Annotated in this window: 47 protein-coding genes, 1 tRNA gene and 1 pseudogene (2 of these 49 cut by a window edge); 27 read left to right on the forward strand and 22 right to left on the reverse strand. The window is 42.1% G+C overall.

Translation table 11 applies throughout. The annotated features are described in order from the left end of the window. From K1F36_RS11435 to K1F36_RS11455, 5 genes are all read left to right on the forward strand, one after another. A protein-coding gene (locus K1F36_RS11435) for a SusC/RagA family TonB-linked outer membrane protein (protein ID WP_220113941.1) crosses the window boundary here: on the forward strand, window positions 1–1,000 show its 3' end. Its footprint begins 2,147 nt before the window's first position; only the last 1,000 of its 3,147 coding nucleotides appear in the window; the start codon falls outside the window, past its left edge; it ends in the stop codon at window positions 998–1,000. A gap of 4 nt (window positions 1,001–1,004) precedes the next feature. Next, window positions 1,005–2,948 carry a RagB/SusD family nutrient uptake outer membrane protein gene (locus K1F36_RS11440; protein ID WP_220113942.1) on the forward strand — a complete coding sequence of 648 codons (1,944 nt, stop codon included), beginning with the start codon at window positions 1,005–1,007 and terminating at the stop codon, window positions 2,946–2,948. Between the two features lie 167 nt (window positions 2,949–3,115). Continuing rightward, the gene (locus tag K1F36_RS11445; RefSeq protein ID WP_220113943.1) at window positions 3,116–4,915 is read left to right on the forward strand and encodes a carbamoyltransferase family protein; all 1,800 of its coding nucleotides are present in this window, start codon (window positions 3,116–3,118) and stop codon (window positions 4,913–4,915) included. After that, the gene (locus K1F36_RS11450; protein WP_220113944.1) at window positions 4,916–5,065 is read left to right on the forward strand and encodes a DUF5989 family protein; all 150 of its coding nucleotides are present in this window, start codon (window positions 4,916–4,918) and stop codon (window positions 5,063–5,065) included. It abuts the gene before it with no gap. Next, complete coding sequence (locus K1F36_RS11455; protein WP_220113945.1) at window positions 5,065–5,424, forward strand: SxtJ family membrane protein; 360 nt, start codon at window positions 5,065–5,067, stop codon at window positions 5,422–5,424. The genes K1F36_RS11450 and K1F36_RS11455 overlap by 1 nt, the downstream gene beginning before the upstream one ends. A gap of 15 nt (window positions 5,425–5,439) precedes the next feature. On the opposite strand, the gene K1F36_RS11460 is transcribed toward K1F36_RS11455, so the two are convergent. Next, complete coding sequence (locus tag K1F36_RS11460; protein WP_220113946.1) at window positions 5,440–7,104, reverse strand: SGNH/GDSL hydrolase family protein; 1,665 nt, start codon at window positions 7,102–7,104, stop codon at window positions 5,440–5,442. A 185-nt stretch (window positions 7,105–7,289) separates the two neighbouring features. On the opposite strand from K1F36_RS11460, the gene K1F36_RS11465 reads away from it, so the two are divergent. Genes K1F36_RS11465 through K1F36_RS11475 form a run of 3 tightly spaced genes read left to right on the forward strand, consistent with a single transcriptional unit; the run spans window position 7,290 to window position 13,400 of the window. Next, on the forward strand, window positions 7,290–8,405 hold the full coding sequence (locus tag K1F36_RS11465) for an endo-1,4-beta-xylanase (RefSeq protein WP_220113947.1): 1,116 nt from the start codon (window positions 7,290–7,292) through the stop codon (window positions 8,403–8,405). Window positions 8,406–8,427: 22 nt separating this feature from the next. Further along, a complete protein-coding gene (locus K1F36_RS11470; RefSeq protein WP_220113948.1) occupies window positions 8,428–11,406 on the forward strand; it encodes a glycosyl hydrolase 115 family protein in 2,979 nt (992 codons plus the stop codon). Between the two features lie 35 nt (window positions 11,407–11,441). Next, a complete protein-coding gene (locus tag K1F36_RS11475) occupies window positions 11,442–13,400 on the forward strand; it encodes a sialate O-acetylesterase (protein WP_220113949.1) in 1,959 nt (652 codons plus the stop codon). A 75-nt stretch (window positions 13,401–13,475) separates the two neighbouring features. Here the strand turns inward: K1F36_RS11475 and K1F36_RS20390 are convergent, their stop codons facing one another. From K1F36_RS20390 to K1F36_RS11495, 5 genes and pseudogenes are all read right to left on the reverse strand, one after another. After that, window positions 13,476–14,138, reverse strand: a complete 663-nt coding sequence (locus tag K1F36_RS20390; protein ID WP_417944158.1) for a beta-xylosidase family glycoside hydrolase — start codon at window positions 14,136–14,138, stop codon at window positions 13,476–13,478. A gap of 117 nt (window positions 14,139–14,255) precedes the next feature. Next, a pseudogene (locus K1F36_RS20395) lies at window positions 14,256–15,157 on the reverse strand (glycoside hydrolase family 43 protein); the annotation flags it as partial. Continuing rightward, complete coding sequence (gene uxuA, locus K1F36_RS11485) at window positions 15,154–16,326, reverse strand: mannonate dehydratase (protein ID WP_220114013.1); 1,173 nt, start codon at window positions 16,324–16,326, stop codon at window positions 15,154–15,156. The pseudogene K1F36_RS20395 and the gene uxuA, both read right to left, overlap by 4 nt. Before the next feature lie 26 nt (window positions 16,327–16,352). Next, the gene (locus tag K1F36_RS11490) at window positions 16,353–17,093 is read right to left on the reverse strand and encodes an SDR family NAD(P)-dependent oxidoreductase (protein ID WP_220113950.1); all 741 of its coding nucleotides are present in this window, start codon (window positions 17,091–17,093) and stop codon (window positions 16,353–16,355) included. Between the two features lie 21 nt (window positions 17,094–17,114). Further along, the gene (locus tag K1F36_RS11495; protein ID WP_258539038.1) at window positions 17,115–19,220 is read right to left on the reverse strand and encodes an alpha-glucuronidase family glycosyl hydrolase; all 2,106 of its coding nucleotides are present in this window, start codon (window positions 19,218–19,220) and stop codon (window positions 17,115–17,117) included. Between the two features lie 251 nt (window positions 19,221–19,471). On the opposite strand from K1F36_RS11495, the gene K1F36_RS11500 reads away from it, so the two are divergent. Genes K1F36_RS11500 through K1F36_RS11525 form a run of 6 tightly spaced genes read left to right on the forward strand, consistent with a single transcriptional unit; the run spans window position 19,472 to window position 24,648 of the window. Then, a complete protein-coding gene (locus tag K1F36_RS11500; protein WP_220113951.1) occupies window positions 19,472–19,762 on the forward strand; it encodes a hypothetical protein in 291 nt (96 codons plus the stop codon). A gap of 22 nt (window positions 19,763–19,784) precedes the next feature. Further along, complete coding sequence (gene uxaC / locus K1F36_RS11505) at window positions 19,785–21,215, forward strand: glucuronate isomerase (RefSeq protein ID WP_220113952.1); 1,431 nt, start codon at window positions 19,785–19,787, stop codon at window positions 21,213–21,215. A 38-nt stretch (window positions 21,216–21,253) separates the two neighbouring features. Further along, a complete protein-coding gene (locus K1F36_RS11510; protein WP_220113953.1) occupies window positions 21,254–21,925 on the forward strand; it encodes a bifunctional 4-hydroxy-2-oxoglutarate aldolase/2-dehydro-3-deoxy-phosphogluconate aldolase in 672 nt (223 codons plus the stop codon). After that, window positions 21,922–22,896 carry a TRAP transporter substrate-binding protein gene (locus K1F36_RS11515; protein ID WP_220113954.1) on the forward strand — a complete coding sequence of 325 codons (975 nt, stop codon included), beginning with the start codon at window positions 21,922–21,924 and terminating at the stop codon, window positions 22,894–22,896. Before K1F36_RS11510 ends, K1F36_RS11515 begins: the two co-directional genes overlap by 4 nt. Next, complete coding sequence (locus K1F36_RS11520; protein WP_220113955.1) at window positions 22,896–23,372, forward strand: TRAP transporter small permease; 477 nt, start codon at window positions 22,896–22,898, stop codon at window positions 23,370–23,372. The genes K1F36_RS11515 and K1F36_RS11520 overlap by 1 nt, the downstream gene beginning before the upstream one ends. Continuing rightward, the gene (locus tag K1F36_RS11525) at window positions 23,362–24,648 is read left to right on the forward strand and encodes a TRAP transporter large permease (protein WP_220113956.1); all 1,287 of its coding nucleotides are present in this window, start codon (window positions 23,362–23,364) and stop codon (window positions 24,646–24,648) included. The genes K1F36_RS11520 and K1F36_RS11525 overlap by 11 nt, the downstream gene beginning before the upstream one ends. Here K1F36_RS11525 and K1F36_RS11530 read toward each other — a convergent pair. Then, complete coding sequence (locus tag K1F36_RS11530; RefSeq protein ID WP_220113957.1) at window positions 24,634–25,683, reverse strand: LacI family DNA-binding transcriptional regulator; 1,050 nt, start codon at window positions 25,681–25,683, stop codon at window positions 24,634–24,636. The genes K1F36_RS11525 and K1F36_RS11530 overlap by 15 nt on opposite strands. A gap of 436 nt (window positions 25,684–26,119) precedes the next feature. Here K1F36_RS11530 and K1F36_RS11535 point away from each other — a divergent pair, with 436 nt between their 5' ends. Beyond that, entirely contained in the window at window positions 26,120–27,772 is a 1,653-nt protein-coding gene (locus K1F36_RS11535) for a sodium:solute symporter (protein WP_220113958.1), read from the forward strand. Window positions 27,773–27,893: 121 nt separating this feature from the next. Here K1F36_RS11535 and K1F36_RS11540 read toward each other — a convergent pair whose 3' ends face one another. Then, window positions 27,894–28,931, reverse strand: a complete 1,038-nt coding sequence (locus tag K1F36_RS11540) for a sugar kinase (RefSeq protein ID WP_220113959.1) — start codon at window positions 28,929–28,931, stop codon at window positions 27,894–27,896. A gap of 217 nt (window positions 28,932–29,148) precedes the next feature. Between K1F36_RS11540 and deoC the strand changes: the two genes are divergently transcribed. Next, window positions 29,149–29,787 (forward strand): deoxyribose-phosphate aldolase, encoded by a 639-nt coding sequence (gene deoC, locus K1F36_RS11545; protein ID WP_220113960.1) that lies wholly within the window; start codon window positions 29,149–29,151, stop codon window positions 29,785–29,787. 9 nt (window positions 29,788–29,796) lie between these two features. Beyond that, window positions 29,797–30,501, forward strand: coding sequence for a purine-nucleoside phosphorylase (deoD, locus tag K1F36_RS11550; RefSeq protein ID WP_220113961.1), 705 nt, complete (start codon window positions 29,797–29,799; stop codon window positions 30,499–30,501). A 2-nt stretch (window positions 30,502–30,503) separates the two neighbouring features. Here the strand turns inward: deoD and K1F36_RS11555 are convergent, their stop codons facing one another. From K1F36_RS11555 to K1F36_RS11585, 7 genes are all read right to left on the reverse strand, one after another. Then, window positions 30,504–31,775 (reverse strand): mechanosensitive ion channel family protein, encoded by a 1,272-nt coding sequence (locus K1F36_RS11555; protein WP_220113962.1) that lies wholly within the window; start codon window positions 31,773–31,775, stop codon window positions 30,504–30,506. Window positions 31,776–31,885: 110 nt separating this feature from the next. Next, window positions 31,886–33,655, reverse strand: a complete 1,770-nt coding sequence (locus tag K1F36_RS11560) for an alkaline phosphatase (RefSeq protein ID WP_258539039.1) — start codon at window positions 33,653–33,655, stop codon at window positions 31,886–31,888. Then, window positions 33,652–34,779 (reverse strand): alkaline phosphatase, encoded by a 1,128-nt coding sequence (locus K1F36_RS11565; protein ID WP_258539040.1) that lies wholly within the window; start codon window positions 34,777–34,779, stop codon window positions 33,652–33,654. Before K1F36_RS11565 ends, K1F36_RS11560 begins: the two co-directional genes overlap by 4 nt. 82 nt (window positions 34,780–34,861) lie before the next feature. After that, entirely contained in the window at window positions 34,862–36,607 is a 1,746-nt protein-coding gene (locus tag K1F36_RS11570) for a RagB/SusD family nutrient uptake outer membrane protein (protein ID WP_220113963.1), read from the reverse strand. A 19-nt stretch (window positions 36,608–36,626) separates the two neighbouring features. Then, window positions 36,627–39,881 carry a SusC/RagA family TonB-linked outer membrane protein gene (locus tag K1F36_RS11575; RefSeq protein WP_220113964.1) on the reverse strand — a complete coding sequence of 1,085 codons (3,255 nt, stop codon included), beginning with the start codon at window positions 39,879–39,881 and terminating at the stop codon, window positions 36,627–36,629. A 150-nt stretch (window positions 39,882–40,031) separates the two neighbouring features. Further along, entirely contained in the window at window positions 40,032–40,988 is a 957-nt protein-coding gene (locus K1F36_RS11580; RefSeq protein ID WP_220113965.1) for a FecR family protein, read from the reverse strand. A gap of 121 nt (window positions 40,989–41,109) precedes the next feature. Next, window positions 41,110–41,670 carry an RNA polymerase sigma-70 factor gene (locus K1F36_RS11585; protein ID WP_220113966.1) on the reverse strand — a complete coding sequence of 187 codons (561 nt, stop codon included), beginning with the start codon at window positions 41,668–41,670 and terminating at the stop codon, window positions 41,110–41,112. A 165-nt stretch (window positions 41,671–41,835) separates the two neighbouring features. Here K1F36_RS11585 and K1F36_RS11590 point away from each other — a divergent pair. The 7 genes from K1F36_RS11590 (at window position 41,836) to K1F36_RS11620 (ending at window position 48,710) form a co-directional block, all read left to right on the forward strand. Beyond that, window positions 41,836–41,919, forward strand: a tRNA-Leu gene (locus K1F36_RS11590). Window positions 41,920–42,077: 158 nt separating this feature from the next. Continuing rightward, on the forward strand, window positions 42,078–43,178 hold the full coding sequence (locus K1F36_RS11595; protein WP_220113967.1) for a hypothetical protein: 1,101 nt from the start codon (window positions 42,078–42,080) through the stop codon (window positions 43,176–43,178). Between the two features lie 109 nt (window positions 43,179–43,287). Next, window positions 43,288–44,904 carry an alanine/glycine:cation symporter family protein gene (locus K1F36_RS11600; RefSeq protein WP_220113968.1) on the forward strand — a complete coding sequence of 539 codons (1,617 nt, stop codon included), beginning with the start codon at window positions 43,288–43,290 and terminating at the stop codon, window positions 44,902–44,904. A 145-nt stretch (window positions 44,905–45,049) separates the two neighbouring features. Next, window positions 45,050–45,952 (forward strand): MerR family transcriptional regulator, encoded by a 903-nt coding sequence (locus tag K1F36_RS11605; protein WP_220113969.1) that lies wholly within the window; start codon window positions 45,050–45,052, stop codon window positions 45,950–45,952. Between the two features lie 6 nt (window positions 45,953–45,958). After that, the gene (locus tag K1F36_RS11610; protein WP_220113970.1) at window positions 45,959–47,419 is read left to right on the forward strand and encodes a phytoene desaturase family protein; all 1,461 of its coding nucleotides are present in this window, start codon (window positions 45,959–45,961) and stop codon (window positions 47,417–47,419) included. Continuing rightward, complete coding sequence (locus K1F36_RS11615; RefSeq protein WP_220113971.1) at window positions 47,416–48,255, forward strand: phytoene/squalene synthase family protein; 840 nt, start codon at window positions 47,416–47,418, stop codon at window positions 48,253–48,255. Before K1F36_RS11610 ends, K1F36_RS11615 begins: the two co-directional genes overlap by 4 nt. Continuing rightward, entirely contained in the window at window positions 48,255–48,710 is a 456-nt protein-coding gene (locus K1F36_RS11620) for a sterol desaturase family protein (RefSeq protein WP_207034235.1), read from the forward strand. The genes K1F36_RS11615 and K1F36_RS11620 overlap by 1 nt, the downstream gene beginning before the upstream one ends. Here K1F36_RS11620 and K1F36_RS11625 read toward each other — a convergent pair. The 6 genes from K1F36_RS11625 to K1F36_RS11650 form a co-directional block, all read right to left on the reverse strand. Then, the gene (locus tag K1F36_RS11625; protein WP_220113972.1) at window positions 48,707–49,273 is read right to left on the reverse strand and encodes a TlpA family protein disulfide reductase; all 567 of its coding nucleotides are present in this window, start codon (window positions 49,271–49,273) and stop codon (window positions 48,707–48,709) included. The genes K1F36_RS11620 and K1F36_RS11625 overlap by 4 nt on opposite strands. Then, complete coding sequence (locus K1F36_RS11630; RefSeq protein ID WP_220113973.1) at window positions 49,270–49,830, reverse strand: TlpA family protein disulfide reductase; 561 nt, start codon at window positions 49,828–49,830, stop codon at window positions 49,270–49,272. The genes K1F36_RS11625 and K1F36_RS11630 overlap by 4 nt, the downstream gene beginning before the upstream one ends. A gap of 80 nt (window positions 49,831–49,910) precedes the next feature. Beyond that, on the reverse strand, window positions 49,911–52,178 hold the full coding sequence (locus K1F36_RS11635; RefSeq protein WP_207034245.1) for an aconitate hydratase: 2,268 nt from the start codon (window positions 52,176–52,178) through the stop codon (window positions 49,911–49,913). Window positions 52,179–52,282: 104 nt separating this feature from the next. Then, on the reverse strand, window positions 52,283–53,236 hold the full coding sequence (locus tag K1F36_RS11640) for an AAA family ATPase (protein WP_220113974.1): 954 nt from the start codon (window positions 53,234–53,236) through the stop codon (window positions 52,283–52,285). A gap of 4 nt (window positions 53,237–53,240) precedes the next feature. Beyond that, window positions 53,241–54,638 (reverse strand): peptidylprolyl isomerase, encoded by a 1,398-nt coding sequence (locus K1F36_RS11645; protein ID WP_258539041.1) that lies wholly within the window; start codon window positions 54,636–54,638, stop codon window positions 53,241–53,243. After that, a complete protein-coding gene (locus K1F36_RS11650) occupies window positions 54,622–55,503 on the reverse strand; it encodes a peptidyl-prolyl cis-trans isomerase (protein ID WP_220113975.1) in 882 nt (293 codons plus the stop codon). Before K1F36_RS11650 ends, K1F36_RS11645 begins: the two co-directional genes overlap by 17 nt. A 116-nt stretch (window positions 55,504–55,619) precedes the next feature. Here K1F36_RS11650 and K1F36_RS11655 point away from each other — a divergent pair, with 116 nt between their 5' ends. Genes K1F36_RS11655 through K1F36_RS11665 form a run of 3 tightly spaced genes read left to right on the forward strand, consistent with a single transcriptional unit; the run spans window position 55,620 to window position 57,488 of the window. Further along, on the forward strand, window positions 55,620–56,072 hold the full coding sequence (locus tag K1F36_RS11655; RefSeq protein ID WP_220113976.1) for an SRPBCC family protein: 453 nt from the start codon (window positions 55,620–55,622) through the stop codon (window positions 56,070–56,072). A gap of 5 nt (window positions 56,073–56,077) precedes the next feature. Next, the gene (locus K1F36_RS11660; protein WP_220113977.1) at window positions 56,078–56,335 is read left to right on the forward strand and encodes a hypothetical protein; all 258 of its coding nucleotides are present in this window, start codon (window positions 56,078–56,080) and stop codon (window positions 56,333–56,335) included. Between the two features lie 10 nt (window positions 56,336–56,345). Next, the gene (locus K1F36_RS11665) at window positions 56,346–57,488 is read left to right on the forward strand and encodes a serine hydrolase (RefSeq protein WP_220113978.1); all 1,143 of its coding nucleotides are present in this window, start codon (window positions 56,346–56,348) and stop codon (window positions 57,486–57,488) included. A gap of 80 nt (window positions 57,489–57,568) precedes the next feature. Here K1F36_RS11665 and K1F36_RS11670 read toward each other — a convergent pair whose 3' ends face one another. Further along, a protein-coding gene (locus K1F36_RS11670) for a Gfo/Idh/MocA family protein (RefSeq protein WP_220113979.1) crosses the window boundary here: on the reverse strand, window positions 57,569–57,671 show its end. 1,514 nt of this gene lie beyond the right edge of the window; the window shows 103 of its 1,617 coding nt (coding positions 1,515–1,617); its start codon lies beyond the right edge, outside the window; its stop codon occupies window positions 57,569–57,571.

Here is a 57,671-nt window from a genome sequence, read left to right on the forward strand (position 1 = left end):
CGAGACTAACAATATTCTGCTTAACCTCGGTCTACCAAGCACCTCTGGTGTAAGCAACGTAACCAGTAATGTGGGTAAAACAAAGAGCAATGGGGTGGAGATAGCACTGAATGCTACTCCAATCCAAACTTCGGATTTTACTTGGGATGTAGGTGTTAACCTCTATACCAACAGGACCGAGATTGTCGAATTGGCATCAGGTCAACAAGAAGATGTAGGCAACCTTTGGTTTGTAGGCCAACCTCTTAGCGTTATCTATGATTATGAACGACTGGGATTGTGGAATGCCGATGATGAAGGTGCCGAATTTCTTGAACAATTTGTACCTGGGGGTAATCTAGGAATGATACGGGTGCGATATACTGGGGAATATAATCCGGATGGTTCACCTGTTCGTCAAATCAATGCGGAAGATAGGGTAGTTATAGACCCAACTCCTAATTTCCGAGGTGGTTTCAATACTCGCTTTGCCTATAAGAATTTTGATCTTAGCATGGTGGGAGCATTTCAAAGTGGAGGTATTTTAGTAAGTACCCTACACAATACTAATGGTAACACCATGAGGCTAAATGGTCGGGGAAACAACCTTAATGTAGACTACTGGACCCCAACCAACACCGATGCCAAATATCCGGCACCAGGGGGCATAGGCGGGGACCGGCCAGAATATGGTAGCACCTTGGGGTATTTTGATGGTTCTTACCTAAAGGTACGAGCCATGACCTTGGGCTATAGATTTGACCCAGATGTGATCAAGGCTATGGGAGCCAAAAATTTATACATATACGGTACAGTACAAAACCCATTTGTACTATTCTCCGATTTTCACGATGAATCGGGATTAGATCCAGAAATCACAAATTCGGGTGTGGACAACAACGGAGTAAGGCAAAATGCAGACATAAATACCAATGGGACTGTTTCCGGTAGTATCCCGACCATTGGTACCAACGTACCATCTACGCGAAATTATTTATTTGGATTAAATATAACTTTCTAAAAAAATGACTGTGAAAATTAATTTTAAAGCTAAAGTGATTACGGTTCTTTCTGTTGTCTTTTTACTGAGCGCATGTACAAAAGAAATTATAGAAGAGAACCCAAGAGGACAATTTACACCTGATTTTTTCCAGTCCGAGACTGGTGTTCAGGGCGGTGTGGTGTTCTTATATGAAACCATGAGGGATATTTATGGGAACCCCGGATTCTTTAATTCCACGGAATCGGGTACGGATGAATATACCTTTGCAGAGTCTGCAACCGGTGATTTTAAAAACGTGGACTTGTCCGGAGAAGGACAGATCATATCAGATGAAGGTGCAACTGCTGGAGTATGGTTTGCGAGTTTCCCTGCCATTAATACAGCCAATGGTATTTTGGAAAATGCAGAGGCCGTAGGATTGGACCCTGCCCTTGTTGCCGAAGTAAGGTTTTTTAGAGCATTTTATTACTTTTTATTGGTACAGACCTATGGTGGTGTGCCATTGGATCTAGGATCTGGAGAATTGGCATTCAATAGATCTGCTGTCAGGACCTCAACACGTAATACAGTTCCGGAAGTTTACACAAAGGCAATTTTTCCTGATTTGGTTACAGCGGTTAACGATTTGCCTGAAAATCCAAGATTGACAGGTACGGTTACCAAAAATGTGGCCAGGCTCATTTTGGCCAAGGCGTATTTGACCTATGGTTGGTGGTTGGAAAATCCAGAAGGGATTCCAACATATCCTGAAGCTCAAAGAAACGATCCCGATGGAAATGATCCTTCATTTTATTTTCAAGGGGCATACGATTTGGCCATGGATGGTATACAAAATCCTGGTCCCTACGGTTTGCTGGAGTATTTTTATGATGTTCACGAAGGCTCTAACGATCGACATATGGAGATGATGTTGTATGCCGACCGTACTCCGGAAAACGAACAATTCAATGGTGCACCGGTAACAGGCTGGGGGACTACTTCCAACAGTTCCAACACCGCAGTTTGGATGGCAACATCCAATTATACCACCATCAGTGTTGATGGTGTTCCTGCCGTTCAACGGCAATCGGTTCAGAGCCTTGGTAGACCATGGACACGAATGGCACCTACAGTTAGCAGTTTAACCGAGACTTTTACCGATAAGGATATAGATTCCCGTTACGACGGTACTTTTACGACCAGTTATCGAGGCAATTGGGACCAAGGAGGCGACGCCACGCCGTCATTGACCGGTGCCAATGGTCTAGAAATTTTTCCAGGTGATGCCGTTATCTCATTTTTGGACGAGTATGATCCGGCTGTGGTATATGAAGAGAGTGGAGAGCCCATAAACGGTGCCAATATTGGTGGTGGGGTATTGCCAGGAAGAGCAGATTACGTAATCAATGTAAACGAATTCAATAGAAGGTTCTATCCCGGTTTATGGAAGACAGGAACCTACCGTGACGATAACGCTGGAGGTCTGGGTCAGCCCAATGTGCCAAATACGCGCCCTTATCCCATAGCTAAGTTTTCAGAGTTCTATTTTATTGCTGCTGAAGCCCGAGTTAAAGGTGCATCTGGAGCAATGAGTGCCAGGGACTTGATCAATGTGATCCGTGCCCGTGCAGGCAAATGGCGTTTTGATAATGGTGAACAAGAAGAGCGCATTGAAGACAATAGTGCAGCCATGATAGCAGCTACTCCAATGACCATTGATATTGATTATATCTTGGATGAGCGTTCACGTGAGTATTTTGGTGAAAGTGTGAGATGGTATGATCTAGTACGTACCCAGAAATGGATTGAAGTTGCTGGTTCATTCGAAATAGTAGATGACATCACTGCCACAGTTCATAGTCCCACTGCTACAATTTCACGTGAAATCCAGCCTTATCATTACTTAAGGCCTATACCACAAACACAGATAGATAATTTGGATATGACCGATGCTGAAAAAGCCACCTATCAAAACCCTGGATATTAAGAATTAAACTATAATCTTCATAAATAGTTTGAGTTAGTTAGTTTTAAGTTGCATTCATAAAGAGGCTGTCCCCATTGGACGGCCTCTTTTAAATGGTAATGGTAACAAAAAACAGGGTTGGATCATAAGTTCAACCTCTTCCAATTGAAATGAATACCTTTATTTAAATGAAAGTACTTGGGATATCCGCATATTATCACGACTCTGCCGCAGCTCTGATTGTGGATGGCGAAGTAATGTATGCTGCCCAAGAAGAACGGTTTTCAAGAATAAAAAATCACGCCTCTTTTCCAGAGCAGGCTATAATATATTGCCTTTCCGAATCAGGCTATGCATTGGATGACCTTGACTATATTGCCTTTTACGACAAGCCCTTCCTTAAGTTTGAACGACTTTTGGAAACGTATTATGCCTTTGCGCCTAAAGGCTTTCGCTCATTTGCCAAGGCTATGCCAATTTGGTTGAAGGAAAAACTCTTTACAAAACAGATCATTCGGAAAAGCCTTAAAAAAATCGGTGGAGCACATGCTCTAAAAATTCCCATTGTATTTCCAGAGCATCATCTGTCCCATGCGGCCAGTGCCTTTTATACCTCTCCTTTCGCCAAAAGTGCATTTTTGACGGTTGATGGGGTTGGCGAATGGACCACTACCTCCTATGGATTGGCTTCAGGCGACAAAGGAATCGAAGTACTTGGGGAACTCCATTTTCCTGATTCACTTGGATTGCTTTATTCTTCTTTCACCTATTTTTTAGGGTTCAAGGTGAATTCAGGTGAATACAAAATGATGGGACTCGCCCCTTACAGTAATCTTCAATCCAAAAAAGTACAGGGTTTCATCGACATCATCAAAGAAAAATTAGTGGACATTAAAGGAGATGGTTCCATCAAACTGAACAAAGCGTATTTTGAATATCCCGTTGGGCTTCGGATGGTGAATCCCAAAAAGTGGGAAGCGCTTTTCGGATTCAAGAAACGGGATACCAATGAACCCATGACACAAATACATGCGGATTTGGCCTTTGCGGCCCAAAAGGTCTTGGAAGAGATCATCGTAAAGCTGGCCCATCATATTAAAAAGGAAACCCAAGCGGAATATTTGTGCTTGGCAGGGGGTGTTGCCCTAAATTGTGTGGCGAACTCCGTTTTGTTCAATGAGGCTATTTTCAAGGACATCTATGTACAGCCCGCAGCGGGTGATGCCGGAGGCGCCATCGGGGCTGCCTTGGCCGCGGCGTATTTAAAGCAGGATTTGAACTTTACCGGACTCAAGAAACCGTTCAATCCTTATCTTGGCCCGTGTGCATCCCATCAAGAAATTGAAAGAGTGTTGCGAAGGCACAAATGCCCATATCGTTATTTTGAATCCACGGAGGAACTTATGGGCACAGTTGCTGGTCATTTGGCTGAAAAAAAAGTAGTGGGATGGTTCAGGGGACGAACGGAATTTGGTCCAAGGGCATTGGGGAATCGCAGTATACTTGCCGACCCCTCGGACCCCGAAATGCAATCCAAGCTCAACCTGAAAATCAAGTTTCGTGAAAGCTTTCGGCCTTTTGCGCCTGCAGTTTGCGAAGAGGATCATGACATTTATTTTGAGCCCGGCAAACAATCAGCATATATGTTGTTCACAAATCCGGTAAAAGCCTCACTCAGGAAATCGTTGCCCAAAAATTTCAACGAACTTACTCTAGAAGAAAAACGCAAAATACCTAAATCCGATTTGCCAGCCATAACCCATGTGGACTATTCGGCCAGGGTACAAGTGGCAAAAAAGGAGGTCAATCCCACGTTTTGGGGTTTATTGCAGACCTTTAAAAAATTAACGGGTACCGGAGTGCTCATCAACACCAGTTTTAATGTTAAAGATGAGCCCATTGTAAACACCCCGGAAGATGCCTACCATTGTTTTATGAACTCGGGCATGGATGTTCTGGTTTTGGAAAATTATGTAATTGTAAAGTAAATGGAGTTTTTAAAAGAATTCTTTCTGTTTCTAAAAGAGCGAAAAAAGTGGTGGTTGGTACCCTTGATCATCATATTTGTGCTTTTTGGCATACTGATTTTTTTGACCAGTAGCTCTGCACTGGCACCTTTTATTTATACCTTATTTTGATGGAAAGGGAAAAAGCTTTTGAAACGATCATTGTTCTGGCACTGGCCTCGCTCATTTTTTCAGTGTGGTTGCACGTGGAGTGGCTGGTCTATGTGGCCATGGCCTTTTTGGCCATCGGTGTTGTTTCCAAACGGGCTTCGACCCTTATTGCAAAAGTATGGCTAGGGTTTTCCCATTATCTGGGTGTGGTAATGAATTTTGTGTTAATGTTCATCATATTTCATTGCATACTGATTCCTCTGGCAGGGTTGCAACGTTTGTTTGGCAATAATCAGGTTCGTAAGAAAACTACCGAAACTTCCTATTTTCATCCACGTAAGCACCTTTACACGGGGAAGGATATTGACAATCCCTGGTAGCCAAAAAATTTGAATTTACCTTTTTGTAGAACGGTTCTTTTTAAGATAGTTGCTCTTCTTAAAATAATAATCGGCATAAGCATCATCCTGTAACTTACGGCACATCTCCCCTGCCATCTTATAAACTTTGTACTGTTCAGGAAACTCAAAAATCAAGGTCTGGGCCACTTTTAGCGCACTTTTATAATCCCCATCCTCATTGTATTTGTGATAAGCCTGAGTCATTACATACTGCCATTGGTCCTGATGCCTATATAGATTGACGGCAGTTTTTTCCTCGAAGGTCGGGTTTTGTGTCACATAACTAAACTCAGCAGGCGTTGTTCCGGACATACTCAGGTCATAGGGCCATGATTTTTTAAGGATTTCCACCGCCAATTTCCCTTTTATGGAATCAATTTTGGTCACTGGAATATCATCAAAGGCCTCTTCATATGTAATATAGTTTTGCCAACCTTTCAGTAGTCTCAGTTCTTTGATTTTTTCGTAGAACGCATCCGCCATCACAAAATACCCTTCCACGTTGGGGTGTACGTGCTCCGCCACCAATTTATCCCCCACTATCCCATATGGAACTTTGGATTCGAATATGCCCTTCATATCAACCAAAGGTAGGTCGTACTCATGGGCCTGCTCGATAATTGCATCGTTGATCCTTTCGGGGGCCCTAAACCTTAATAGATCCAATTCTTTGGCCAAGTGCAAGTATTTTTTGGCGGAATCTGGTTCCTTTTCCAGATAATATTGGCCCAAGATATAGGCCGCATCTGCATTTTGAAGCGCCAAACCATGCCCTTCAGTTTTATTTTCCTGAATCGCCGCTCTGTAATCCTCAACATTCAGGCTATCGCTGATAAAAGGCTTGATATCCTTTTCATTCGACACTAGGGTTGAAAGTATAACAGGGATATTATGACGTTGATATTTATCCAATATTCTTTTCAAATTACTTTTGAACTGCGTTATTCCCGCATTAAAAGCATCTGAATCCAAAGGAATTTCCTGCTCTTTGGCCATGACCTCCATCAAGGTGGTCTCATCGGTAGACATGGTATTTTGGTCATCCGACTTCATCAGGCCCATGATTCCGTTTTCAAGCAGTTGAAAAAACCGAAAGTTCTTCAGTCTAAGGTAATTTCTGACCAATGCGGGATGACTCCCAACGGAAGCGGAAGAACCTACCCCCAGGGCCCCATAATATTCGTTGTGTCCCGCATAAATAATGACCAAGTCCGGTTTTTGATCAATAATTTTATCGGTTATGTCCCATAACGTATAGGAATTTACCGCCGTGATTGCGGTATTGACCACTTCTATGTTTTTTTCCGGGAACGTCCGGGAAAGCCTATGTTTCAATAGTCTTGGGAAAGACGCCCCCTTATAGAAAGGATAGCCCACGACGGTTGAGGCCCCTTGGACAAACACCCTAAAGGTGCTATCCGTTTTTTGTCTGAGGAAGAGGTCCGATTGACTATCCGCATTAAAATCTGTCCCTCTAAAATATTTCTTGGACAAATCGGAGTTGACAACCAAATACTCAACGCCATTTTCACCCTTGACGCTATTGAATAATTGGTAATTTTCCCCATAGCCAATCCCCCATAAAATTGGCTCCAAGATTAAGATCATGATCAATGGAAGAGTCGCCGCAATAATTCTAAAAAGTATTTTCTTCTTCACACCAGAGAATTTTGTCTGTTCATGAGTACTAGTTAAATAGTGCTTAACTGGGTTTATCCACAACTTTAAATTATAAACCGGATAATTTTACGCAATCGATTGCATTTTGCTAATTTATTAATTATTTTTGGTCAAAAACAGCACAACCTATAAATAACATCGCTTATTTTAACAAATACTTAATTGTGAACAAATTTATCTTTTTGATTCTACCCATCCTGATATTTTCAGGAACTCAATCCAAAGCTCAACAAAAACTAACACTCAAAGAAGCTTTTAAAGACAAATTTTTGATGGGCGTAGCAGTGAATCGATATCAAATAAACCAAAGCAACCAGGAGGAAACAGACCTTATCGCTTCCCAATTTAATGCGCTGACAGCAGAAAACGACATGAAATGGATGTACATACATCCGGAGGAGAACACATTTAATTTTGAGCAGTCCGATAAATTGGTGGAACTCGCTCAAAAAAATGACATGTTCGTGGTTGGCCATACCCTTGTATGGCATAGCCAATTGGCACCTTGGGTATTCAAGTCCAACAATGGGGATACCATTAGCAATGAGGAGTTGAACGGCCGAATAAAAAAGCATATCTCTACCATTGTTGGGAACTACAAGGGCAGGATAGACGCTTGGGATGTCGTCAATGAAGCTTTGGAAGAAGATGGATCATATAGAAAATCCCCGTTTTACAAAATAGGTGGAGAAGCCTTTATAGAAAAAGCGTTCCAATATGCAAATGCTGCCGACCCTGGAGCCGAACTCTACTACAACGACTATAACCTTATCACCCCGGAAAAGAGGAACGGGGCCATACGTATTATCAACAACCTTAAAAGCAAAGGAATCAAAATAGACGGCGTTGGAGTTCAAGCCCATTGGAGTTTGAACGAACCCTCCATTGAAGATATCGAGACCGCCATTAAAATGTATTCGGAAACTGGTGTAAAAGTCATGTTCACGGAACTGGATATTTCGGTTTTGCCCAGTCCTTGGAACGCGCCGACCGCTGATGTTTCCGTAAGTTTTGAGAACAACCCTACCATGAACCCCTACCCCAACGGCTTGCCGGATTCTGTACAAACCCAATTGGCAAAACGGTATGAAGAAATTTTTAAGCTTTTCAACAAGCATTCGGATAAAATTGGAAGGGTTACCTTTTGGGGGTTGCACGATGGCCTGTCCTGGAAAAACAATTTTCCCATTCGCGGCAGAACGGATTATACCTTGCTTTTCGATAGGGGAATGAAACCCAAAAAGGCATTCAATGCAGTAATCAATACAGTTAAAGATTAACTTCCATCATTCCAACAGATTAATGAAAACAACAAATAGGTCAACATATCAAACTTGCCTTGGTCTTACAGGATTGTTCCTGCTGCTATTCCTGACATCCTGTAAAAAGGAAAAAAGAGAAACTACTACTGAAACCAATATCATGGAACGGGTTCTAACACTATCAACGGAAGCCGCCTTTCCACAAAATTCAATCCTTACCACCCAAAAGGATGAAAGTGGGTTCACCTTGGTGGAAAATGGAATTGCCAGCAATATCCTTGTCAGTGAATCGGACCACGAAGGTGTTCAACGGATTGCCGGAATGTTCCAAAAAGATTTAAAACATGTTTCTGGTCAAGCACCGGAATTGATCATTGGGGATACACCCGGATCAAAGAACTTGATCATTATAGGAACCGTTGGCCAGAGCACTATAATCGACCGTTTGGCCAAAGACGGCAAAATCGATATAGAGGTACTGGAAGGAAAATGGGAGCAATTTTTAATCACTCCCGTAAAAAACCCGATGGAAGGAGTTGACAGCGCATTAGTAATCGCTGGGAGTGACAAACGGGGGACTATTTTTGGAATGTTCGACCTTTCCGAGCAAATGGGTGTTTCTCCATGGTATTGGTGGGCCGATGTTCCCGTGAAGGTTCGAAAAAACATTTACGTCAAACCTGAAAGGTACACCCTCGGTGAGCCCAAAGTAAAATATAGAGGCATCTTCATCAATGACGAAGCCCCGGCATTATCGGGTTGGGTAACAGAAAAATATGGGGATTTCAACAAACAATTCTATGAAAAGGTATTTGAATTGATTCTCAGAATGAAAGGGAACTACCTTTGGCCTGCCATGTGGGGGCGCTCCCTTTGGGACGACGACCCCACCACGGCCCCGTTGGCAGATGAAATGGGTGTGGTTTTGGCCACATCGCACCACGAACCATTGATGCGTTCGCACGTGGAATGGGACCGCCACGGCGAAGGTCCGTGGGATTATGACAAAAACCCTGAAAAACTAAGGGAGTTTTGGAGAGAAGGGATGGAGCGTACCAAAGGACAAGAAAAAGTGGTGACCCTTGCCATGCGAGGAGACGGGGATGAAGCCATGAGCGAAGGAACCAACATTGACCTTCTTGAAAAAATAGTAAAAGACCAAAGAGAAATCATCAAGGAAGTCACGGGCAAACCCATTAAAGAAACCCCACAAGTGTGGGCCCTTTACAAAGAAGTCCAGGAATATTACGACAAAGGCATGCGTGTACCCAAGGATGTCACCCTATTACTTTGTGATGATAACTGGGGACAGGTCCGCGTTTTGCCTGCTTTGGACAGCGAACCCCGCTCAGGCGGCTATGGGATGTACTATCATTTTGACTTTGTAGGCGGCCCCCGAAGTTATAAATGGTTGAACACCACTCAAATTGAACGGGTCTGGGAGCAAATGAACCTCACCTATTCCTACGGAGTGGATGAGATTTGGCTCGTAAATGTGGGAGATATAAAGCCCATGGAGTTCCCGATCAGTTTCTTTTTGGATTATGCTTGGAACCCTGAAAATTTTCCAGCAGAAAAGCTGCCGGAATATTACACCACTTGGGCCCAAAAGCAATTTGGAACCGAACATGCCCAAGAAATTGGCGAAATCATAGCACTTTACACCAAATACAATTCACGCAGAAAACCAGAACTGCTAGAACCCGCCACCTATAGTCTTCAACATTTCAACGAAGCTGAGAATATGGTAGAAGATTATAATTCCTTGGTGACCCGTGCAAAAAAGGTGAAAGGTCAGTTACCTTCCAAGGCCCATGATGCTTTTTATCAATTGGTGCAATATCCTGTTGAGGCCTGTGTAAATTTGAACGAAATGTATGTGGCAGCAGGAAAGAACCGATTGTACGGTTTTCAGAACAGGGCATCCACCAACTACTATGCAGATAAAACAGAGGAGTTGTTCTTCAAGGATACCGTGTTCACAAATCACTATCATGATCTGGCCAATGGCAAATGGAACCATATGATGTCCCAAACCCATATGGGACATACGACTTGGAGTGACCCAGCCTACAATAAAATGCCCGCAGTATCCTATATTCAATCAGGAAAAGATGCTCATTTGGGATATGTGATTGAAAATGGTATCAGCAGAAATCAATGGATGCCCAGTGGATTAAACAGTCAAAGCTTTTCTACTTTTGATCCCATCAACGATCAAAACTACTATATCGATGTCTTTAATATGGGCAAGGAAAAACTGTCGTACACCATCACTTCAGAAAATGATTGGATAAAGTTATCCTCCGAGGGCGGAACCATCCAATATGACGAAAAGGTCTTTGTCAGCATTGATTGGGACAAAGCTCCCCAAGGACAGGATGTTGGGGAAGTTGTTATTACTGCATCAAATGCAGAACAAGGCACTAAAATCAACGTCCCCATTCGCAATGATCTCCCAGAAAACATCAAAGGTTTTATAGAAAATCAAGGCATTGTAAGCATGGACGCTGTGAATTATCAAAAGTCCAATGAAACAGAAGATATTTCTTGGCAAACCATACCCAATTTAGGACGAACAGGGTCTGCCATAACCACTATGCCCGTTACCGCGGCCAAACAAAATCCTAACGATAACGGTCCGTATTTGGAATATGATATTTACTTGATTGATCCAGGCACTTATAACCTAACGACCTACTTTTCACCTACCCTTAACTTTCAAAAAGATGAAGGTTTGCTTTATGCTGTTTCCATAGATGATGAAGCGCCAAAATTGATGAACTTGCACCAAGATGCCATTGCTGCGGATTGGACCTATCCCACTTGGTGGAACGAAGCGGTCAAGGACAACATCATGAAACAAACGGTGCTAGCCAAAGATCTTTCGGCAGGTGTCCATAGCATCAAGTATTGGGCCGTTGACCCTGGGCTTGTATTACAAAAAATGGTACTGCAAAAAGAAGGTGTTGATGCGAAAAGTTATTTGGGTCCGCCTGAAAGCTTGATCAAGAAATAATCTAATTTTCAACATAATTTGATAAAACACGTATTGTGAAAAACGATAAAACCTTTGCAACATTCATATTATTGATGTTCTGTGTCACTGCAGGAATATCCCAGATAACGCTTCCTGAAATAATCAGGGACAGTATGGTCATCCAGCGCAACGCCAAAATCACCATTTGGGGCTGGGCTTCGCCGGGAGAGCGGATAACGGCAACATTCAACGGAAAGCAAAGAAAAACGTCTGCCGATTCCGAAGGCGACTGGAGCTTGGAATTCCCCAAAATGAAGGCGGGGGGCCCTTACACCCTAGAAATTTCCGGAAAAAACAATATCCGTCTCGAAGATATTTTGATCGGGGATGTTTGGCTCTGTTCCGGACAATCGAATATGGTGCATCAAATGGACATTCACGATGTTACCTATGCAAAAGATATTGTCAATGCCAATTACCCTGAAATCAGGCATTTTAAGGTGCCTCGAAAGACTGATTTGCAAGGCCCGAGCAAAGATTTGGACGGAGGCTCTTGGAAAGTTGCCGTATCCGAAGAGGTTCGGCCTTTCTCTGCCGTCGCTTATTTTTTTGCACTCAAATTGTATAAAAAATATGGGGTGCCCATCGGACTGATCAATGCAAGTGTCGGCGGTACTCCCATTGAAGCTTGGATAAACGAGGAAGGCTACCAAAAATCCCCTGGCATTTTAAAAATTATTGAGGAGAACAAGGACACTGCTTTTGTAAACAGTCATTCCATTAACCGGTTTTCTGGGAATCAACCATCTCAAAAACCAAAAGACAAGGGCCTTATCGGCGAAAAACCTTGGTATGATGTCAACTTTGAACCCAAAAACTGGCGTAGGATAAACATCCCTGGATATTGGGAGGATCAAGGAGCCAGAGACCTTAACGGTGTGGTTTGGTACAGGAAGGAAATCGTTCTGCCCCAATCCATGGACAACGAAGAGGCGACCGTGTTTTTGGGCCGTATCGTAGACGCCGATGAATTGTATATCAATGGTGAAAAAGTGGGCAACACCACCTACCAATATCCACAAAGAAGATATGATGTTCCCGCAAATATTCTGAAAGCCGGGAAAAACACTTTTGTCATTCGTGTGACCAATAATTACGGTAAGGGTGGTTTTGTTCCCGATAAACCTTATTACATTTTTACGGATAAGGACACCGTGGATTTAAATGGATACTGGCAATACAAGGTTGGAGAAGTGTATCCGCCCGTTGATTTTTCCTCTTTTTCTCAGAATGATGGCAAATCCAAAGAAAGAACCATCAATCCCCAAAATGAGCCCACGGCTTTGTACAACGGTATGGTGGCCCCCTATATCCAACTTCCCATAAAAGGCGTGTTGTGGTATCAAGGCGAGAGCAACGCTGGCAGACCTGAGGAATACCTGGACTTGATGCACGCCCTGATGAATGGATGGAGAGGAATTTACAATGATCCCGAGCTGCCTTTTATCTATGCGCAGCTTCCCAATTTTGGTGATGTGACCTACTCCCCCACCGAGAGCAACTGGGCCGAACTCAGGGAAGCACAACTAAAGGCGCTGGGCGGCCCCAGCACCGCAATGACCGTCAATATTGATTTAGGGGAATGGAACGATATCCACCCGGACAATAAAAAAGATGTAGGGGAGCGAATGGCTTTAGCAGCCAAAAAAATAGCGTATGGAGAAGATATCGTCTATTCAGGACCACTTTATCAATCTTCTCAAATAAAAGATGATAAAATCATCATTTCCTTTTCACATATCGGGGGAGGATTGACCACTGATGATGGTGAGGCTCTTGATAGCTTTGAGATTGCCGGTGAGGACAAAAACTTTGTTTGGGCCAAGGCAAAAATTGATGATGACAAAGTAATCGTTTGGAGTAATGAAGTTCCTAATCCAAAATATGTACGATACGCATGGGCCGACAATCCCGACAATCCGAATTTATACAACAAAGAAGGTCTTCCTGCATCACCCTTCAGAACTGAATAGGTTACCTCAGCCAAGACAAAAAAAGGGACATCAATAATGATTTCCTTTTTTTATAAAGAATGCTGGAATTTTGCATCAATCCCTAAAGACAGGGTCGTTACCTGTATATTTTAAATATTCAAAGGAAGCTGTGTTTTCCGACTTCTCCCCGGATGATGTGGCGTACATCCCATACAAACAGCCGATAAATCCGCCCGCTACCTTGGTGCTCAAAAATTTGGCGTCCACATTATCCTTCACCAATTGCCAATCTTTGCCATTTACGGAATAGTGGAAGCTATGCACAGCTCCATTGGACTCAATAGCTAGTTTAATCTTCTTATTATCAACTTTCAAAGGAAGATGTGCCAGTTCATCCATTTCTCCTTCATCAGGATTGCTCTTATAAAGCTGGATAACCTGTTGACCTTCTTTCTGGGAAATTGCCAAAAAGTAAAAATGATTTTCGTTTTGGAAGGCCACTAATCCGGCTTTTTCATATTGAGTATTCGCACCAAACTGCATTTGAGTCTCTGCTCTGCTGTACAGGTGTTGCTGACGCTTTCCCACAAACGAAGGGTTACCATATTCCGAAATGGTCTCGGGCTTTAACTTTAGCTCCAAGCCTTCTTTCTTGGATATGGAAAACGCACTGCTATCAACAGTTCTCAGAAAAAGTAAGGATGGGTCCAATCCTTTTCTTAGGTCCAGTGTATACTCAAAATTACCAGATTGTGGCAAAGCATCTTTCTGTGGCACTTCCTTGTAATCAAAGTCATAGGTATATTTTACTTCCTCTCCTCCCAAATCAAAGTGGGGCCAGTCGTTTTTCCACTCAATTGGGGCAATAAAAGTTTCGCGCCCTGTATTATAATAATCCCCTTCATAAGGCCTTACGGCTAAAAAGATGGAATAGGTCTTGCCATCGGGGCCTTCAACAAATTGGGCATGTCCTGTTGAGGTAATGGGGTTGTCTCTGTCCTCTGGTAAATGTCTTTGGGTTAATATTGGATTGTTTTCATAAGGGACATAGGGCCCTTTTGGTGACTTGCTTCTGAAAACCACTTCGGAATGATTGACGGATGTGCCCCCTTCTGCCGCATACAGATAGTACCACCCATTTCTTTTCCAAATGTGAGGGCCTTCTATCCATACCGGTTTTTCCGAAATGTCCACTCCCCCGTTCACCAACTGTATTTCTTCCCCGACCACTTTCAAGTTTTCATAATCAAACTCATACATTCTAATGGTTCTGTGCCCGGAATATAATGGTTTCCTGTCCGGTGCATCGCTATTGTAAATAATGTAAGCCTTGTCGATATCCTTGTCAAAATATATGGAAGGATCAATCCCACTCACTTCTGGAAGCCGAACAGGGTTGCTCCATGGCCCGGCAGGGTCTGTCGCAGTCACCACAAAATTGCCCATGTTATCAATATCGGTGCAACTGACGTAAAATATACCCTTATGATAACTAATGGCAGGGGCAAACAATCCACGAGTCATCCGTTCACCCATAAAATCCATTTGAGATGGACGGTGGATAACATTACCAATCTGTTTCCAGTTTTTCAAGTCTTTGCTGTGCATTACCGGAATACAGGGAAGTAGGAAAAGGTAGAATTGATCAAATAATAATCGGTATCCACTTTTACAATACTAGGGTCGGGATAAAATCCTGTAAGGATAGGGTTCACCACTGTAGTAGTTTGGGCTTTTGAAACCAGAGGACTCAAAAGAAACGATACTACAAACGGAAGTAATAGTATTTTTTTCATGCTTTATGGTGTTGATTTAATTTATAACCGATTCCAAGTTCCAACCCTCTCAATTCTGCCAATCCCTTTAACCTTCCAATCAATGAATAACCCGGGTACTTTTCTTTGGCTTCAAAAGAGTGCAAGAATCCGTGATCGGGACGCATGGGAAGGGACGTTTTATTTTTGCTCATAAGCAACAACAACTTTTCAATAATCTCTTCCATGGGATTATCCCCATTAAGGTGCTCTGACTCTCTAAACCGTTTACCGTCCTCTCTTTTTACGTTTCTCAAATGCAAAAAGTGAATGCGGTCACCATGCTGATCAATTATTCGCACTAAATCGTTGCTGGGCCAAGCTCCAAGAGAACCTGTACAATAACAAAGTCCATTGGCCGTAACAGAAACTGCGGACAAAATATCTGCGATATCTTTTTCGGTCGATACCACTCGCGGAAGTCCCAAAACTGAAAAAGGTGGGTCATCCGGATGTATGGCCAATTTGATTCCTAATTCTTCCGCTAAAGGTGCAACTTCCGAAAGAAAGTGAATCAGATTTTTTCTCAGAGTCCTATCATCAATTCCCTTATAAGCTTCCAGCAATTCCAAAATTTTCTCTGGGGTGAAACTTTCATCACTACCCGGTAACCCCAATAGTACATTTTTGAAAAGTTTTTCCTTTTCCAAATGGTCCAATGAGTCTCCGTAGGTTTTAGCCTCATCCAGTTGTTCTTGGGTGTAATCGTTCTCCGCTCCCGGCCTTTTGAGCAAATACACGTCAAAAAATATAAAGGCTACCTCATCAAACAACAGTGCTTTTGTTCCATCCACATTGATATGGGCATGATCGGTACGCACCCAATCCAAAATAGGCATAAAGTTATATGCAACTACCTTAATATCACATTGAGCCAGGTTTTCCAAGCTCTTCTTATAGTTTGAAATATATTGTTGGTACTCGCCGCCATGCCTTTTGATATCCTCGTGAACAGGCAAACTTTCCACAACGCTCCACTCCATTCTTTCCTTTCGGATAATTTCTTGACGTTCTTGAATTTCTTCAACCTTCCAAACCTCTCCGACCGGAATTTGGTGCAAAGCGGTTACAATTCCCGAGACACCACATTCTCTAATATCCCGAAGGGAAACACCGTCGTTTGGACCATACCAGCGCATAGTCTGCTGCATTGTGATCATCTGTGATTCGTTTATGCTTAAAATCCAATACTGTTTCCACCATCAACGGGAAGTACTGTCCCCGTAACAAACTTGGACTCCTTGGAGCACATGAAGAACACGGCATCCGCAATATCTTCTGGAAGTCCCATTTTTCCCATGGGTGTCCTTGAAAAAACCTTTTCTTTTCGTGGAGGGTCGGAGTCGAGTGCCTTCGCGGTCATTTTGGTCTCTATAAAGCCTGGGGCTATACAATTGGTCCTAATATTATATTGTGCCAAGTCTACGGCCATTGCCCGGGTCATACCCTCTATGGCGGTTTTGCTGGCCGAGTAGGCCACTACCTTGGGCATACCGTACTGTGCGGCCATAGAACTGATGTTTACAATGCTTCCACCACCTGTCTCTTTCATTTTTTTGACCACCTCTCTGCTAATTGCAAAAACACTGAAAAGATTGGTGCGGATTATGTTTTCAAATTCGGCATCCGTAACTTCGATAAACTCTTTCTTCATATTGATACCTGCATTGTTGACCAGTATATCAATTTGTCCTTCCTTATCGAAAATATGTTGGACCATTCCGGGAATTTCCTCCAAATTCGTCAAGTCAAAAATCAATGGTACGGCATTGCTCCCTATTTCCGCACAGGCATCTTCCGTACGCTCCTTGGTTCGACCAATAACATAGGTTTTTATCCCATTGTCGCAGAATTTCTTTGCTGTTGCGTATCCCAAGCCCGAGTTGCCTCCGGTTACTATGGCTATTTTTTTATCCATTAATATATGTGTTGGTGATTTTTAATCCCATTGCGGCCGAATACCGGGGGCATATGGAAATTTCAAAGATTTATAATATTGCAATGTATTTTCCGGGGACTCCATTTCCTTTGGAAAATCCATTTTTGAGAATGTTTGAAAATATAGCATACAGGCATCTCGCCACCATTTGGCTTCCTTTAGCTGTATACCCAATAACATACTTACCTGATTGAACCTGTATTCATCCACGTAGGGTTTCATCGTTTCCCAAGTTGTTATCATTTCACGTACTTGGTCCACGCCCTCTTGGTATTTAATTCCTAAACCATCCCAAAGGGTTCTTCCGTTCTTAAGTTGGTAATCCCAGGGTAGGTGATGAAACCATAAGAGGTACTCCTCGGGACAAGTTTCCAGGTTACCGAACTTTTCTTCAAGCTCTGGCGCATATTGCGACAAGGCATCACTTCCTGTTTTGGTCCTGTCAAAACCAATACCTTCTTCATCTGCCTTATGATAGTACACAGGGTTCCATTCAGGACGCGAAAGGTTGTCCACCCAAGGTCCTGGGCCATAATGGTGACTTGTATCAAAAAGATGGTGCAATCCCAAAGGGTTCATGTAGTTGACCACAGCTTCTCTGGATTCCAACAACATCTGTTTTACGGGCTTTAAAAAATCTTTGTCATTGCTAAAGGTACATCGTAGCCATTCATCTGCAATTTTTTCTGAACTCATAGAGGGGTTCCATGCCAATCTTCCGAAACCGTACCAATCTGCTTGGCCAAAAGGGTGTCCCGTCCAATTAGCGTCCGTTCCAATATTGGATACTCCGGCCATTCCCGTCAACCTTTTATTGCTTAAGGTTCCATCAACAACCTTGGCCACTGTAGATCCTTCTCCTTTTTGATACGTATCGCTTTCTAAAACTTCTTCAAAAAGTTTAGGCATATAAACAAGGTGCGTGGCAAAGCCCAAATATTCCTTGGTTATCTGAAACTCCATCATTAATGGAGTGTTGGGCATGGCGCCGAACATGGGGTGAAAGGGCTCTCGAGGTTGAAAATCAATCGGCCCGTTTTTTACTTGAATCAACACATTGTCCGGATACTTGCCATCATCGGGCACAAACTCACTGTATGCTTGTTTTGCCCTGTCATCTGCATCGTGTTCGGAATAAACAAAAGCACGCCAAATTACCGTTCCTTGATAAGGAGCTAAGGCATCTGCCATCATTTTGGCCCCGTCTAAATGAGTTCGCCCATAATTTTGGGGACCGGGCTGTCCTTCCGAGTTCGCCTTGACCAAAAAACCTCCAAAATCCGGGATACTTTTATAAATTTCTGCCGCCTTGTCCTTCCACCATTGGATTACTTGTGGGTCCAAGGGGTCAGCTGTTTTCAACCCTCCAATTTCCATAGGGGCCGAAAAACGGGCGGTGAGATACACTTTTACGCCATATGGACGAAATACTTGGGCAAGTGCCTTTACCTTTTCCAAATACTGCGGGGTTAAAATAAGGGCGTTGGCATTAACATTGGTCAATGCCGTACCATTGACACCGATTGATGCATTCGCCCTAGCGTAGTCTATATAGCGTTGATCTATATAATCTGGAAGTGTTTGCCAATTCCAAATGGAGAATCCGGCATAACCTCTTTCCACTGTTCTATCCAAGTTGTCCCAATGGTTCAACATGCGGATATCTACTTTTGGCGACTCTTCTAAATTCAAAGAAGCCAACGGTTGATGCATTTTCAGCATCCGCAGAAAATGAAAAGTTCCATAGAGCAATCCAATATCTTCCTTACCGGTAACAAGCACATAGGACCTTCCTCCTTTTTCGACATGCTTTATCATGTAACCTTCACCTCTGAGGTTATCGATATTGATATCTTCCTTAAAAACTCTGGGCAAACCAGCATATTTGGAAATGATCAATTGATTCTCCGAAGCCTGAAACGGTTTAAACCGTACTTCTGTTCCCAATAGGCCTCCCAATCCCATTTTCAGTTCCTTTTTTATAGCTCCCATGGTTTCACCGCCTTCCTCTACCAAAACACTTTGGAGTTGGTTTTGATAGGTTTTCAGCATGGACTCATCGGATATTTTGCTGTAATTCAACCATAGTCCATATCCATTGGACATAGCGAATGACATACTGCACAGCAGAACAAAAAAGCTAAAAAAAAATGCTGTTTTTAATTTGAAGGGGTGTTTCATCATTTGGAAATTCTCAAAAAAAAATTGATAAATCATTTAATCAATCAATTGCGCCCAGTAAAATAAGTGAAAAATTCATAGATTAACAAAATGTTTAACGCAATCGATTGCAAAAATGAAAATTTTTACGAAATTTGGAATCTATTTAAAGAAAAAATAATCCAGTCCGCTAAATTATGAAATCTTATAAGGTCCTTTTATCGCGTTCCCCGGCCTTTCCATCTGTTTCGTTGTGCAAAGAAAAAATAATCATGACCAATGCTAACGACCGTCAGGGCCATCCAGAAGGAATCAATCCAAATACTTCCGAAAATAGTACCTTCCCTTTAGCCCCCAATCTTTTACAGGTTATATGTAACCTGGACAAACAAGTTTTAACACCTGTAAAGTTTGAGGTATATTTTGATGATAGTAAACAACTAATTACGGATTTAACGCAGAACCCTAAAACTATCGTCCTAAACTAAACCCTTACTTAGAAACCAACACATGAAAAAATTTATACATGATGATTTTTTGCTGGAAACGGACTACGCCAAGGAGCTGTATCACAATTATGCAAAGAATCAACCTATCATAGATTTTCATTGCCATCTTCCGGCCAACGAAATTGCGGCAAATAGAAGCTTTACCAACATGACCCAGATTTGGGTAGAGGGCGATCATTACAAATGGAGGGCCATGAGAGCCTTGGGCATTGAGGAAAGATATATCACGGGCAATGCCACGGATGAGGAGAAATTCCAAAAATGGGCAGAAACAGTACCCTATGCACTTCGGAATCCGCTATATCATTGGACGCACATGGAACTAAGCCGATATTTTGAAATGGATAAAATTTTAAGCCCTAAAACCGCCGACCAAATCTATGGGGCTTGTAATGAAAAACTGCGTTCCTCGGATTTTTCAACTCAAAATCTCCTTCGTAGGATGAACGTAGAGGTGGTCTGTACCACAGATGATCCGTTGGACAATCTATCCGACCATGCCAAGTTGGACAATTCAGATTTTTCCACCAAGGTTCTACCTACTTTTAGGCCAGATGGACTCATTAATATTGAGAAACGCGGTTTTACGGATTACCTTAAGCGATTATCCGAAATCACGGAAATCGACGTTACAGATTTTGAATCCTTAAAGGAGGCCATTGGGCAGAGAATAGACTTTTTTCACGCACATGGATGCCGACTGTCGGACCATGGGCTGAGCCATGCCTTTGGCGAAACGTTTACTCCTGATGAAATCAATAGAATTATTCAGCTTAGCTTAAAGGGTAAAGCTATCTCCGGCAAAGAAGTGGCTCAATACAAATCGGCGGTGATGCATTCGCTGGGTGTGTTTTACGCAAAGAAAAATTGGGTAATGCAATTGCATTTGGGCCCCATAAGGGATAACAACCAAGCCGTTCTTTCCAAAATTGGCATCAATGCCGGGGTAGACAGTATTGGAGATTATCAGCAGGCTGAGCAATTGGCCAGTTTCTTGAATCAACTAAACAACAGTGATAGTCTTCCAAAGACAATTTTATACAACTCCAATCCTTCGGACAATGAGGTTTTTGCCACCATGGCCGGTAATTTTACCGGAGAGGGCATTAAAAGTAAAGTGCAGTTCGGGGCTGCTTGGTGGTTTTTGGACCAAAAAGATGGAATTGAAGATCAACTGGACATTCTTTCCAACATGGGATTGCTCAGTTGTTCTGTGGGCATGCTTACGGACAGCAGAAGTTTTCTCTCCTTTCCGCGGCACGAATACTACAGAAGGATATTGTGTAACTTGCTCGGTAACGACCTTAAATCTGGATTGCTACCGAATGACATGGAATGGATAGGACAAATTATTAAAGACATAACATATAACAACGCCAAAGCATTTTTTCAATTCCCCAGCGTAGTGAAAAAAGAAGGCGTAAAAGCATAAGGGACGCATAACCCCTTAACTAAACAAACATATTGCACATGAAAAAACACACCCGGCTTGAGGTTTTTAAGACTATGGGAGACACGGGGTTTGTTCCCTTGTTCTATAATTCCGACCCCAAAATGGTACAACAAGTGGTGAAAGCTTGTTATGATGGGGGCGCTAGATTATTTGAGTTTACCCACAGAGGAGAAAACGCCGAACAGGTATTTTCCGAACTGATCATCTTCTGCAACAAAGAATGTCCCGATATGATTTTGGGCGTAGGCTCCGTTACCGATGCCGCGACAGCATCCAATTTCATAAATATGGGGGCCTCTTTTGTGGTTACGCCGGTGCTCCGGGAAGATATTGCCATTGTATGCAATCGCAAAAAGATTTTCTGGTCCCCGGGTTGTGGCACCCTTACCGAAATTGCCCGGGCCGAGGAACTGGGATGTGAAGTGGTTAAATTATTTCCAGCAGAAGTGTATGGCCCAGAATTTATCAAGGCCGTGAAGGGACCTCAGCCATGGACCAATATAATGCCCACAGGTGGGGTGGATACCACTCGCGAAAATTTGGCCGCCTGGTTTGAGGCGGGGGCCACATGCGTGGGAATGGGTTCCAAGTTAATAGACAAAAAAGCTTTGGTGGAGGGCAATTTTGATTTGATTACCCAAAAGGTAAAAGATGTCATAAAAATCATCCAAGAGATAAAATCGGCATGAAGACCTGGTTTTTCCTCTTTTCCGCTATTTTTCTTTTGAGCTGCAAGCCAGACAAAGAAAATGTAAACTCTATTAAATTGGCCCATAGCCTTGGGGTAAGCCATCCTGTTCACGAAGCCATGGTGTTCATGGCCGATTTGGTCTCAAAAAAATCGGAAGGCAAACTCAAAATTGAAATATACCCGAGTAGCCAATTGGGTTCCGAAAAACAATCTTTGGAACTTCTCCAAATAGGTAGTTTGGGCATGACCAAGGTATCTGCTGCGGTAATGGAAAACTTTTCACCCGACCTTAAAGTATTAGGCTATCCTTACTTATTTAAAGATGATGAACATCGTTTTAAAATTTACGATGGCGAAATCGGAAAAAAACTTCTTTCCGGTTCGGAGCAATTTTGGTTAAAGGGATTGACCTACTTTGATGCAGGAAACCGGTCATTCTATACCAAGGACACCCCTATTGAAAGTCCAAAAGACTTGGAAGGGCTTAAATTACGGGTAATGCAAAGCCCCACTGCTATAGAAATGGTGAAGAGTTTTGGCGGGTCCCCTACCCCTATTTCTTGGGCCGAGCTATACACTTCCTTGCAACAAGGCGTGGTGGATGGTGCGGAGAACAATCTTCCCAGCTTTTATACCTCCAAACATTACGAGGTCTGTAAATATTTTTCCCAAAATGAACATACCTCCATTCCTGATATTTTAGTCATAGGTACATTGACATGGAACAAATTAAACCAACAGGAAAAAGATTGGTTAATGGAAGCCGTGGAAGAAGCTACCGCTTTACAGCGAAAATTATGGGAAGACGCGGAACGTGAAGCATTAATGGAAATTGAAAAGGCGGGGGTCCAGGTTGTACATCCCGATAAGTCACTTTTTGAGGAAAAAGCAAAACCCATGCTTCAATCGCTGAAAGAAAAAAATGGGCATTTGTATGAACTGATGCAAGAAATAAAAAACGCTAACTAATGAAAGACCATGTCGACACTTTTTTAGAATGGGCCATGGCTTTTTTATTGGGTGCTATGGTTTTGGATGTGTTTTGGGGCGTAGTTACCCGGTATCTTTTGGAAAGCCAGAGCTCTTGGACAGACGAACTGGCTCGTTTTTTACTGGTATGGCTCAGTATTTTGGGTGCTGCCTACGCTTCGGGCAAAAAGTTACATATAGCAATTGACCTCTTACCACAATACCTTAATCAAAAACAGCAAAACCACTTGGATATCGTTATCCATTTACTTGTACTATTATTTACTGTAGCTGTTTTTTTGATCGGTGGCATTAGGTACGTCTATATCTCATTTGCGCTGGGACAAACTTCCCCTGCCCTACAAGTGCCCATTGGTTTTGTTTATATGGTACTACCCATATCCGGAGCGTTTATCCTGTATTATAAACTATCCGAACTTTTTATCAGCCTAAAAAAATTGAATAATGGAAATTAGCATCCTAATCCTTAGTTTTCTCCTTTTGATTTCCATTCGCGTTCCCGTAGCGTGGGCTTTGGGGATTTCCTCCCTACTGACTTTACTGGTAAGTGTAGATACTTTTCCTGCAGTTACCACCATTGCCCAAAGATTGGTAACTGGGTTGGACAGTTTTTCCATCTTGGCCATACCATTCTTTATTTTGGCGGGCCATATTATGAACAAAGGGGGCATTGCCGAACGCTTGATCGCTTTTGCCAAAAGCTTGGTCGGTGCGCTCCCAGGAGGGTTGGCCCATGTGAACATTGTTGCGGCCATGCTGTTCGGGGCCATTGCAGGGTCCGCCGGAGCTGCTGCAGCGGCCATTGGAGGGTTTATGTCGGAAAAAATGGAAGAATCTGGATACGACAAAGGATTTGGGGTAGCAGTCAATGTAACTTCTGCCACTACCGGACTGGTAATTCCACCCAGTAATATTTTTATCATTTACTCAGTCGCCAGTGGCGGAGTCAGTATTGGTGCCTTGTTTTTGGCAGGATATCTTCCAGGCATCATCACCGGAATATTCCTCATGATCGTTGCCTACGTATGGGCCAAAAGAAAAGGATACCCAACCGCGGACCGAAGTTCCTTAAAAATGATTTTCACCACTTTTTTAAATGCTCTGCCCAGTCTGTTTCTTTTGATTGTGGTCATCGGTGGTATTGTGGCAGGAGTATTTACAGCAACCGAAGCATCTTCGGTAGCAGTCATTTATTGTTTGGTACTGGCCATGATATACAAAGAAATCTCGATGAAGGATATTCGCCCGATCTTGGTAGAGTCATCTTCTACCATCGCCATAGTCATGTTGCTGATCGCTGTTTCCATTGCCATGTCCTGGGTGCTTTCTTATGAAAACATTCCGCAAGCGGTTACACAGGCCCTTTTAAGCTTGAGCGATAATAAAATCATGGTAATCATCTTGATCAATATAATTTTATTGATTGTGGGCATTTTTATGGACATGACTCCTGCGGTATTGATATTCACTCCCATATTTTTGCCTGTGGTAATAGAGCTGGGCATAGATCCTGTCCATTTTGGAATTATAATGGTATTGAACCTTTGTATTGGTCTATGTACGCCGCCGGTCGGGGCTGTATTATTCATTGGTGTAGGGGTGGCCAAAACAACGATTCAAAAAGTTGTGCTTCCACTAATGCCTTTATTTTTGGCCATGATTTTGGCCTTGATTTTGGTAAGTATATTTCCTGAAATCAGCCTGTGGCTTCCTAGATTATTCGGACTCTAAAACCACGCCCCTTTTAAGGGAAGATTCCCTTACCACTATTTCCGTTCCCAGTACTGTAATTTCGGAAAGGTCGGTATCATAGGTGTTGGCGGAATGATCTAATATTCTTTTGGCAGAAATCGCTCCCATTTTACTTGCAGGGTGAGATATGGTCGACAGCGAAGGTTGCACGATGGAAGCAATGGGGTCATCGTTAAATCCGATTACCGCCAATTGTTCCGGCACATTAACCCCCATTTTCTTGGCACACATAATGGCACTCACCGCAGCGGTATCGTTGGCAGAAAAAATGCCGTCTGGTGGATTGCTCATTTTTAAAAGTTTTTTGGTCGCCTTGTTGCCTTCCTCAAAACTTAAGGTCTTAAAGTGGACTATCAAATTATCCTCAATGGGCAGACCGTGTTCACGAAGCGCATCCAAATACCCCTTTTTACGTTCCCGATATACATTTCTATGCTGTGCCCCTGCAAAATGCGCAATTCGTTTACAACCCTGTTCTATCAAATGCTTGGTTGCGGAATAACCCGCCGTGTAGTTATCGATGACGACTTTGTAGGAATTGAAATTATCCGGCACCCTGTCCACAAAGACAATGGGTATGCCCTTGTCCACAAATTTTTGGAAATGGTCCATCTCCACGGTTTCCATGGAGAGTGAAACAATTAATCCGGTAATCCTGCTATCGTAAAGTGTGTTGCAATTACTTATTTCATTCTCATACTTATCGTTGGATTGACTTATAAGTACATTATGCCCCGCTTTTCGGGCGGTTTCCTCTATTCCACTGATCAAAGATGCCATAAATGGACGATTGATCCTGGAAATAAGGACTCCTATGGTATTGCTTTTGTTATTTCTTAGTCCAGCAGCCAAGTTATTGGGACGATAGCCCATCTCTTCTGCCGCTTCCTTGATCAGCTTAATGGTTTTTTTGCTGATACTTTTATGATTGTTCAAGGCTCTCGAAATCGTCGAGGGAGAATAGTTCAATTCTTTGGCAAGATCGTAGATGGTAACCTCCTTTTTGATCTTCATTGTTCAGATTTCGCTTAGGTTGTTCAAGTCGTGGAATTGTAACAGACTTGAATTTTTATGTTGCTAAATTAACTTTTACTTTCCTTTTAGAATAATTATTTGAAATCGATTTTCAGAATTTGCCAAAATAGGGCTGTTCCAATGAAGCAGAAATTCATTATCTCCCTAGAAATCTTTACTTCAACAAAGGAAATTTGAAAATTAATTTACGCAATCGATTCCGTTAACTATATTTGAAAAAAGATATGAAAAAATATGTACTTTTTAATTCATGGGGCAATCCGGCGTTCACGTTAAGCAATAAAATATACGTCGAACATACAAAACGGGATGGATTCAAGTAGGGACGCCATGTGTAATATTGAAAAGATCTTAGCCTTAAAAATATACGTCAAACCAATATATAAAACACTTCATTAACTAATCAAACTTAAATATGGAATCAGTTTTAGAAAGGCCGGATTGGATAGTTCTGGGCATTTATTTTTTGGCCTTGATCGGCGTGGCCGTTTGGGTGGTATCCCAGAAGAACAAAAATACCGAAGACTATTTTTTGGCCGGTAGAAATGTAGGATGGTTTGTGATTGGAGCTTCCATTTTTGCTTCGAACATCGGCTCGGAACACGTTGTTGGCCTCGCAGGTACAGGGTTTGAAACAGGAACCCCAATGGCACATTACGAACTACATGCCTGGATTGTTCTTCTACTTGGCTGGTTGTTCCTACCTTTTTACATCCGAAGTGGTGCATTTACCATGCCTGAATTTTTAGAAAAAAGGTTCGATAGCCGTTCACGGTGGTTTTTGTCCATTTTCTCTTTGGTCGCCTATGTATTGACCAAGGTGTCGGTAACCATATATGCAGGAGGTATCGTTGTTTCCGAACTTTTGGGAATCCCATTTTGGTACGGAGCCATCGGTGTTGTGGTATTTACAGGAATCTATACCGTGGTCGGCGGTATGAAAGCCGTGATTTATACGGAAACCTTACAGACCGTAATCCTGATTTTGGGCTCTTTAGTGATTACTTACCTAGGACTTAAAGAAGTAGGTGGCTGGGGACAACTGCACGAAACGGTAACATCTGTAAGCCCAGATCATTTTAATATGTGGAGACCCATGAGCGACCCCGATTTTCCATGGACCGGATTGTTGTTCGGCGGTACCATTGTGGGTATTTGGTATTGGTGTACGGACCAATATATTGTACAACGTACTTTGGCCGCCAACAATATTAAAATTGGTAGACGAGGCGCCATTTTTGGAGCATATCTAAAATTGATGCCTATTTTGATTTTCTTGATCCCCGGTATCATTGCCTTTGCCTTAACGATTCAAAATCCTGAAGTTTTTAATGTGGACAGAGCGGACAGGGCCTTCCCCATGTTGGTAAAAACCCTTCTTCCTGTTGGATTAAAAGGTTTAGTTGCAGGTGGTCTTATGGCCGCATTGATGAGCTCTTTGGCATCCGTGTTCAATTCATGTTCCACAATCTTCACGATTGACATCTACAAAAAACTACGCCCGGAAAAATCTGAACGGGAACTTTTGACCATTGGTAAGGTGGCCACAGGTATCATTGTGGTATTGGGCATTATATGGATTCCAATCATGGACAAAATTGGAGGCGGTGTAATGTACCAATACCTACAGAACGTACAATCCTATATTGCACCACCAGTGACCACCGTGTTCCTATTGGGCATTATATGGAAAAGGGTAAACTCCAAAGCGGCCATTACCACTTTGTTGGCGGGATTATTCCTATTGATTCTGAGATTGGGCTCCGAAATCTATTATCAGCCAGAGATTGCAGCCGGAACCGAGGTGTCCGGTTTTCTGTTTGCGTTTGCTACGGTAAACTTTGCCCACATGGCCATCTTTATGTTTCTTTTTTCCGTAGCATTATGTATTGCTATCACTTTAGCAACCGCTCCACCAAACTATGCAGCTATCAAAGGTCTGTCCTTTGGTACACTTTCGCCTGAAGACCGTTTAGACTCAAAAGATAGTTATAGTACCATCGATATTGTACTTTCGGTGCTCTTGGTGGTAATAGTAATAGGTATCCTTTCTTACTTTACTGGATAATAATAGAAAAATCCATATGTTGAAAAGCCCCGGGATTCCGGGGCTTTTCTTATTCATGCTGTTCGGTTAATTTTTCTTCATCGATTTACACAATCGATTGTATAGATAGGTAAATAAAAAATTATCTTGCCACTCTTCCCGATGCGTCTCCTTCCATAAGCTTTTCCACCTCGGCAATTGTAGCCAGATTCGCATCACCATAAATGGTATGCTTTAAACAGGATGCCGCTACCGCGAATTCCAACGCTTTCTGATCATCGTTGTAGGTGTTCAATCCATATATCAAACCTCCCATAAAACTATCACCACCTCCTACTCTATCCACAATATGTGTAATTTGATAGGTTGGTGATTTATACATTTTTTCACCATCATACATTACCCCTGCCCATGTGTTGTGCGATGCGCTAATGGAACCTCTTAAGGTTGTAATGACCTTTTTGGCTCGTGGGAATCTTTCCATCATTTGCTCACAGACAGATAAAAATGCTTCTGCCGTTACATCTTTACCATCTTTATGGACATCCAGTCCTTTGGGGTGAATACCAAAATGTTTATGGGCATCTTCTTCGTTGCCGAGAATCACATCACAATAAGAAACCAAAGACGTCATGATGGTTTCTGGTTCCACGCCATACTTCCACAACTTGGCCCGGTAGTTCAAATCCGTTGAAATGGTGAGCCCCATTTCGCTGGCTACTTTAACTGCTTCTAAACATGCATCTGCGGCGCCTTGCGAAATGGCCGGAGTAATCCCCGTCCAATGGAACCAATGTGCATCTTTAAAAACTTCTTTCCAATCTATCATTCCCGGTTGAATTTCGGCCATAGCGGAATGCGCACGATCATAAACCACCTTGCTCCCTCTACTTACGGCACCCGTTTCCAGAAAATAGATTCCAAGTCTATCGCCACCATACACAATATGATTGGTACCTACGTTCCGCTTTCTCATTTCCATGAGCGCACATTCCCCAATATCATTTTTGGGCAAACGTGTCACAAACTCCACCGGAAGCCCATAATTGGCCAAGGATACCGCCACGTTGGACTCACCGCCCCCATAAATGGCATTAAACTCCGAGGCTTGGGAAAACCTCAGGTTTTCTTTGGGGGCCAAACGGAGCATAATCTCTCCAAATGTTACTATTTTTTTCATTTTGTCTGTTTTGTTAAACATAGTTTACTACACTTAGCAAACTAACATATTCTTGGTAAATACCTATGTCAATCCATGATGATTTTTTAACAAACGAAAGGTTTGTTTTGATATTCAAAAGCGGGAAAACCTATAGACGTATCAACAAAAAAACTTCAACCAACAGTCCAAGGAATAAATGACAGATGTTGGTTATCTTTAACTTTTAATCATTTATATGTCTTTAGAAAAATATATCGACCACACCAGTTTAAAGCCCACAGCCACCACTGCGGATATTGAAGCATTGTGCAAAGAGGCCATTGAGTATAATTTTTATGCCGTTTGCGTTAACGGCTGTTATGTGTCTTCGGCTAAAAATGTGCTGAGGGGAACACATATAAAAATTGCTGCCGTAGTCGGTTTTCCATTGGGAGCTATGTCTTCCAAGGCAAAAGTACTGGAAGCGGTCGACTGTATTGAAAATGGTGCGGATGAAATAGATATGGTAATTAATATTGGATTGTTGAAGTCGAAAGATTATGATGCCGTTAGAGCTGAAATCGAAGCGATAAAAAAAGCCATAGGCGACCATGTATTAAAAGTAATTATCGAAACATGCTCCCTTACGAATGAGGAAAAAGAAACAGCCTGTACTTTAGCTGTTGAAGCAAAGGCGGATTTTGTAAAAACCTCTACAGGATTTGGAACTGGAGGCGCCACTTTGGAAGATGTCGCACTCATGAAAAGGGTGGTTGGAGACAGTGCAAAGATTAAAGCCTCCGGGGGAATTAAAACCCATGAACAGGCCTTAAAATTCATAGAGCTTGGTGTATCAAGAATCGGAACCTCATCAGGTCCATCATTAATCCAATAAAAACATATAATGAGCACCCATATTGAAGCCCAACAAGGAGAGATTGCCGACGTCGTCCTGATGCCCGGAGACCCCCTGCGTGCCAAATGGATTGCAGAAACCTTTCTTGATGATTCCTTTTGCTATAATAAGGTACGGGGAATGCTAGGCTATACCGGGACCTACAAAGGCCAAAGAATCTCTGTTCAAGGTAGCGGTATGGGCATACCCTCTGCTATGATTTATTTTCATGAGCTCATTCAGGATTATGGGGCCAAAAACATTATCCGTGTAGGCTCTGCCGGTTCATACCAAGAAAATGTAAAAATAAACGACGTGGTATTGGCGATGGCCGCCTCCACCACGTCGGGAATCAATAGCTCAAGATTTATCCATTCCAACTATTCCCCTACCGCTAACTTCGAGCTTTTTATTAAAGCTGTGGACTACGCACAGGAACATAAGATTCCCATAAAAGCAGGCAATGTCCTTTCTTCTGATGAATTTTATGTGGATGATCCAGAGGAATATAAACTTTGGGCCCAATACGGTGTTCTGTGTGTGGAAATGGAAACAGCAGGTCTTTACACTATAGCGGCAAAGTATAACATAAGGGCATTGAGCATACTTACCATTTCAGATTCTTTGGTCACACGGGAAAAGTTGTCGGCACAAGCGCGCGAAAGATCCTTTACCAATATGATTGAAATCGCTTTGGCCACGGCTTTGCATTAAGATCATGCTTTAGGGTCTTCGTCTTCAACAGGAACAAAATCCTTTGAAACGGGAAGCTCAAAAATCTCCAAAGAAAAATATGGTAGAGCAGCGAGCAGATGATCAAATATATCGGCCAACACATATTCATAATTTTCCCATCTTTTATCTGAACTGAACGCATAAATCTCCAAAGGAATGCCCTGTGGTGTAGGTTGTAACTGCCTTACCATCAAGGTCATGCTCTTATTGATGGCAGAGTGACCTTCCAAATAAGTCGTCACGTACTTCCGAAAAACACCGAAATTGGTGAGATTTCTTCCGTTTACCAATAATTCTTTATTGATTTTGTTATCTTGGTTGTAGGCTTTGATCTGTTCGTTTCTGGCACCAATATAAGCTTCCACCAATTGTATTTTCTTAAGCTTCTCCACTTCTTCTTCGGTTAAGAAACGAATGCTTTTTTGCCTTATGATCAATGACCTTTTGATTCGCCTTCCTCCCGAAACCTGCATGCTCCTCCAGTTCTTGAAGGAATCGGAAATCAATGCATAAGTGGGAATGGTAGTAATGGTCATGTCAAAATTCCTGACTTTGACCGTTGCCAAGCTGATCTCTACCACATCACCATCGGCACCATATTTCTCAAAAGTGATCCAGTCCCCAATCCGGACCATATCGTTTATGGTTACCTGTATACTGGCCACCAAACCTAAAATCGAGTCTTTGAAAATAAGCAGTATCACTGCTGAAGCTGCGCCCAATGCCGTAAAGAACTTCCAGACGGTAGTACCCGTAACAATAGCGAAAATGGTAAGTATCCCCACTATCCATGCAAAAATCATGAATACTTGGACATAACTGTTTATTGGCTTGTCCCTAAATTTGGCGCGGGTTTTTAAATAGCCGTTTACACTTTGGAAAAACTTACGGAAGATGATCAAGACCAAAAGAACAAAGAGAATTTTAATGGTCTTCAGTGCTATGGCCTCTGCGTAATCGAAATCTTCGAAGGCTACGGGAACAAATTCCATAAGAATGGTCAAAGGAACTACATGTGCCACATATCGGGGAACCCTATGGGCCACCAAAAAGTTGTCAAAATTGTTCTTTGATTTTCTGGCCAAGCTTACCGATAATCCCCTGAGAATTTTCCAAATCAGTACATCGAGCAAGAGCACCAGTATTAGGCCCACCAACATCAGCACAATCAAATTGATGTAAGTGGCAATGCCTTCTGCCATTCCCAACTCAATCAGATAGTTATAAAGCAAACGACCTAAATCCTTGTCCATAGTTTTTCTTTGAAAGAAATATGGTACAAAATTAAGGAATCTAATCCTGCTCCCAATAGTTACGATTCATGATTTTATTTCAGAGCACAGGGTGTTGACTTGATTTTATGCTACTTCAAAGAATCCAAGATTTTTTTAAAGATCTCCGTATTTTCATAAACTCCGTTAAAATTAATGGCTCCAGGTCCATAGGCAAATACAGGCACCATGATTCCCGTATGGTCTATTGTTAAGAAATCGCCCTGGACCGTACCCGTTTCTAGATTTCCACCCACTATTCCAAAACCGGATGTCTCGTGATCTGCAGTAATAATCACAAGGGTATTCTTATTGGAGTCCGCAAATTTTATAGCTTCTGCAATGGCGCGATCAAAGTCCAACATTTCAAGAATAATATCGCTCGTACTGTTGGAGTGACCACCGTTATCAATCTGCGCACCTTCTACCATTAAAAAGAATGGGGCTTTTTGTGAATCCAAAACCTGAAGCGTTTTGGCAACACTTTTGGGAAGTGCGTTTCCTCTACCGTTTGACATGGATGGTGCCTTATTGTCCCCTAGATAGATTGCTGTTGGTTCGTCCAATCCACTGAAAGAAGAAAGGTCTGTGGTGGAAAATTTTTCTTCAATACTTTTCTTTTCTCCTTCACCACCGGCAACAAAAAGATTTAACTGACTGCGTTTTAAATCCTCTACCAGACCCGGGGTGTCATCCCGTTCTACCCTGTGGGCATAGAAAGATGACGGCGTGGCACCATAAATAGCATCTGTTGAAACTATGGCGGTGTTAAAATCTTTCTTGCTCAGCTCATCAGTTAAATTGGGTAAACTTTCACCATTTGGTCCCACACCAATTGCACGGTTATTGGTCTTTTTCCCTGTGGCCATAGCGGTAGCCCCGGCCGCCGAATCGGTAACCAAGTCGTCATAAGAAGCCGTTTTAGACAACCCGATGTTTTTTAATGAAGTTATGGTAAGATGCCCCCTATTGGCAATCATGGCTGATGAAATCTGGGCAAGACCGTTTCCATCTCCTATCATTAAAATGATATTGGCAGGTTTGGAATCGGCATCATATTCATATTTGGGTGTATAAACCTCAACTGGCGATTCCAAGGTAAATGTGTTTTTGTCCACATCGTCCAAATATTGTTTTGCCAGTGCCGGTTTGTCCGTATTGATGAAATCTACTCCCAATTTGGCCAAACGTGCCCAGGCAGTCTTTGTATCCGGTGTGGCCCAGAACCTGAATGGTTTTCCGGATGCCTTGGCCATGGAAATCGCATCTTTTACTTTGTCCAAATCCGGGCCGGTCATTCTTCCATAACCGTTCCATACCGAATAGTTTTTATAGCTCGTACTCACTAATGCCACCTTACTCAAATCAATAGTAGCAAGCTCATCCAAATTTTGATGGTCGAACCAAATAAAATCAGGATAGTTTTTGTACTCTTCTGGTTTTGGTCGATTTCCTGAAATCACAAACTTTACGTTGTCGCCATCAATAAGTGCCGGGTACTCCTTCAATATTTCCTCCAACTTTTTCAAGGTGGCGTATGTTTCTGACTTAATATCGATAAGTAATTGAAGTTCCCTAAGTTTTCCGGATGTTTCCAGATCACTGAGTTGATCCAAGTATAGTTTGTCCAAAGTATATCCTTCCACAATTTCCTCTTCCGCATGGGTAACATAAAGCTCATTGTTCCTCAAAAAAATATCAGCTTCGATAGATGATGCTCCGCTACTGTATGCAAACCAGAATGGCAATTCTTGTGCGTAGTCGTTATGCGAGTGGATTTTGTAACTGTTCTGGGCAAAAACTTTTCCGGAAATGAACAGCATTAATCCGGCAATAACCAACAAACAGGCTCTTTTTCTCATTTTGCTCGATTTAAGGTTTTTAACATTTTATGGTAAATCTCGTTGTTCTCGTAAATTCCCTGAAAGTTTTCCGCTCCTTGGCCATTGGCAAAAACCGGAATTAACTCCCCACTGTGCTGATCGGTATTGAAATATATCGATACTTTTTCGGGAACCTCCTTTTTTTCTCCCGTACTTTCATCCATCTGGTAGTGTTTGCCTATGCTCACTCCGCCTGTTTCATGATCTGCGGTGACCACCAACAGCGTATTGGGATTTGCTTTCACATAATCCAATACAACACCGAGGGTCTTATCAAAATCCAACACTTCGGTTATCATCATTTCTGCATTCTTGGCGTGGCCGCCCCAGTCTATGTATGATCCTTCCACCATCATAAAAAATGGTGTTTCTTTCTGGTTGAAATAATCTAAGGCCATTTTGGTGGCTTCGGACAAATAATCGCCCCTGCCTTCAATTTTTGATGGTATTCCATCATCCGCCAATACATAGGCATTTCTTTTACCTGTTTCAGGTTTTGAAAGCTCCAAGGTATCCAAATGATAGTTCTTGGATAGTAATTCGGCGAAAAGATCTTTGCCATCTTCTCTTTGGTTGAAAAACTTTTTACCTCCACCTGCAAAAAAATCGACTTCGGCATCTATCAACTGAGCTGCAATTTCCTCGTGCATATCACGGTCTGTGACGTGTGCATAAAAACTGGCAGGTGTTGCATGCGTTATGGTGGTGAGACTTATTAACCCGGTTTGATATCCTTGCTCCTGGAGTTGCTCCAAAATAGTTTCCCTTGGAAAGGAATCCGAAGACACTCCTATGGCTCTTTTATAGGTTTTCTCTCCAGTGGAGAAGGCCGTGGCCCCTGCGGCCGAATCGGTAATGGTGTAATCCGTTGCGGACGTTTGGTGAAACCCAATTTGTTTGAACCGTGAAAAATTCGGCAAGCTGTCGCCAAAATAATAAGCGGATGAGACTTGTGGCACACCCATTCCGTCACCAATCATAAAAATGATGCTCAAGGGTTCTTTGGAAACTACTTCTTTCTGTTCTTGTTCTTTTTTAGTACTACAGCCCACCGGGCCTAAAACAGCCATTGCCGCAATAACCATTCGATATAAAATCTTCATGCTCTTTTCTTTGTTGTTTATAAAAATGTAAGCGACAAGTGGAAAAACCAACTTGCCGCTCAGCTAAAAAATACACCTGATTTTAATAACCTTCGTTCTGCTCCAAATATCCTGCAACATTGGATGCTCCATCTATTGCATCTTGTGGAATCGGGAACAATCTGTGAAATACGTTGTCGTCCGTTTTTTCTGTCCAAGTGTCCTCGTAGTGACCAAATCGAATCTGGTCTCCTCTTCTGAAACCTTCCCAGTAGAGTTCAAATCCCCTTTCGCGGAACAAAATTTCCAAATCAATTGCTGGTAATGCTGCCGGAGTTTGAGCCGGACGTGCTGTCCTTGAAGTTCTTACGGTATTCACATCGGCAAGGGCACCTGCATTGTCGCCCAATCTCAGTTTTGCTTCTGCACGCATCAAATAAATTTCCGCCAAACGCATCAATACCAAATCAACACTGCTATAGTTGTTTCCGTTCGGTGATGTGCGACTAAACTGATATTTGGAAACACGGTAACCATTTTTGTGCAATCTGCCCTCGTTGGTAAAATCCACCTGCAAATTATGGTTCACATAGTCCACATCCCTGTCAGGGCCATTTCCTTTTCTTTGAATCACTGGATAAATACGGTAACCTTCATCACAAGTATAAAAAGCACCGTTCTCGTCCTTACGAGGTCCCCAAATTACTCCTCGGATGATACCTCTATTGATTTCAAAATCGTCAGCGGAAACACAGTAATAGTGGTCTTCATCATTCTCGGGAGAAACTCCTGTCAAATCCTGAAGCTCTGCTGGAATCATTTGATTTTCCTGATAGAATCTTGCATCTGCCTCTGCCGGATCTACATTCCCATAAGCATCTACCCAAGTTTGATAAAAATCGGATGTAATTGCCGGACCATCGGTTCCATCAGCACTTGGATGCTCTGGTCGAGGATACCACGAACCTGCCAATGACCAATAGGCCCACCGACTATGTTCGTTGTTCATTACGCCACGCTGGTCCAGTGCAAAAATCAACTCTGGATTGTCGTGGTTCTCATCGTTGAAGAGTTCAAAATACTCTGGGGACAATGAAAACATTCCCGAATCGATAATATTATCGGTATACTCGATCACATTGTTCATATCCTCGGCAGTAAAATCTGGAGTTCCATATGGGTCGCGATACACTGCAGCGTTCAAGCTCAATCGTGCCAAAAAGCCCCACACGGCAGCTTGGGAAATCCTTCCTGGCCCTCTACTCGTATTGATGACATCCACAACGGACAGTAATTCACTTTCGATATAATCGATGGCTTCTTGCCCTCTTAAAATCTCCGATAGTTCACCTGAAATTTCTTTCCTAAAGGCCAGTCCCCAACTATCCAAGGTCAGCATGTTCAAATAGGCCCTCAATGCGATCATTTCGTACAGAGCTCCCTCTGCCTGTGTATCTCCGGCCTCGGCAAGAGGTTGCAACACTTCTATTGCCGTAATGGTTCTGGAAATATTTCGGGTCACTTCGTTCCACGAGCTGCCAACAAGGTCGTTGCTGGGTGCGATATCGTGTGAATGGGCGTCCAAAAACTTTCCGTTGTCATACCAATCCGTTCCGCCACGGTACGGCAATATGGCCTCATCTGCGGGAATCAGTTGCAACCCATAGTAGTTGGTATGCCTCCAAGTCCAAGCTATTTGCCCATAGGCAGGTGCAATGGCCCCGCTGATTGCTTCGGCCTGACCGCTACCCTCAAGGGATTCATCAATAACTTCTTCTTCAAGATCTGTACAGCTTATGTTGGTCAGCAAGCCAATTCCAAATAATGCTATTATTATTTTATTCTTCATTTTTGAAGTGTTTTTTTGATTAGAATGATACGTTTAAGCCAAAAACAAGGGTTCTTGTTTTGGGATAGTTGAAGTAATCAATACCAAAGGTCTGTATCCCGTCTATGGTCAAGTTGGAATTGATCTCTGGGTCAAATCCACTATAATCGGTGATTACGAACAGGTTTTGTCCAGTAATCGACAAGCGAATGGCATTCACCAATCCATCCAGCCCTATCAACGCCGGGTTTAGGTTGTATCCCAATGTGGCATTGTTCAACCTCAAGAAATCACCGTCCTCCAAGTATCTTGTGGATACGGCATTGGAGTTGGTAATATCCTCCTCTGGAAACTGTGTGGCAATGGATGTGGTGTTAAAGTTGGAAGTCAGCAGTCCTTTGCTGAACAAGGACATTGCCGTATGGTTGTACACCTTGTTCCCGGACACTCCATTAAAATTCAACCCTAGGTCAAAATTCTTATAGTTGAAGTTTAGGTAAAAGGCATAGATCAAATCTGGCAATGCACTACCGACCACTTGCCTGTCATCTGATAAAATACTAAGTCCATCATCTCCGATTCCCAAGAATTCCTGCATGTAGAAGGCACCGATAGGCTCCCCATTGATGTTTCCGTTAATGGTCGCATCTGTTTGTCCTGCCCCTTGTGCCGCTCCCGTGGTCAACACTTCATAAGGCGAATTGGAGACCTCGTTCTTGGTATAGGCCAGGTTACCACCGATGTTATAGGAAAAATCTTTGCTATAGTCGCTATGGTAATCCAAAGAGAACTCTACACCACTATTCTTGATTTCCATATCCGGAATATTGGTCCAATATTTATCGGTAGGTTGAACAGGGTCCGCTGGGCTCACTTCCAACAAAATGTTTTCGGATACTTTGTTAAAGTAATCCAAGGTACCGGACAAACGGTTGTTGAACAGGCCAAAATCAAGACCAAAATCCAATTGTTCCGACACTTCCCACTGAATATCTGGATTTGCCAAACGCGTAAATATGGTGCCGTAAGGATAGTCTGCCAAAGTGCTTTCATCACCATTTATTGGATAGGAGTCATTATTGTCCCTGCTATCGGTAAAACTTCTTTTGGTAATTTTTGAAGGTATCTCTTGGTTTCCTGTTCTACCCCAACTCGCTCTTAACTTCAAGTTGTTGATGGTTGAATTGGAGCTCAAGAATTCCTCGTTCATAATGTTCCAACCGGCAGCTACAGAAGGGAAATACCCATATTTATTGTTGCCTCCAAATTTGGATGACCCGTCCGCTCTCATTGTGGCTGTTAACATGTACCTATTGTCAAACACATAATTGGCCCTTCCAAAAAAGGATTGCAGCTCGTTCTCGGTTGCATAGGTGTTCATATAGGTGGGCATATCCTCGGAGCTGATCTGATCTTGATATTTTGGATCAATCCCGTTATCAGAGAAATCCTCCATTTCAAAACTTTTCTGGTGCACAAAGGTTTCTTGATAGGTGTGTCCGACCAAGAAGGTAAAGTTGTGCCTGTCAGTCATCAAATTGTAAGTCAAAGTGTTTTCAATAAGACTGTTCTTATTGGTCGTATAGATGCTGTTCAGTTCGCCCCTGACAAAATCTTCCAACAGCGAGTATGGTTTTAGCTGTATGTCCCTAGCGGTAGAAGAGTAGTCCACACCCAAGTTCAATTTATAGGTAAGGCCTTTCACAATTTCTACCGATGGTGCCAAATTGGCCAGAATACGGTGGTTCACGGCATCATCACTATAGATTCGCTCTCGTGTCAACGGGTTTAGCATGTTGTCCAACAAAGCTGGCTCACCATCAATATACAATGGCAAAGTAGGGTTCAACTGAAGCATATCCCTTACTATGGCATCAGAATCGGCACGAAGGTTCTCCGTTCTGGTAGCGGTCATATTGAACTCGATTTTTAATCGATCATTGAATGCTCTTTGAGTTAAGTTCAATCGACCTGAATAACGCTTTAGGTCGTTGCCCCTAAGAATTCCTTCTTGGTCGTTAACTCCCAAAGAAGCTCGGTATGAGAATTGCTCGGATGCTCCGCTCATGGCCAAGTTGACATTTTTGGTGAAACCGGTTCTGCTAAGGGCATCTTGCCAATTGGTATCGGCCCCGCCATCATCCAAAGTTCCTCCAGCCGCAACAACTTCTTGTCTAAATTGATTTGCAGAAAAGACATCCACTTGATTGGCCAAGGTTGAGAAACCTGTGGAAACATTAAGGTCCATTTGGGTTCTTCCTGCTTTGCCTCTTTTTGTGGTGATAACGATTACCCCGTTGGCGGCCCTTGCCCCATAAATGGCGGCAGCAGAGGCATCCTTTAGCACATCTATGCTTTTAATATCCTGTGGATTGATGAAGTTCAATGGGTTGGTCGGCACACCTGTGCTGGTATTGTCCAGGGCAAATCCGTCAATTACATATAAGGGTGTTGTCCCGGAACGAAGACTACCAACACCCCGAATGATTACATCTTGTTGTGCACCGGGCTCACCACTTACATTGGAAATATTTACACCGGCAACCTTACCTTGTAAAAGCTGACCTGGGTTCATTACTATTCCTTTGTTAAAATCCTCGCTATCCACGGAAGAGATTGAACCGGTCACATCTGTCTTTCTTTGAGTACCGTAACCAACCACAACAACATCTTCCAACATGGTCGCATCTTGCTCCAGTTGTATGTTAACAGTGCTCTGACCGTTTACCGCAACTTCTTGTGACTTGTATCCCAAATAGGAAACCTGAAGCACGGCATCATCCTCTACATCAATGGTGTAGTTTCCATCAAAATCGGTAATGGTACCGTTGCCCTTGCCTTTTTCCATTACGGATGCACCTGCCAAGGGAACTCCGTTTTCATCGGTTACCTGCCCGGTAACTGTCAGAAAAGCCACTTCAACCACTCGTTTAGGTACCTTGGGCTTTACATCTATGGAAATAGTATTGTTTATTCTTCTAAAAGTAAGGTTGGCGTCTTTGGCCATCAATTCCAAAACAGATTTCAATGAAACGTTTTGGTACGAAATGTTATAGGTATTCTGCAACCTATCCACTTTGCGGTCATAAACAAATTTGAAATCGGTTTGATCTTCAATTTGTCTCAGCACATCTACTACGGTGGCGTCGTCCACAGACAGATCCACCTTAAAACTTTCCAAGTTCTGACCTCTGGCATCGGCAGCAAGCACCGGATTAAGCAGGGACAAAACAATCAGAAAGCAAAATGTATGGAATGTCAACTTGATTAATTGTTTAATAGTTAGTGAATTCATAATTTCACATAATGTTTAAATGGTTATGATTATTTGTAATTATTGAACTATCGACAGCCTATTTCCGCTCGCCAAAGTGTAATGGGCTGTCTCTTTTTTAATGAGTTTGTTTTTATGTCATAGTTTATTGATGTTTGATTTTAGTTGGTTTCAGTCTGTACATTTTCCCTTTAATTGAATTTTTTTGCTGTTCAGGAACTCATAGCTTATTCCCTTTTTCGCATAAACTATACTTTCTAGGACGGCACTCAACCTTTCGTTGTTATAGGATGCCGTTAGATGACAATCCCCTATGTTTTCATTATCCACCTCAAAGGTCACTCCATACCATCGTTCCAAAGTTTCGAGTACTTCGGAAAGTTCGGCATCTTCAAAATAAATGATACCATCTTTCCAATGTAGTAATGCAGCGATATCTATTTTCTTCTTTGAAATGGATTTTGATTGTTTATCGAACACACCTTGTTCGTTTGGCATTAAGAAGATTTCCTTTTCCCTAGAAGCCACCTTTACTTTTCCCGTGGCTACGGTTACGGCCACTTGATTGCTCTCTGAATAGGTATTTACATTGAAAGATGTTCCCAAAACAGTAGTCTCCACCTCCCCGGATTTTATAATGAAGGGCTTATCCGGATTTTCTGCCACATCAAAAAAGGCTTCACCATCCAACTCCACTACCCGCTTATCGGCTTCGAATAGTTTAGGAAACTTTATGGTACTGCCCGAGTTTAGGTACACTTCTGTGCCATCTGCTAACACCAAATTCAATTTTTGCCCCCAATCCGTGCTTTTAGTTATTTCCTCGTAAGGTTCCACTACCCCTTGTTCTGCAGTATTGGTGTAAATAAAATAAGTGAGTCCCATTAACAGGGTGAGTGATGCGGCAACTTGTGCCCATTGTAGCAAAGGATTCCTTCTCTTGGAATTATTTATGCTTTTGGCCAGCTTTTGACCGATGCTGTTTTTATGCTTGGAGTTTTTAAATATGTTTTGATGATTCTTTGAGAGCAGTTTATAATCAAACTTTTCCAACAGAGATTCTTCCTCTTTGGTAATGGTACCATTGAGGTATTTCTTCATCAAGACTTTGATCTCATTTTCAGTCATTGCGCATTCGTTTCATCTACAAGTACCGGAAATGCAAAGGGACGCACATTCAAAAAATGCGGTTTAATGATTACTTAAACTTAACGGGCAGCGCTTAACCTTTAGCTAAAAAAGAAGGTGCTTAAAAGAACATTGACTTAACAATGGAAAGGTCCTTACGAAGACGCCTAAGCGCAAAAGAAATCTGGTTTTCGACCGAGCGATGGGAGATATTGAGCTGGTTTGCAATCTCTTTATTACTGATATTGTGGATTCGGCTCAACCTGAAAACTTCCTGACACCGTTGCGGAAGATTGGCCATACTCCTATCGATACGTTTTGAAAGTTCGAGCACATCTTCTTCCTGTTCAATTTCGGAAACCACACAAATAGAATCGGCAACATCAATCTGTGTTTTGTTGAACTTTGTATCCCTTAATGAGTTATAACACTTATAGCGAATAGCTTTGAACAAATAAGACTTGATGTTTTCCACCTCAATATGTTCCCTTCGCTGCCAATAATCTATCCAAATATCCTGAACAAGGTCCTTGGCAAGGGAATTATTCATGATCAAGGAAGCTGCATAGGTATACATAGGCTCCCACAACATGGAAAACAACGAATTGAAGGCTTCCCTGTCCGAGTCTTGGACACGAAGGGCAAGTTCTTGCTGCGCTTCATTTGTATGGGGGTGTTTCATCAAAAGCAAATTTCATAAAAATATAAGTGAACAGATATTATGATTTTGTAAACTTTGTGCAAAGTCGAACCGGTCGTTACCCCAAAAATCAATCATCACAAAAAGCCATTAAATCCCGCTCCTTTTGTGCAAAAAAATTATATTTGCACACTTAAAATTCCAAAGGCCCACGTGGTGGAATTGGTAGACACGCTACCTTGAGGGGGTAGTGTTCGTAAGGACGTGCTGGTTCGACTCCAGTCGTGGGCACAGTAAAAAACCGCAAGCAATTGCGGTTTTTTTGTTTTTAATCACCTTAATGGCACATGGAACAGGCTGCACTTTTTTACTTTCTACTTTTTTACCTATTTTCCAGTTTATTCCTAAATAATTGAAATTGTATAAACCTTTCTTAAAGTAACGTTTGCATGGACACTCAAGTTTCACATGAAATTTCCATGTTTTATGGTTGGTGGGAGCTCTCTGTATGCTTGTTCGCTTTTCTTTCCTTAATGTCCATTTGGTACCATATTGGGAAAAAGCAACATGATTACGGTCCAGTTTGGCTAGCGCTCTCCGTGTTGTGCTGGGCGTTTTCGGGCCTAACTGAAATTGTGTTCAACAACATCCCGTCCTATTCAAATTACAAAGACGGACTCACAAGTATCCTTTCGTTGACCAACAGTCTATTTATCTTAATGGCGCTGCCATGGTTCAAATACTTACCTGCACCTTTTACCCCGTTGATCAAGTCAAAATTATGGCCCCTGATTATAGGCATCCCATTTGCTTTTGCCTTGATTCCCACATTGTTCAAAATGTTTTTGGTACGCGAAGCCTATATCATCAATGAACTTGATGTGGTTTATGCGCTGTTGACCTTAATTTTTCTAGGATTTGTGCTCTGGGAATCCTTTATCAAAAGAAGGCTATTGTTATTGGGTTGGCTGGCATTAATCACAATTTTGGTCACCTTAATGGCACAGATTTATAAGCTAATGGACAACAACATCAATTTATTGTTGTTCTCGGCCATATTTAAAACCTCCTTGATCATGTTGTTTTTTGCCCTCGCACTGAGCTGGGTCAAAGAACTTACAGAAACCTTGATACCTGATCCATTCCAATTGAAAATAAAATTTATCAAAAAGAAGGCCCAAAAATCAAGTACAATGCCCAACTCCGTTTCCTTGATAGGGTTCCCTGGTGATAAAGAGCGTATTGTACAGCTCACACCTGCCCTTTATCGTCTTTTTAAAGAATTTGCCCTGCGTAAACAGGACATGAACGATGATTGGTTGGAAATAAAACCAAAGAATTTTGATGTCTCAAAAGAATATGACATTAATGACCATAACGAGTTAAAAAGATTACTGGAAGCAATCCTTAATGGCCTTTTCGGCAAAAAGAACTGGACCAAGGACAAACACTATGAGCCCCTAAAAGTTACATTGTTCGAGATGTCGGAAAATAGGGAACGTAAAATTAGACTTCGTATTCCAAAAGAGAACATATACATTGATTTTTAAGAGATTACACTAGTTCTGTCTGCCTTTGCGTTACTGACATTTCCAAATCCATTCCGACAAAGCCTTTCATTATTAAACCTAAAATCGAAATTCAGACAAACTTTCGATTATGGTCAACATACTTTACAACAACACTTTAGCTGTTTTTTCACCACTATATTTTGTATCAGCATCCAATCAAGGACTGGATGAAAAGATCAATGATGCCTTTATGCCATTTGCTGTATGGTGGGAAAATTTAATTTTGGCGGAAATTCCCCTATTCGGGCAAGGGATTCCATTGATTCTATTCATATTGATGGGAGGAGCATTGTTCTTCACTATTTATTTTGGTTTTGTCAACGTCCGTCATTTCCCTACCGCCATACAAGTGGTCAGGGGAAAATATGACGAACTCGAAAAAAAGCGACCTGATTCAAAAGCACAGGTTTATGAAGTCGATGGTGATTTGGTGGATACCATAAAAGATGAGGCGCACTTGGGGGAAGTCAACCACTTTCAGGCATTGGCCACGGCAGTTTCTGGTACGGTAGGACTGGGTAATATTGCCATGGTTGCGGTGGCTATTTCCTTTGGGGGACCCGGCGCAACATTTTGGATGATTTTTGCCGGTCTATTGGGCATGTCCACAAAATTTGTGGAGTGCACCTTAGGAGTAAAATATAGGGATATTGACGGTAAGGGAAATGTATATGGTGGCCCCATGTATTACCTCTCCAAGGGAATTGCCCAAAAGGGATTTTCCAAACTAGGAAAATTCTTGGCCGTTCTATTTGCCATTTTGTGCGTGGGCGCATCATTTGGTGGAGGCAATGCATTTCAGAGCAATCAAGCAGCGGCCCAGATTATAGAGAATTTTGGCCTTACCGGAGATGCAACGGGCAGTATAATTGGACTGGTTTTTGCTCTCTTGGCCGGAATCGTAATAATTGGCGGCATAAAAAGAATTGCCAAAGTTACCGAGAAAGTGGTTCCTTTTATGGCCATACTTTATGTGGGTGCCGCTATTTTCATAATTATTTCCAAGATAGAATGGGTAGATGATGCCTTGGCATTGATCTTCAAAAATGCGTTTACACCCGAGGCCACCGTTTCCGGTGGAATTGTGGGTGTAATGATACAAGGCTTTAGGCGAGCGGCATTTTCAAATGAGGCCGGCGCGGGATCGGCCGCCATAGCACATTCAGCGGTGAATACCGCCTACCCTGCATCCGAAGGATTGGTAGGTCTGCTCGAACCTTTTATAGATACAGTTCTTGTATGCACAATGACGGCAATTGTCATCATTCTGTTCAATATGGACGGGGTATTTGTTTATGGAAATGTTGTGGATGGACAAGCTCTGCTATATGATGGCAGCAGATTAGGTGGGGTCAATATTACTTCAATGGCCTTTGAAAAATCCATACATGGTTCTTCATGGGTATTGATGCTGGCCGTATGCCTTTTTGCGTTCAGCACCATCCTATCTTGGTCGTATTATGGATTACAGGCTTGGAAATATCTCTTTGGAAGAAGCAGAGCAATGGATCTTTCATACAAGATCATATACTTAATGTTCACCGTTTTGGGCGCAGCCATTACTTTGGATGCCGTGATCAAATTTTCAGATGCCATGATATTGGCTCTGGTATTTCCCAACATGTTGGGCCTTTTTATACTGTTCCCCTATGTAAAAAGCGAATTCTCCTGTTACAAAAAATTGATTTTCAGAAAAAAGAACTAGTCTTAAATTGATAAACAAAGGTTGAAATATTCACAAATCATTTCCCAAATCGTTGAAATATATAAGGAACAATCTAAATTTTATGATAAAAAACTAGGATGGCATCTTTTAAATTGTAAATTTGTTTAACGTTTAATTCAAAAAGATGAACAGTGTAAAAACTTCCTTTAGTATTCGCGATATGGAAAACCTTTCTGGTATAAAGGCCCATACCATCCGAATTTGGGAAAAGCGATATAATTTGTTCAGCCCAGAAAGAACCGACACCAATATCCGAACCTACAATCTTGAAAGTCTACAAAAATTGTTGAACGTTACGCTATTGTACAACAACGGGTACAAGATTTCCAAGATAGCCAAAATGGGCGAGGAAAAAATTCCTGTCCTGGTAAACGAGATTATTTCCGAAAAAAGCGAAAAAAGCCATGCGCTCAATTCATTGAAATTGTCAATGCTCAACTTCGATCAATCCCTTTTCCTTAGGACCTATAATAGCCTTATGGAAGAAAAGTCCTTTACACAGATTTTTAACGAGGTTTTTATACCACTATTGAACGAACTGGGACTATTATGGCAGACCAATACCATAAGTCCTGCACATGAGCATTTTATATCCAACCTGATCAAACAAAAAATTTATATCCACACAGAGAAGCTTCAATTTGAGTCACCTACCAAAAAAGATGAGGTATTTGTCCTGTTTTTACCTGAGAACGAGATACACGAATTGGGATTGTTGTATATCAATTATCAATTGGCATTGCAAGGCTACAAAACCATTTATTTGGGACAGACCATGCCCATAGAAAGTTTGGAGGATTTGCTCAAATATTACAACAATATCAGGTTTGTCTCCTATTTTACCGTTGCTCCAACAAAGGATGAAATCGATGACTATTTTGAACGGTTCCGCGAAGTGTTGAAAAAATCCCCTGGTTCCAAACTCTATGTTTTGGGACATCAAATACAAGAAATTGGAGAGCAAAAACCTCTCGGGGATTCCATCAAAATATTTAAATCTATTAACCATCTGATAGATACCTTCTAAACACAAATGAAAAAAGTAATTGTCATTGGATCCGGTTTTTCTTCCCTATCCGCTTCTTGCTATCTGGCAAAAGCTGGGTTCGAGGTAGAACTATTCGAAAAGAACGATACTGTGGGCGGTAGGGCCAGACAATTGGTGAAGGATGGCTTTACTTTTGACATTGGCCCAAGTTGGTATTGGATGCCCGATATTTTTGATAAGTTTTTCGCCGACTTCAACAAAGAAACATCCGACTATTACCAATTGGACAAACTAAATCCAGCCTATAAAATTTTCTTTGAAGACGATACCATTACCATTGGCGATTGCATGGAAAAGATATGTACCGAGTTCGAACGTATTGAATCTGGCAGCAGCAAGCATCTCAAACAATTTATAGGTGAAGCTCAGGAAAATTATGATATCGCCATAAACAAAGTTGTTTTGAGACCGGGGCTTTCTCCATTAGAGTTGGTGACAAAGGAAACAGTATTAAAAGTTGACCAGTTTTTTAAAACAATCAGTCAACAGGTCCGTAAAAGGTTCAAAAATCCAAAACTCATTTCAACTTTGGAGTTTCCCGTACTTTTTTTGGGTGCCAAGCCAAGTAAAACTCCTTCCTTCTATAATTTTATGAACTTCGCAGACTTTGGTTTGGGAACATGGCATCCAAAAGGGGGCATGTACGAAATCATCAAGGCGATGAAAAGTTTGGCCGAAGAAATGGGTGTAACCATTCACACCAATAGTCCCGCATCCCATATTTTGGTATCGGACGGTGACGTTTTGGGCATTCGAAGCAATGGAACCAATCATTTGGCAGATTATGTGGTGAGCGGTGCGGATTATCATCATTCCGAGACCTTGTTGGACAAAAAATATAGGCAATACTCCGAGGAGTATTGGGACAAAAAAACCTATGCGCCTTCCTCTTTATTGTTCTACATTGGTTTTGACAAGAAGCTGAACAACATTGAACACCATAATTTGTTCTTTGATACCGATTTTGAAAAACATGCCCAAGAAATATACGACTATCCACAATGGCCCAGCAATCCATTGTTCTATGCGAATTTCCCATCTGTGACAGATGCATCCATGGCACCAGAAGGCAATGAAACCGGATTTTTTCTGGTACCGATTGCTCCTGGACTGGAGGATACCCCACAACTCAGGGACCAATATTTTGATATTGTGATGGACCGATTTGAAAAATTGAGCCATCAATCTGTAAAAAAATCAGTAATTTTTAAGGAAAGTTTCTGTGTAAACGATTTTGTGGAACAGTACAATTCCTACAAAGGAAATGCTTACGGTTTGGCCAACACATTGAGCCAGACTGCTTTTTTAAGACCTAACCTCAAAAGTAGCAAGGTAAAAAACTTGTTCTTTACCGGTCAGTTGACCGTACCCGGCCCAGGGGTTCCACCATCCCTGATATCCGGTAAACTGGTGGCTGATTTAATCATTAAAGAAGTTAACAAATGAAAACTATTTTTGACGATGTATCTTATCATTGCAGCAAGATTGTAACCAAATCTTACAGCACCTCATTCTCTATGGCCACAAAAATGTTGGCTCCTTCCATAAGGGCTGATATTTATAACATTTACGGTTTTGTTCGTTTTGCCGATGAAATTGTAGATACCTTTCATGATTATGACAAGGCCAAATTGTTCGACGCCTTTGAAAAGGATATGGAGCAGGCCATTGCTGACAAAATAAGTTTAAACCCTATTCTAAATTCCTTTCAGGATACCTATCATAAATATGACATTCCACATCACTTGGTAGCTTCGTTCATGAAGAGTATGCGCATGGATCTGACCAAAAAAAATTATGAGACTTTTGATGAGTATCGCGAATACATCTATGGCTCTGCTGATGTGGTGGGCCTAATGTGCCTTTGTGTATTCGTTAAAGGTGACAAAGAAAAGTACGAAGAGTTAAAAGAATCTGCCATGGCTTTGGGTTCAGCCTTCCAAAAAGTGAATTTTCTACGCGACCTTAAGGCAGATTACGAGGATCTGAACCGCACCTATTTCCCAAACACTAATTTATTGGAACTGGACGAGGATTCCAAAACCCGAATCGTGAACGAGATCAAGGCCGACTTTGCCCTTGGCTATTCAGGAATAGTGCAATTACCGGAACAGGCTAAATTTGGGGTATATACCGCATACTGCTATTACAAGAAATTGCTTCAAAAATTGCAGAGCACCCCACCTTTGGAAATTAAGAACACAAGAATTCGTGTGCCCAACTACCAAAAATTTGGTCTGCTGGCGCAATCTTATGTAAATTATAAACTACAACTGGTATAATGAAAGTAGCACTTTGGATATTAATTTTTTTGGCAACCTTTTGCTTTATGGAATTTATGGCATGGTTTACCCATAAATATGTGATGCATGGTTTTCTGTGGAGTTTACACAGAGACCACCATAAAAAAGACCACGATTCATGGTTTGAGCGGAATGATGCCTTCTTTATCTTTTACGCCATCGTTAGCATGACCTTATTCTATTTGGGCAGTTATACATCCTTTTGGTATGGTTGGCCACTGGGTTTTGGTATTTTGGCGTACGGTATAGCTTATTTTACCGTTCATGACATCTTTATACACCAACGTTTTAAAATGTTCCGAAATGCCAACAATTGGTATGCGCGCGGTGTTCGAAGAGCCCATAAAATGCATCACAAACATTTGGGCAAAGATGACGGGGAATGCTTTGGTATGTTAGTGGTTCCCTTTAAGTATTTCAAGAAGAAGTATTAATCGGCCAGTAATTTGTCCAACATGCTTCGGGTTTTCTCCGAATTCCAATTCGCTGCGCCGGTTTTGTTCACCACAATTCCCCCCTCTTTGTCTATGATGTAGGTAACGGGGATACTTCCGCTTTCCAATTCTTTAGGTGTTGCAGATGCTTGAAAGTAAACTGGTAATCGATATTCCTTTTTCTCTAAAAAAGCAATTACCCTGTCCTTCTCATCATTGGCCACAAATACAAAAGTGACCTTATCCTTATAATCTGAATACAATTCGACAAAACCGGGAAGCTCGGCCACGCATGGTGGACACCAAGTAGCCCAAACATTTACCAAGATCACATGTCCTTTTTTAGATTGAAGATTGATTGATTCTCCTTCTAAATCAATCAAGCTCCAATGGTAATCGGCCAACGTTGCCTGCTCTTCCTCATCCACGGCACTTGGACTGATTACGGCAGCAACTACTTTATTCACAAGAACCCTCGCATGAAAACCTAGCGGAGTAAAAAGAATAAGTAATATGGCCAATATCCATATACCATTACCGATTTGTTCCTTGGTCAGTTTCATTCGACAATCAATTCATCCAACACCTTGTAGACCTTTCTTGTACTCCAATCCGAAATTCCCTCTTCATGGATTACAATGTTTCCATATTTATCTATCAAATAGGATGACGGTACTTTATCCGTCTTTATCGGTATTTTTTCACCTATGATCAAGTAGGTCACCGGAAAAGTGAATCCATGTTTTTCCATAAATGCCTCAACGGGTTCCCGCTCTTCATTGGTGGTGATGTAGAAATCCATCTTGCCCTTGTATTTGTCGTACAATTCCTGAATACTTGCGAGTTCAGCTTCCGAAGGCAATCGCCATGATGCCCACAGATTGATGAATACCACCTTGCCCTTGGATTTCTCAAAATTGAAAAAGTTCCAATCTTCATCCTTAAGTCGCCAATCATAATCGGTGATCTTTTGTTGTTCCGATTGCTCGATCATCGAAGGCGAAAAGGAAAACAATCTGTTCAACCATATCTTTCCATAGTACCCGATGGGCGTTACGAAAAAAGAGAGAACAAAAAGAATAAATACAACATTGAGAATGGTCTTTTTACTGATTTTCATGAATTGTTATTTCTCAAAAATTAAAAACTCCTGACATCTTTTACAACATCAGGAGTTTTCGCAGATTATTTTAGATACAATTAAGCATTCTGCTTTTTAATCAGGTTCAGGGCCGAGCCTTCGTTGAACCACTTGATCTGTGCATCGTTATAGGAATGGTTCGCTATGATGGTATCTTTGCTTCCATCTGCGTGCACCACTTCAATGGTCAATGGCTTGTCCGGAGCAAACTCAGCGGCATCCACCATATTGAAGGTGTCGTCCTCTTGAATAAGATCATAATCGTTCTCATTGGCAAAGGTCAACGCCAACATACCTTGCTTTTTAAGGTTGGTCTCGTGTATCCTTGCGAACGATTTTACCAATACAACTGCAACACCCAAGTGTCTTGGTTGCATAGCAGCATGCTCTCTAGATGAACCTTCACCGTAGTTATGGTCTCCGACCACTACGGTCTTGATTCCTTTTTTCTTGTATTCACGTTGAGTATCCGGCACCCCTCCGTACTCACCGGTCAATTGGCTTTTCACCAAGTTGGTTTTCTGGTTGAAGGCGTTTACCGCCCCAATCAAGGTGTTGTTGGCAATATTGTCCAAATGCCCCCTGAATCGCAACCATGGCCCTGCCATGGAAATGTGGTCCGTGGTACATTTTCCAAAGGCCTTGATCAACAACTTCATACCTTGAAGATCATTGGCGGTGATAGGTTCAAATGGTTCAAGCAGTTGCAAACGTTCTGAACCTTTTGCAACGATTACCTCTACTCCACTTCCATCCTCTACGGGGTCTTCGTATCCATTTTCTTTGACCTCAAATCCTTTTGGTGGCAATTCCCATCCTGTTGGCTCATCCAACATTACTTCTTCCCCATCCTCATTGATGAGTTTATCCGTCAATGGATTAAAGTCAAGACGACCTGCAATGGCTATTGCGGCTGTCATTTCTGGCGAAGCAACAAAGGCATGCGTATTGGGGTTACCATCGGCACGCTTTGCAAAGTTACGGTTGAAAGAGTGCACTATACTGTTCTTTGGTGCGTTCTTGGGATCTTCATAACGTCCCCACTGACCAATACATGGTCCACAGGCATTGGTGAAGATCTTGGCATCCAATTTTTCGAATATCTCCAAAATACCGTCCCGCTCAGTAGTATATCTTACTTGTTCCGATCCTGGATTGATTCCAAATTCGGCTTTTGTCTTCAGTTTTTTGTCCAGCGCTTGTTGTGCTATGGATGATGCTCTTGACAAATCTTCATAGGAAGAGTTGGTACAAGATCCTATCAATCCCCACTCAACGGCCAACGGCCATCCGTTCTCGGTGGCTTTCTCGGTCATACTGCCGACTTCTGTGGCCAAATCCGGTGTAAATGGACCGTTCAAAAGTGGCTTTAATTCGGACAAATTGATTTCAATGACCTGGTCAAAATATTGCTCTGGGTTGGCATATACTTCGGGATCTGCGGTCAAGTGTTCTTTCACTTTATTGGCGGCATCGGCAACATCTTCTCTGTCGGTAGCCCTTAGGTAACGTTCCATGGATTCATCGTAACCAAAAGTCGATGTGGTCGCTCCAATCTCTGCACCCATGTTACAGATAGTACCTTTTCCTGTACAGGACATAGAAGTGGCTCCAGGCCCAAAATATTCTACAATGGCACCTGTTCCTCCTTTTACGGTTAGGATTTCGGCCACTTTAAGGATTACATCTTTAGGGGCGGTCCAACCAGATAGTTTTCCGGTCAATTTAACGCCGATAAGTTTTGGGAATTTTAGTTCCCAAGCCATTCCGGCCATTACATCCACTGCATCGGCACCACCAACTCCAATGGCCACCATTCCCAATCCACCAGCATTAACGGTGTGGGAATCGGTTCCTATCATCATACCACCTGGGAATGCGTAGTTTTCCAAAACTACTTGGTGAATGATACCTGCTCCAGGTTTCCAAAACCCAATACCGTATTTATTGGATACAGACCCCAAAAAGTCAAAAACTTCCTTGCTGGTCTCATTGGCATGTTTTAAATCTGCCGCAGCACCATCTTTGGCTTGAATCAAGTGATCACAGTGAACCGTGGTCGGCACCGCTACTTTATCCTTTCCAGCCTGCATAAATTGCAAGAGGGCCATCTGCGCCGTTGCATCTTGACAGGCGATCCTGTCCGGGGCAAAATCAACATAGTCCTTGCCTCTTACATATGCTTTTTCGGTTTTACCGTCCCACAGGTGGGAGTATAAAATCTTTTCGGAAAGTGTTAGGGGCTTGCCCACCAGTTCACGGGCTTTTTCTACGCGTTCCCCCATGGAAGCATAGACACCCTTAATCATGTCTATATCAAATGCCATTATACAATTGAGTTTTTAAGATTTTTGTAATTCGGTAAATTTACTAAAACAAGAAGTAATTTGGAATTAGAATCGCACTAAATAAGTGTTGCCCTTCTTATTTTTTACAACAATTCCGTGATAATTTTTTCTTCGGTAATGCCTTCAGCTTCCGCTTTGTAGTTTTTTAGAATCCTATGGCGGAGTATTCCGAGACTTACCGCTTTTACATCTTCGATGTCCGGAGAGAACTTTCCGTTGATGGCTGCATGGGCCTTTGAGGCCAAAATCAGGTTCTGTGAAGCTCTTGGGCCAGCTCCCCAATCGATGTAGTTTTGAACATATTCCGATGCTCCCTCTTGTCCTGGTCTTGTCCTGTTTACAAGCCTTACCGCATAATCCACAACATTGTCCGGAACGGGTATGCGCCTGATCAAATGTTGTACCTCAATGATTTCATCCGCAGTGAACAAGGTATCAATTGTGGCCTGATCATCACTAGTAGTGGACTTTACCACTTGGATTTCCTCCTCGACCGATGGGTATTTTAGTTCTATGGCGAACATAAAACGGTCCAGCTGGGCTTCTGGCAAGGGATATGTACCTTCTTGCTCAATTGGGTTTTGGGTAGCCAGTACAAAATATGGTTGATTGAGCTTGTACTGGTTTCCCGCAATGGTCACCGCTCTTTCCTGCATGGCCTCCAATAATGCCGCTTGTGTTTTGGGAGGGGTCCTGTTAATTTCGTCGGCTAGGATGATATTTCCAAAAACCGGCCCCTTTATAAACTTAAAGTTGCGGTTTTGGTCCAAGACTTCACTTCCCAAAATATCGCTAGGCATCAAATCGGGGGTAAACTGGATTCTTTTAAAGTCCAATCCCAGGGTTTGCGCAATGGTATTGACCATTAACGTTTTGGCCAGACCTGGCACACCTATGAGCAGTGAATGACCTCCAGTGTAAATGGATAACAGTATTTGTTCGATTACCTCTTCTTGACCCACAATGACCTTGGCAATCTCCTTTTTTAAGTCTTGGTGTTTTTTTACCAGATTTTCTACTGCAGTTACGTCCGACATACGGTTATTCCTTTACCCAATTGTTAGCAAAATCACATCCTCTGCTTTCTGGGTCCACGTGGATATAGGTATCATCGATATGTTCTTCCATCCATTCCTTAATGGCATTGAACTGTTTTTCACGAAGTGCCAATTCTTGGATTTTCATGTAGTCCTTGGCAAAGTCTGCCTCGTGCTCATCATAACGGTTGGAAATCTTCATAATCTTGAACTTAGGTGCTCCACCTCTTTGGTCATCTTCACGAATGGGGCGAGATATTTCACCATCCTTAAGGTTCCTGACCTGGTTGTATAGGGTGGGGTCCATTTTTGTAAGCTCAAATCTGGAATCAAAGTTTACGGGATTACGTAGCAGTCCTCCATCAAACTTGGTCTCTTTTTCATCCGAAAAATTCAAAGCTGCCTCGGCAAATGTGTACTTGCCCTCCAAAACCTGCTGGCGAATGGAGTCCAATTCTTTTGTTGCTTTATCAATAGCGCTTTGTGGAATCTCAGGAGTCATAAGAATATGCCTCAAATCCAATTCCTGTCCTCTTATTTTTTCAATATAAATTATATGATACCCAAAACTTGTTTCAAAAGGTTCCGATATCTCCCCTTCCCTTAGACTAAAGGCAACATCCTTGAACTCTTTTACAAAAGGTGTCTCCTTGGTCATGCTGTAAAAACCACCTTTAGATTTTGAGCCAGGGTCTTGTGAGTACAATATGGCCTTTACGTTAAAACTGGCATCGTTTTCCAACACATCCTGACGGATTTCCTTAAGCTGGTTGATGACTTTTTGCTTTTCTTCTTCGGGAGCTTCGGGCTGCTTTACAATTTGGGCAATTTCCAATTCCGCACCAAAAACAGGTCGTTCATCTTCTGGAATTTTATTGAAAAACTGACGGACCTCTTCCGGGGTCACTTCAATCTCTTCTACTATTTTTCCCTGCATCTTTTCGGAAAGCATACGAAGTTTATTGATTTCAAAAAGCTCCTCCCGGAAACTTTCCATGTCGGGCTTTTTATAGTAGCTGAGCATTTTTTCAACGCTTCCAATCTGTTGCGTCAATTGTTGGATCTGTCTGTCACTCTGGGCGTTCACCATATCATCGGACACCAACAAACTATCCTGCACCGCTTGGTGGGCATACAGTCTATCCTCCATAAGCTTGCCCAAAAGTCCGCAACGGGTAACATCTTCGGTGGAGGCGCCTTGGTTACGAAGATCGATCAAGGTTTTGTCTATATCCGATTCCAAGATCACGTAATCTCCCACTACTGCTGCAATTCCGTCAAGCTTTATTCTTTTGGTGTTGCTCGTAGTATCCACACTCATTGCTTGGTCTGCTTCCTGTGCCTGGACCATTCCTATTATTGCAAAAAATGCAATCGAAAGTCCTTTAATTTTCTTTGTCATAAACCTCAAATTCATTCTTCTTAATGGCTTCATCTATAATTTCGGTCTCCAATTGTTTAATGTAATTTAAGCGTCTTCTATTCAAGATCAGTTGCCGAATATCAGGTTCCACATAATCAAACGGGGCCGTTTCGTTGACTTCCAACACATTGGTTACCAACCCCAAATATACCTCTAACGAATCTTGTAGCTCAAAAAATTGTGATTTTTTTAAGTGGGATTCCTCATTTGCCTGTGTTAATGGGGGTATTTCTTGAATAACCCTTGATGCGCTTACCCAAATAGAATCGTTAAAATGTATTTTTTTGAATTGTACGGCAATGGAATCCAAATACCTTCTATCTGAATCTTCCCATCTCTTAATTTTTGACTCGACCCCGTCCCTATCCAAAAATTGTCCGGACATGCCAACAAACCTTAGCTGCACCAATTTTTCGTTGAGTTTGAAATTTTCTTTTTCTCTCTCGTAAAATTCCTGCAATTGACTTTTGGTAACGGACGTATCCTGGGATTGATTGACCAACGCTTCTATGTAGGCACGCGTGTACAGATCGGCACGATAATCGGACACCAATCGATCAAACTCCGCCAACTTTTCTTCGGGCAGGTTTATCTTTGATTTTGACAACAACAACTGTTTTGATGCCCAATTATTTATATAATTGTTCACAAATATGGTACTATCCTGCGTCGTCATATCATCCCTGATCAAGGAAGCAACATCTTCTTTGTACAAAAAAGTGTCGCCCACCCTCGCCAGAGGTTCCTTTTCTTCCTCCTCATTGAACATACCTTCACAGGACGAAACAAGAATTGCCACAAAAGTGCCTAAAAGCAAAAGTGTGTGTTTTTGGAGCTTAAGCATTTCGCAAAAATAACAATTACAAAGTCCCTTACAAGAAGCTTCTCATTTCATTAACAGATTTTTTGTGCCCGATAGATGCCCAGAAATTGCTACTTTAGTGCAAAACCAAACCAAATATGAAGTACACTACGGAAATTGTTGTTGATGTACCCAGGGAGGAATTTATTAAAAAAATGGATGACCCCGACAACATGAAGCATTGGCAACAAGGACTTATCGGCTACGAGCAATTATCCGCCAGTCCCGGACAAGAGGGTTCTCGCATGAGTCTAAGTTACGAAATGGGAAAACGGAAAATGGATTTGGTGGAAACCATCATAAAAAAAAACCTACCCGAAGAAATACACATGACTTACGAAACCAAGGGAGTACACAATATTCAAAAAAACTATTTTAAGGAAGAGGACGAAAAAACCCGTTGGGTATCCGAATCGGAATTTCAATTTTCTGGGTTTGGGATGAAACTTATGGGATTTTTAATGCCTGGGGCCTTCAAAAAACAGTCCCTTAAATACATGCAAGATTTTAAGGCATTTGCCGAAAATGGCACATCCGTGCTCAACTCATAACGACAATGGAAAAACTTTTGGACAGAAAAATAAAGATCATCTGGGACTTTAGGGGCCCAACCGCATCACATACGGCCGAGCATTACCTTAAACACCTTAAAGAATTTGCCGAAGTCGAGGAACTCAAGTACGACCTTGAAGGCTTGGAACATTTTAGCCCTACACATAGTATCGCCTATTTGGTGGTGGACGAGATGGAACTTAAAGAGGTAAGGAGCATCCTTAAACCCCATCGGGGCCAAGTGTATTCAGGGAAAATTTAATTTTTTATCTATGTGGCTTAGAGTTGCTGTGTTGAGCTTGCTCTTGTGGGGCGTATCTTGTGCAAAAAACAACCCGACCGACCCTCTGGCCAATGCCCTTTCTTCCGAAAATCCAAAAATTAAAAAGGTAATGGATCATCTGGACAAGCATGAAATCCAGGTCCGATATACCCGGATAGACCGAAAAAATGATAGCATTATTTTTACGGATTTTGATTTTCAGGTGGATAAAAACAACTATTTCTACCCTGCAAGTACCGTAAAATTTCCCGCGGCGGTCGCAGCCTTGGAAAAGCTCAACACAATTGATTCCCTATCCATGGACACCCGATTTTTTGTGGAAGGTGATTCCGTGGAAACAACGTTTGCCAAAGCTATTACAGAAATTTTTGCTGTCTCGGACAATGCAGCCAACAATCGTTTAGTGGAATTTTTGGGCCAAGATGATATAAACGCTAGAATGCAAGAACGAGGGGTGTCGCCCATTCGAATTGCCCATCGGTTATCCACTGACAATGCCGATGATATTACAACAAAACCTATTGTTTTTTACCTCAACGATTCAACTACCTCCTTAAGCAATCCCATCATAAATTCGCCCATAAGACCTATTGATTTGAACGGCATCAAAAAAGGGAAAGGGTATATTGCCGATGAATCTTTACATACTGGACCTTTTGATTTCGCATTGAAAAATTATTATCCAATCGAAGCTCAAACCGCTCTTTTAAAACGTATCATTTTTCCCGAAGCATTTCCGAAAGACGAACGTTTTAACCTCAGCAATGGTCAGCGCACACATCTTTTGGATGCCATGCACACCTTACCACCCCAGTTAGGATACGACCCGGAAGAGTTTTACGACAGCTACGTGAAGTTTTTTATGTTCGGGGACACTAACGATCCTATGCCGGAACATATCAAAATCTATAACAAAGTAGGTTATGCCTATGGTACATTAACCGACTGTGCTTACATAAAGGATACCAAAAACAATATCGACTTTATGCTCACGGCCACAATCTTGGTGAACAGCAATGGTATTTTTAACTATAACACCTACGAATATGACAATGTGGGCATTCCATTCTTGGCCCAATTGGGAAGGGAACTTTACAATTATGAGCTAAATCGTACACGCAGTAAAAGGTAGTGGGACATTACCCGCTGAAAAAAATTCCATTTAAGCAATGTCCCACCCTCCGGACTAAAGTCCATAAAAATCAAGAAACCTCACCCAACCATTTCTGGTTGTATGTTCCAATTTTCGTTGGCCAAGAGTACTTGGTCAAAGTCTATACCTTCAATAGGTTTCAACGTTTGGCTAGGAGCATCC

The sequence above is a fragment of the Flagellimonas abyssi genome (assembly GCF_019457905.1).
GTDB lineage: Bacteria > Bacteroidota > Bacteroidia > Flavobacteriales > Flavobacteriaceae > Flagellimonas > Flagellimonas abyssi.

Bases quoted from the DNA above. Each gene is read 5' to 3' on its own strand.
- K1F36_RS11440 (WP_220113942.1), top strand. From the start codon at position 1,005: ATGACTGTGAAAATTAATTTTAAAGCTAAAGTGATTACGGTTCTTTCT.
- K1F36_RS11445 (WP_220113943.1), top strand. From the start codon at position 3,116: ATGAAAGTACTTGGGATATCCGCATATTATCACGACTCTGCCGCAGCT.
- K1F36_RS11450 (WP_220113944.1), top strand. From the start codon at position 4,916: ATGGAGTTTTTAAAAGAATTCTTTCTGTTTCTAAAAGAGCGAAAAAAG.
- K1F36_RS11455 (WP_220113945.1), top strand. From the start codon at position 5,065: ATGGAAAGGGAAAAAGCTTTTGAAACGATCATTGTTCTGGCACTGGCC.
- K1F36_RS11470 (WP_220113948.1), top strand. From the start codon at position 8,428: ATGAAAACAACAAATAGGTCAACATATCAAACTTGCCTTGGTCTTACA.
- uxuA (WP_220114013.1), bottom strand. From the start codon at position 16,326: ATGCAGCAGACTATGCGCTGGTATGGTCCAAACGACGGTGTTTCCCTT.
- K1F36_RS11490 (WP_220113950.1), bottom strand. From the start codon at position 17,093: ATGGATAAAAAAATAGCCATAGTAACCGGAGGCAACTCGGGCTTGGGA.
- K1F36_RS11495 (WP_258539038.1), bottom strand. From the start codon at position 19,220: ATGTCCAATGGATATGGACTATGGTTGAATTACAGCAAAATATCCGAT.
- K1F36_RS11500 (WP_220113951.1), top strand. From the start codon at position 19,472: ATGAAATCTTATAAGGTCCTTTTATCGCGTTCCCCGGCCTTTCCATCT.
- uxaC (WP_220113952.1), top strand. From the start codon at position 19,785: ATGAAAAAATTTATACATGATGATTTTTTGCTGGAAACGGACTACGCC.
- K1F36_RS11510 (WP_220113953.1), top strand. From the start codon at position 21,254: ATGAAAAAACACACCCGGCTTGAGGTTTTTAAGACTATGGGAGACACG.
- K1F36_RS11515 (WP_220113954.1), top strand. From the start codon at position 21,922: ATGAAGACCTGGTTTTTCCTCTTTTCCGCTATTTTTCTTTTGAGCTGC.
- K1F36_RS11520 (WP_220113955.1), top strand. From the start codon at position 22,896: ATGAAAGACCATGTCGACACTTTTTTAGAATGGGCCATGGCTTTTTTA.
- K1F36_RS11525 (WP_220113956.1), top strand. From the start codon at position 23,362: ATGGAAATTAGCATCCTAATCCTTAGTTTTCTCCTTTTGATTTCCATT.
- K1F36_RS11530 (WP_220113957.1), bottom strand. From the start codon at position 25,683: ATGAAGATCAAAAAGGAGGTTACCATCTACGATCTTGCCAAAGAATTG.
- K1F36_RS11535 (WP_220113958.1), top strand. From the start codon at position 26,120: ATGGAATCAGTTTTAGAAAGGCCGGATTGGATAGTTCTGGGCATTTAT.
- K1F36_RS11540 (WP_220113959.1), bottom strand. From the start codon at position 28,931: ATGAAAAAAATAGTAACATTTGGAGAGATTATGCTCCGTTTGGCCCCC.
- deoC (WP_220113960.1), top strand. From the start codon at position 29,149: ATGTCTTTAGAAAAATATATCGACCACACCAGTTTAAAGCCCACAGCC.
- deoD (WP_220113961.1), top strand. From the start codon at position 29,797: ATGAGCACCCATATTGAAGCCCAACAAGGAGAGATTGCCGACGTCGTC.
- K1F36_RS11555 (WP_220113962.1), bottom strand. From the start codon at position 31,775: ATGGACAAGGATTTAGGTCGTTTGCTTTATAACTATCTGATTGAGTTG.
- K1F36_RS11560 (WP_258539039.1), bottom strand. From the start codon at position 33,655: ATGAGAAAAAGAGCCTGTTTGTTGGTTATTGCCGGATTAATGCTGTTC.
- K1F36_RS11565 (WP_258539040.1), bottom strand. From the start codon at position 34,779: ATGAAGATTTTATATCGAATGGTTATTGCGGCAATGGCTGTTTTAGGC.
- K1F36_RS11570 (WP_220113963.1), bottom strand. From the start codon at position 36,607: ATGAAGAATAAAATAATAATAGCATTATTTGGAATTGGCTTGCTGACC.
- K1F36_RS11575 (WP_220113964.1), bottom strand. From the start codon at position 39,881: ATGAATTCACTAACTATTAAACAATTAATCAAGTTGACATTCCATACA.
- K1F36_RS11580 (WP_220113965.1), bottom strand. From the start codon at position 40,988: ATGACTGAAAATGAGATCAAAGTCTTGATGAAGAAATACCTCAATGGT.
- K1F36_RS11585 (WP_220113966.1), bottom strand. From the start codon at position 41,670: ATGAAACACCCCCATACAAATGAAGCGCAGCAAGAACTTGCCCTTCGT.
- K1F36_RS11595 (WP_220113967.1), top strand. From the start codon at position 42,078: ATGGACACTCAAGTTTCACATGAAATTTCCATGTTTTATGGTTGGTGG.
- K1F36_RS11600 (WP_220113968.1), top strand. From the start codon at position 43,288: ATGGTCAACATACTTTACAACAACACTTTAGCTGTTTTTTCACCACTA.
- K1F36_RS11605 (WP_220113969.1), top strand. From the start codon at position 45,050: ATGAACAGTGTAAAAACTTCCTTTAGTATTCGCGATATGGAAAACCTT.
- K1F36_RS11610 (WP_220113970.1), top strand. From the start codon at position 45,959: ATGAAAAAAGTAATTGTCATTGGATCCGGTTTTTCTTCCCTATCCGCT.
- K1F36_RS11615 (WP_220113971.1), top strand. From the start codon at position 47,416: ATGAAAACTATTTTTGACGATGTATCTTATCATTGCAGCAAGATTGTA.
- K1F36_RS11620 (WP_207034235.1), top strand. From the start codon at position 48,255: ATGAAAGTAGCACTTTGGATATTAATTTTTTTGGCAACCTTTTGCTTT.
- K1F36_RS11625 (WP_220113972.1), bottom strand. From the start codon at position 49,273: ATGAAACTGACCAAGGAACAAATCGGTAATGGTATATGGATATTGGCC.
- K1F36_RS11630 (WP_220113973.1), bottom strand. From the start codon at position 49,830: ATGAAAATCAGTAAAAAGACCATTCTCAATGTTGTATTTATTCTTTTT.
- K1F36_RS11635 (WP_207034245.1), bottom strand. From the start codon at position 52,178: ATGGCATTTGATATAGACATGATTAAGGGTGTCTATGCTTCCATGGGG.
- K1F36_RS11640 (WP_220113974.1), bottom strand. From the start codon at position 53,236: ATGTCGGACGTAACTGCAGTAGAAAATCTGGTAAAAAAACACCAAGAC.
- K1F36_RS11645 (WP_258539041.1), bottom strand. From the start codon at position 54,638: ATGACAAAGAAAATTAAAGGACTTTCGATTGCATTTTTTGCAATAATA.
- K1F36_RS11650 (WP_220113975.1), bottom strand. From the start codon at position 55,503: ATGCTTAAGCTCCAAAAACACACACTTTTGCTTTTAGGCACTTTTGTG.
- K1F36_RS11655 (WP_220113976.1), top strand. From the start codon at position 55,620: ATGAAGTACACTACGGAAATTGTTGTTGATGTACCCAGGGAGGAATTT.
- K1F36_RS11660 (WP_220113977.1), top strand. From the start codon at position 56,078: ATGGAAAAACTTTTGGACAGAAAAATAAAGATCATCTGGGACTTTAGG.
- K1F36_RS11665 (WP_220113978.1), top strand. From the start codon at position 56,346: ATGTGGCTTAGAGTTGCTGTGTTGAGCTTGCTCTTGTGGGGCGTATCT.